We start from the raw sequence: 57,671 nt of genomic DNA on the forward strand, positions 1-57,671 counted from the left end.
GCACCGACGTCGCCATCGAATCGGGCGATATCATCCTCGTCGACAACGACCCCGTAGACGTGGTTCGGCTCGTCAAGCTCTCGAAGGCGAGCTACCGAAAGATGCAGGAGAACCTCGTCTGGGCAACCGGCTACAACGTGTTCGCGCTCCCGCTCGCTGCCGGCGTCCTCGCGCCCGTCGGTATCCTCCTGTCGCCGGCGGTCGGCGCAGTGTTCATGTCCCTGTCGACGATTATCGTCGCTATCAACGCCCGCCGGCTCCGGGGCGTCGACCTCTCGGCCTGATGGGAGGCCGTCTGTGCTATAGCCTCCGGTTGACGGCTCGTACATATCTCCCATTCCGCGTGCTTTCACACGTAGGGTACACGTTCATTAGCCGCCGCGGCGAGTCACGATTGCCATGTTTTCACGTGACAATACTTCGCGGACCGCTGTGCCCCGGATGCCGGTGCTCGTCCTCATCGGAGGCCCCTAACGATGGTTGCCCGAACCGACCCGTACCGACAACTTCGGTTCGTGCTCGAAATCGAGGGACTCGTGACCGCCGGGTTCAGCCGCTGTGACCTCCCGTCTGCGACCTCGGCGGTCGTCGAGTACCGCGAAGGGGCAGACCAGCCGACGCCGCGGAAGCTTCCCGGACTGAACGAGTACGGGCCGCTCGTGCTCGAAGTCGGCGTGACCGACCGGTCGCTCGAACTGTCCGAGTGGCGGACGCTCGTCGAGCAGGGCAAGATGACCGAAGCCCGGCGCGACGCCGCGGTCGTGTTGCTGGACGCGACGGGCAACCCCGCCGCTCGCTGGGTCTTCCGCGAGGCGTGGCCTTCGCGGTACGACGCGCCCCGATTGGACGCGATGACCTCCGAAGTCGCCGTCGAACGCCTCGTCGTCGTCCACGAGGGATTCGCTCGCGTCGCGGTCGAAACCGGTGACGACGAGGACGACACCGAGAGCGACGGCGGCTCGACCCCGTCGCTCCCGGACCTCGACTTCCCGGTCGGCGAGGGACTGCCGCAGGGAATCGACGAACCGCGACTGAAGACGAGCCGCGCCGGCGACGAGGAGCCCGACGAGACGTGACCGCGGCTGAGTCGACTCCCTACGGTGCACACCGCTTTCGGGTTCGGTGCGACGCGCTCCCGAAACTGGGGTTCTCCGAGGTTCGCGGGCTCTCGGTGGCGGTCGAGTCCACGAACGGAGACGTGGCGCGGTCCGACTCGCCGCCGCCCGAGACCGACCGCCGCGACCGCCACGACCCCCGCGCGCGGAAGCGACCGGGTCCGCGACCGCGGCCTCCCTCGCCGTCGCGCCGAGCGACCAGTTCGCCGCCGCTCGAACTCCGCCGAGGCGTCACCGACGACCGGTCGCTGTGGGCGTGGTTCCGGTCGTGGGTCGACGGCGAGACGACCCCGCAGGACGTTCGCATCTGCCTGCTCGACGCGACCGGCGAACCGGTCCGCGGGTGGGTCTGCCGGGCGGCGACGCCGGTCAGGTGGACCGGGCCGCACCTCGTCGCCGACGCGGCCGCGGTGGCGACGGAGTCGCTCGAACTGAGCCACGAAGGAATCGACTCGCTCTCCGACCTCGACGAGTGCGCCGACTGAACTGGTGGTTGGCGCGCCGGTCTACCGGGCGGAGTCGCTCAACTGTCCTTTGGGGCCGCTGTCTTCCGGTTCCAGCACCGCCTCGTATTTACCGCGGTAGTACAGCCACCCGAAGACGAGCAGCGTCAGGGGAAAGAACACGAGGGCGACGAGCGCGGCCGGCGGGAACAGGACGAACAGCGCGAACGTCTGCCACGAAACGAGCGTGTCGCGTGCCATACTCGAAATTCAAACCACGTTGTCATGTGTCTTCGGGCGCGCCCGAGGTCCGTCGCAAGTCGGGTCTCGGTAGGTTCCACTGGTCTCTGTCGCCCGAGACGAGTGCGGTATTTTCACCACCTTTTATTTGGTTTGACGCGAAGTAGGGGGAAGTGACTGATATCTCAGATTCTCTTCGGCTCCTTTTCGAGACTTCGGTCGAGCGAGACGGCGACCGTTACGTGGTGTCGATTCCGAGCGAACTCGTCGAAAGCGGGTCGATTTCGACGGAGGAACTGTACCGCGTCGCGCTGTTGACGAGTCCGGGCACCGCGTCGACGACCGAGGTTTCGGCCGAACCGACGGCAGCGAAGACGACCGACGGCCGCGGCATCAGTTCGGACGGCGAGCGGGAACCGGAGGCCTCGGCGTCGGATTCCCGCGAGGCGCGTTCACAGCCGCGAAAACCGCCCGTCGCGGAGGGCGACGTCCGAGCCGTCATCATCGACACGCTCGGCGACCAGGGCGACGGCATCGCGAAGGTCGAACGCGGCTTCGTCATCATCGTCCCCGGCACGGAGCCCGGCGACCGCGTCGAGGTCGAAATCACCGACGTGAAACAGACCGTCGCGTTCGCGGAACCGGTCGACGGCGCGGGCGCCAACTGACCCGTCGAGACCGACCGCGGCTTTCGCCCCGCGGTGTTGGCATATTCCAACCGGGGCCCCATTAGGTTCCGAGCCGTAGCCGTCGGTACCACCGCATGTCCGAACGAACGCTCCGTCACGCCTCTTCTCCACGCGACGACACACGAACCGAGTCTCCCCGAGCCGACCGCCCGGCGTTCGAATCGAGCGTCGACGTCGACGCCGCCGCCGACGCTGACGGCGGCCCAGGCGCGCGGGCGCAGTCGACGCCCGCGAACCAATGGCGCCCGACCGTCCGACAGGGCATCGCGCTGTGGGCGCTTATCGCGGTCGGCTGGGCGGTCGTTCCCGCCGACCATCCGCTACAGATTGCCGTCGCCGTCAGCGGCGTGTACGCCTCGCTTCTCCTGCCGACGGCGCTCTACTTCGACTTCCGGGAGCGACGCCCCGAATCGAGCCTCCGGCGGGCAGTCCGCGGGACTGCGAGCGCGTTCGCCGCCCGCGCCCGCGGCGCTCTGCCGGGACGCGGCGGTGCGACTCGCTCGTCGTGCACGTGCAATCGCTGACGGGTCCGAGAACGTTACTGCGTCCTCGCGGCCGAGCCCGAACGGTTTGAACGCCCGGCTGAAAACGAAACGGACCGAATCGAAGAGAAAAGCGGCTTTTAGCGCCCGAAATCCCGCGTTACGCGGTCGAACCCACGGTCATCTCGCCCGACTTCTGGGTCGCTTCGAGGAGTTCGCGGTAGCGGTTCCTGATTGTCACTTCGCTGATGTCGGTCACCTCGCTCACCTCGGACTGCGTCAGTTCCTCGTCGGCGAGCAGCCCGCCGGCGTAGATGGCCGCCGCCGCGAGGCCGACGGGGCTCTTGCCGCTGTGGATACCCTGTCGCTTCGCGTTGTCGAGGAGCGACCGAGCGCGGCGCTCCACGTCGTCCGTCACGTCGAGTTCGGAGACGAACCGCGGGAGGTACTGCGCCGGGTCGGCCGGCTTCATGTCCAAGCCCAGCTCGCGGGAGACGTAGCGGTACGTCCGGGTGAGTTCCATCTTGTCGACGCGGGAGACGCGTCGGACCTCGTCGAGCGAGCGCGGGACGCCGGCCTGTCGGGCCGCGGCGTAGATGGCGGCCGTGGCGACGCCTTCGATGGAGCGGCCGGGGAGCAGGTCGTCGTCGAGGGCGCGGCGGTAGATGACCGAGGCGGTCTCGCGGACGGTGTCCGGAAGCCCGAGCGCCGAGCCCATCCGCTCGACCTCGCCGAGCGCCTGCTTGAGGTTGCGCTCCTTGGAGTCGCGGGTGCGGAACCGCTCGTTCCACGTGCGGAGCCGCTGCATCTTCTGACGCTGTCCCGACGACAGGGAGTTGCCGTAGGCGTCTTTGTTCTGCCAGCCGATGTTGGTCGACAGCCCCTTGTCGTGCATCATGTTCGTTGTCGGCGACCCGACGCGGGACTTCTGATCGCGCTCCGCGGCGTCGAACGCGCGCCACTCGGGGCCGCGGTCGATTTCGTCCTCGCGGAGGATTTCGCCCGTCTCGGGGTCGACCCACTCGCCGTGTTGCTCGTCGTAGACGAGGTCGGTCCGGTCTGCGACCGCCGCCTCGGACGACTCGGCCTCGTCTTCGTCGCGCTCGTCGCCGGACCGTCGGGCCTCTGGCTCCGCCGTCGGTGCCGACTCGTCCCGCATCGAACGCCAGTCGACGTGTTTCGTATCCATTGAGTATCGGTTTATTCTCTATCGAGGGTAATGGGCCCTCGGTTGGAATATGCCAAATACCTTCGATTCGAGGGGTGACGGCCGGAGAGCGATTCCGACCACTCAGCCCCGGAGCGCGTCGATAGGCCGCTCGTTCGCCGCCCGCCACGCGGGGTACGCGCCGGCGAGCAGGCTGGTCAGGATACCGAACCCGACCGCCCCGGCCAAGTACAGGAGCGCCGACTGCGTGAAGGCGAAGGGGTCGCCGAGGAACAGCGCGTTCGCCACCATCGCCACGACAACGGCGATAGCGAGCCCCACCGCCGATCCGAGCGCGCCCAGGAGCACCGCCTCGACGAGGAGAATCCGGACGATATCGCCTTTCCCGTAGCCGACCGCCCGCAGGACCCCGATCTCCTCGCGGCGCTTGATGACGGCCATCAGCATCGTGTTCGCAATCGAGACGCCGGCGACGAGAAGCGAGATGGAGCCGAGGCCCGCGAGGAACGCGTTGATTCCGTTCACGAGCGTCTTGAGCAGGCGGACGAGCGAGGTGAGTTCGAACACCAACAGCCTGTCTTTCCGGTCGTTGAAGCGGTCTCGGAGCGCCTCGGCGACGGCTTCGGCCCTGTCAGTCGACTCTGTCATCACCTGCACGCGACTGTACTGTCGGTCCCCAGTCTCCTCGATGGGGAGGTACAGCCGACTCCCGCCGAACGACTGGGTCTCGGCCAGCACGGCGACGACGCGGTAGGTGTGTTCGGTCTCGATCGTCCCGGTGGCCGTCTCCGTCTCGGAGACGAACGTGAGGCGCTCACCGAGTTCGACGCCACGGTCGGCCGCGAACTCGTGGGAGACGACGACGCTCTGCCGCCAGTTCAGGGGAATCTCTCCCCGCGCTATCTCGTGTGTCTTCCGGGGGTCGTCGACGTAAGTGACAGTCACCCCCTCGCGGGTGCCGTCGTCCGTTATCAGCTCCATATTCCCGGTCTGCGTCGCCACGACCGCGGCCGCCCCGACCGTCTCGTCTATCGCTTTGACGTCCTCTCTGTCGAAGTGCGACGCCTCCATGTCGGCCCCCGGCGAGACGTAGACGTTCGTCGCGCCCTGGGCTTGGATGCTCTGCAGTTGGCTCTGCTTGAACGCCGCGCCGCCCGCGCCGATTGCGCCGATTGCGACGACGCCGATGAGTATCGAGGCCGCCGCGAGTATCGACCGGACCTTCGCCCGCGAGATGTTCCGCCGGGCGATGACGAGCCGCGGGAACCGCCCGGCGATTCGGTGGCGCAGGCTCATCGTCTCTCGCCCCTCGTTCGCGTCATTCTAACGCCTCCACGGGCCGCTTGTTCGCGGACTTCCACGCGGGGTACACGCCGGCGAACAGCGACGTGAGAACGCCGAACAGCGCCCCGAGACCGACGTATCGAAGCCCCGCGGCCGTGAACGCCAGCGGGTCGCCGACGAGGAACTGGTTGAGCCCCATCCCGATGCCGAGCGCGAGCGGGACGCCGATTGCGGCACCGACGAGCCCGAGGATGGTCGCCTCGGCGAGAAGCAGGCTCACGACCGCCCGCTTGGGATAGCCGACCGCCCGCATGACGCCGATTTCGCGCTCGCGCTCTATCGCCGTCATCAACATCGTGTTCGCGATGGTGACCGCGGCGACGAGGAGCGAAATCGAGCCGACGCCGATGAGGAACTGGTTTATCATCTCGAACGTCTGACTGAAGCGCTCCCGCTGTTCTTGGACCTCCGAGACGGCGATGGTTCGCCTTCGGGTGTTGAACTCCGTTTCGAGGCTCTCGGCCGCCTCGTCTATCGACCCCGTCTGCGGGTCGACCCTGACGATGACCGAGCCGTACTTCGAATCGGAGTCTTCGAGCTGGCTGAGGCGGTCGAACGGGAGGAACACCGAGCGGTCGGCCTGTAGCTGGTCGGCGAACCCCTGCGGTTCGAGCACCGCAGCGACGCGGAACGTCCGCTCGAAGCTCCCGTTTATCGTCACCGTCAGCTGGTCGCCCGTCTCCACGTCGTTGTTGTCGGCGAACCGGGAGCCGACGACGACCTGCTGTCGCCAGCTATCGGGTATCGACCCCGATTGCGCCTCGTAGAACGTCCCGAGGGCCGCCAGTCCCTTCACCTGCGCCGAGGGGGAGGTCTCTCCCGACGACGTGCGGACGACGGTGTCCCAGCGCTCGATGACGGGGTGTACCGTCGCGCCCGAGGTCACCTGTCGCATTCGACTGACGTCCTTGTCCGAGATGCCGCCGACGATGTCCCCGTCGTCGTTCTGGTAGTAGACGGGGCTGACGGTGGCGGTCCCGCCGAACCCCTCGTACGCCTCCATCTGGTCCTGTTTGAACGCCTCGCCGCCCGCGCCGATGGTCCCGATGGCGACGACGCCGATGACGATGGCGACGACGGCCAGCGTGGTCCGCGCGGTGGCGCGCGACAGGTTTCGGCGGGCCAACACGACCGTCGGGAACCGGGCGGTCACCCGGCGGAGCCAACTCACGGGGACGCACCTCGAACAAGAACGGCGCGCGGCCGCCGCTTCGAGACGCTCACGCTCCGTGCCCCCCGTCAGCAGCCGTCTCGCCCGTGTCCTCGATGACGCCGTCGACGAGGTTCACCACGCGGTCGGCCTCCTCGGCGACGTAGGCGTCGTGGGTGACCGTGACGATGGCCACGTCCTCCTCGGCTCGGAGTTCGTCGAACAGGGCGAGGATTTCGTCGCCGGTGTCGCGGTCGAGGTTCCCGGTCGGCTCGTCGGCCAACAGGAGCGCGGGGTCGTTGATGAGCGACCGCGCGATGGCGACGCGCTGTTTCTGTCCCCCCGACAGCTCGTCGGGGTAGTGGTCGAGCCGGTCGCCGAGGCCGACCCGCTGAAGCAGTGTTTTCGCTCGCTCGCGCGTCTTCACCGGGGTCTTGTCGAGCATCCGCGGCATCTCGACGTTCTCCAGCGCCGTCAGCGTCGGAATCAGGTAGAAACTCTGGAACACGAAGCCGATTGCGCGCTTCCGCTTTCGGGTTCGGTCCGCGTCGGAGAACGTCGACACGTCCTGTCCCCGAAGACTGACCGCGCCGTCGGTCGGCACGTCGAGTAGGCCCAGCAGGTTGAGGAGCGTGGACTTCCCGCTCCCCGAGGGGCCGACGATGGCGACGAAGTCGGACGGCGCGATGCCGAAATCGATGCCTTTCAGCGCCCGGACGGTCTGGGTCCCCGTCTGGTACTCCTTCGTGACGTCTTCGCCGCGGAGTATCAGGTCGCCGGCGAGGCTCGCGGCGTCACTCGGGAGGTCCTCGCGGCCGGCCTCCGCCGGCTCTGTCGGCTCCGCCTCCTCGGAGTCGGAGATGTCCCATCTCATCTGTCGTCAGCTCCGCCAGCGATAGACGACCGCACCCACGAGGAGGACCGCGGCGGCACCGCCGACCGGGAGGAGCGGGAGCCCGCCCGCCCCCGAGTCCGGCACGGGGCGACGCATCGTCTGACGGTCGACGCTGACCGACGTGGTGACCGACTTCTCGACGCCGCCGACGCTGTACCGAACCTCGACGGGAACCGAAGAGACGTTGCCCTGTGCGGCGGTTCGGAGGGTGAACGACGAGAAGTCGCTCCCGTCGATGCTCCCGATGAAGTAGTTGCTTCGCTCGACGCTCGACGAGTCCGCGACGGAGACGACGACTCCCTCGACGGCGTCGGAGCCGACGTTCCCGGCGGTCGCCGAGATTTCGAGCGCGCCCCCGGCCTGCGTCGCCTGCACGTCGGTCAGGATGACCTGTCCGGGGTTCGTCGGAGAGCTAAACGCGGGGCGGTACGTGCGGGTGAGTTCGTGTTTCTCGCCGCGGCTCGAGTACTGGAGCGTCACGTTCACCGGGTACGACCCGGCCTCGTCGACCCGCGCGGGGAAGGTGAACGTCGTGGCGTTGCCCGCCTCCAGCCGCGGCTTCACGCGCTCGGTGACGCTGAAGTTCACCTCCGACGAGGAGGAGACGACCCGCAGTTGTCGAATGTCCTCGGTGAGTCCGTTCGAGACGGTGACGTTCACGGACCGAGTGGCACCGGGCACGGCCTCCTCGGTCGAGAGCTCTAGCTGCGGGCGGGAGACCTCCTTCACGTCGACGGTCACCGGGTACCGAACCCGGACGTGCGAGCCGTCGTTCTGTCTGCCGACCAGTACGACGCGGAGGTTTTTCGACCCGGGCTCGTCGAACGAGACGGCGACCGGGATGGTGATGCTCGACCCGATGGTTATCGTTCCCACGTCTTCGATGCGCGCGATGTCGGTGGGGCTTCCCTGTCGGCGGACGTAGACGTCGGTGACGTCGACGACGCTCGGGCTGTTCTCGCCGTTCCGAATCGTCACTTCGAGGTCGGTCTGTTCGCCGGGCGTCGGCTCCGCCGGCGCGACCGTCACGTCGGAGATTCCGATGTGCGCCTCGGCCGCTTTCGCCGGCCCCGTCGCCAGCGGAACGGCGACCGTCGAGAGCACGATGACCGCGACGAAGAGCCACGAGAGAACCGAGCCGACGCCGTCGTTCGGTTCCCGCGGACTCATCCGTTTCTCCTCACGTGATAATGTTGTCTTGCTGCCATCATTGGCTAGTCGAACTAGCCAGCTCCACATAAGTTCCTTGGTTTACATGTCTGTTGCCGAACCAGTCTTCCTGCTGGGTTCGCACTCGGTCGCTTCCCGGGAAAAACGCGGTCGGGGTGGCGTGGGGCGAGGTGCAGTAAGGTCAGGTAAGATGGTGGCGACTTCGACGGGCGGCGCCCGGAATCAGGTCTCGACGCCGAAGCCTTCGTTGCGGAGCGCGGCTTCGAGGCGCTCGCCGTGTTCGCCCTGTAGCTCGATACGTCCGTCGTCGGTCACGGTCCCGCCGACTGCGAGCCGTCGCTTCAGGGTCGACGCGAGGGCGTCCAGTTCGTCGGTCGGGAGGTCGAGGCCGTCGACCACCGTCACGGGCTTACCGTACCGTCGGGTGTCGACGCGAATCGACGCGCGCTGGTCCGCCCGCGCGAGGTCGTCGCCGATTCCGAGGTCGTCCGGCAGGCCGGTGATGTCGCTGAAAGTGTCCTTTCCCACGTATTCGGGTACGCGTCCGCGGCGTATCAGGATGTGGTTGGAATATTCCAACCCTCCTGTGGGCGTGTCCCGCGGGACGTTCGACCCGAGTCGTCGGTCACGCGCTCGCTTCGAGCTTTTCCGGGTCGACGCGCTCTTCGACCTCGGTGCCGAGCGTGCCGGTGACGAACTGCCGGGCCAGCCACGCCTCGGCGCGTGTCAGACGGTACTGGAGCGTCGAGTTCGGGATGTCGAGTTCCTCGGAAATCTCTTGGACGGTGTGCTGGCGCGGCGTCTCGTAGTAGCCGAACTCGACGGCGGCTTCGAGCGCCGCCTGCTGTTCCGGCGGGAGGCCGTCGGCGGAGACGCCCTCTTCGAGCCAGCATTCGGGTTCGCTGATGCGCTGGACGCTCAGCGAGAGGCCGTCGCTGAGGCTGTCTTTGACCTCCTCGTAAATCTCGCTCACCGTGTCGTCGTCGGAGATGAGCAGTCGCCACTGGTTTTGGGCCCCTCGGCGCTCGGCCTGCATCAGGAGACCGTCGCCGATGTGCTTCGCGGCGACGTGCGGAATCGACTGAATCCCGTCGCCCTCCTCGCGGCAGGAGTAGACGATGCGCCCGTTGGGCGTCTCCGAGAGCACCTCGTAGTCCCACTCGACGACCGGCGCGCCGCACATCCCGAGGACGCCGTTGCACCGGGTGGCCTGTTCGATAACCTCGTCGAACGCTTCGAGCGCCTCCGTCGGCCCGGTGAGGCGGTCGAGTCGCCACATCGACTCGCTCGTGGCGTGTATCGCCATGGTCTTGGAGTGTAAGTCCGGGTTCTCGATGAAGAGGTCCATCACCTCGTCGGCACCCCGCTCGTACTCGACGGTGAAGACGAATTCGCGCATGGATTCGAGGTAGTCGCCGAAGGCCTATAGCCTTGGTTGGTATGTTCCAACTTCGGCTCGCCGCCCGGGACCACGGGCTCGGGGCCCGAACTTCGGTCGCTCGCCCCGCTCAGGACTCGTCGAACGGCGACCGGGCGTGTTCGGGCACGTTCTCGGGGCGGGCAATGAGGTTCTCTCGGCCGAGGTTTATCTTGGCGACGCTGCCCTCGTCGGCCATCCGCGAGAGGACGCGGCTCACTTTCGACTTCGACCAGCCCGTTCCCTCGACGACCTTCGACTGCCGGAGTTGACCGCCGTTGTCGTCGAGGAGTTTGAGAATGCGCGTCTCGTCGTCGAGGAGTTCCTCCGGGCCGGGATAGGCGTCGGCGGTCGGCTCCGGGCGAACCGGGCCGTCGCTCCCGCCCGTTTGGACTGCGTCCGCCGCCGCCCCGTCGCGCCGGCCGGCGGTGCGGTCGGTCGCGCGAGAGCGAACGTCCGACAGCAGCGCCCGCACCTCGCTTCCGCGGACTCGCGCGCCGACGGCGACCAGGACGACCGCGACGGCCGCGACCGCGAGGACGAGTAGCCAGCCGTCGCCACCGAGCCCCAGCGACCCGACGACCGACCCCGGCGCGGCGTTCGGGTCCGACCCCGCTTCGACCTCCGCGCCGTCTCCGCGCCCGTCGCCGTCGGTGTCGCCGCGGTTCGGGTCGGTCCCGAGGACGTTGACCTCGCGGCCGTCGTCGAGACCGTCGCCGTCGGTGTCGGCGGCGGTCGGGTTCGTCTCGTATCGGTTGACTTCGGGGCCGTCTTCGAGGCCGTCGCCGTCGGTGTCGGCGGCGGTCGGGTCCGTCTCGTGGACGTTGACCTCGGGGCCGTCTTCGAGGCCGTCGCCGTCTGTGTCGGCCTCGGTCGGATTCGTCTCGTAATCGTTGACTTCCGCGCCGTCGTCGAGGCCGTCGCCGTCGGTGTCGGCGGTCGTCGGGTCCGTGCCGTGGGTCGTCACTTCCGCGCCGTCGTCGAGACCGTCGCTGTCGGTGTCGGTTTCGGTCGGGTTGCTCCCCTGCTCGTTGACCTCGACGCCGTCGCTGAGTTCGTCGCCGTCGGTGTCCGTGTTCGTCGGGTCGGTCTCGTAGCGGTTCACCTCCTCGCCGTCGGGCACGCCGTCGGTATCGGTGTCGGCGACGAGCACGTCCGTACCGCGGTCGAGTTCGTCCCGGTTGCCGAGGCCGTCGCCGTCGGCGTCCCCGGCCGGCGCGAGCACCGTGACGCCGTGGCTCGCCTGCGCGACCGGCTCGCCGCCCCCGCCGGGTCTGACGACGGCGGTCAGAGTTCGGTCGCCGGTCGCGTTCACCGGCCACGTCGTGAAGGCGAACTCGACGCGCCGCTCATCGCTCGCGTTCGCCCCCGCGCTCCCGAGCGGTTCGCACGCCAACAGCATCGTCGAGCCGTCGTCGAGGTCGGTCTGTAGGCAGACCTCGTAGTCGTCGCTGTCGGATGCGACGGCCACCGAAACCGTCGACGGCTGCCACGAGGCGACGTACGTCCGGCCGTTCTCGGTCGCGACGACGCCCGCGCCGGCGTGGTCGACCGCACCCACCTCGACGCCGTCCGCCGCGACGACGGCGACCGGTGAGAGGCCTGCCGCGACGACGAGCAACGTCACGACGAGCGCCCACCCGACCCGCGAGACGCGTTTGACTGGCATGTGTTCGCTCCTTATCTGTCGACTCTGCTAGTGTATAATGTTTTGTTTATATGTCCATTGGGCATTTTACAACCTTTTTGAAAGTCAATTTACCAAGAATGTTTCCAAATCGTGAATTATGTACCGGTCGTCGCGGTGCGGACGCGGCGTCGGTCTCGGCCGTCGTCGCTGAGATTCACGGGCGCGTCTCTCGCCTCTCGACGGGCCTCGGTCGCCGCTTGTCGCCGCTCGCGCTCGCCCCCTGTCGTCTCTCGCCCGGTCGCCCCTCTGACGTGAGGTAACCGACGTACAGAACCGCTTTCGTCGGCGCTCGCCGCGCCGGAAAACGTTCCGTTAATCCGACTGAAACGGTCGAAACGGTCAGGCGAAACGGTTGCTCGGGAGAGAACGGTCGGGACGACTCTTCCCCATTATCATCCGCCGAGCGATACTGCTGACTGCGATGCGCGAAACCCTCACTCGACGGCAGTTCGGTGCCGGAGTCGCCGCGGCGACCGTCGCCCTCGCCGGCTGTACGGACACGGGCGGGAGCGGCGGCCCGGTGAACGGGACGAACGGCACGGACGCCGAACCCGCGGTCGGCGGCACCGAGACGACCGCAGAGACTGGTGGTGTCGAAGCGACAACCGAAGACGAGACCACGACGGAAGAAACGACGATGGAAACCACCGAGACGACGACGATGGAGACGACCGACTCGTCGCTCGACAACTCGACGACGGCGAACGAGACGGCCGAAAACGAGACCACGGCGAACGAGACATCGACGAACGAGACGACCGAAAACGAAACGACGACCGAAAACGAAACGACGACCGACGACTCGGCGTGACGGCCGCGGTCGACCCGATGACCCGCTGACGCCCGCGCCGCGACCGAGGCACGGCACGCTCGACTGGTACACCCGACTGCTCGTGCCCGCACCGGCGCTCACCCTCTCCAGCCCTCCACGGCACACTCGCACCCAGTCACCCCCGCGGGACATCCGAATCCCCCTGACGCACCCCTCCAAATTCGGTCCCCCTGACGCAGCCCTTCGCCCGTGCCCTCCAGCACGCCTTCACCGCGCCCTCCAGCGCACCCACCCCAGTCGGAGTCACCCGATTTTCGGAACTTCCCCCGCACGTCGTACCGGCGGCGCGCACTCCGCGGAACATTTACCCGCCCGTTCGCTACTCGGGGTATGGACGCAGACGACAACCACCGCGGGTGGGCCGAGCGCTCCGGCGACTTCTCGCCGGAGTACTACGCCCAAATCGGCCCGAACGAGGTCAGCGAGACGCTCGCGACCGTGTTCGAGCACTACGCGGCGGAAGACGCGTCGGTTCTCGAACTCGGCTGTAGTTCCGGTCGCCACCTCGCACACCTGCGCGACCGCGGCTACGAGGACCTCACCGGCATCGACATCAACGACGACTCCTTCGAGGTGATGGCCGAGTACTTCCCCGAACTCGTCGACACCGGCACGTTCCTCACCGGCGCAATCGAGGACCTGCTTCCCGACTTCCCCGACGACAAATTCGACGTTATCTACTCCGTCGAGACGCTCCAGCACGTCCACCCCGACGACACGTGGGTGTTCGAGGAAATCGCCCGCGTCTCGTCGGACCTCGTGATAACCGCCGAGAACGAGGGTAACGGACCGACCCGCGGACGCTCCGGCTCAGAGGTGAGCTACGTCAACGACGACTTCCCGCTGTATCACCGCAACTGGAAGGACGAGTTCTCCGACCTCGGCCTCGCGCAACTCCTCTGCGAACCGGGCAAGCGCGACACGGTTCGCGTCTTTCGGGTTCTCTAACACTGGTCGCCGTCGGTCCCGTCTCAGCGGCCGATACCGCGCCATCGACAGGCCTCCTCTCGCTCGCTTGTCGCACTCACAAATTGTTTCAACCAAGCCGGCGAACTGAGCGTGCTGACCATGTACACGATGTCCAGCGACGACTTCAGCGTTCACCTGCGCGACTGCGACGAGGCCGGCTCCGGGATTCCCATCACCAGCCTCCCGGACGAAGTCACCTCTCTGGACGACCTGCCGTGTTCCTGCTGGGACGAGTTCGACTCGTTCGACGAACTCGAGTGACGGCCGGGGCGCGAGGGCATCGTTCGGTCGTGGTTTCGGACGCCGACGCACCGCGCGCTCGGCGGGGCTCGTTTTGACGGCGACGGTTTCCTGTGAGTCACGAGTCCGGCGAGAGTGCCCAGAGTGTCCCCTCGCCTGTCTGTGCGAACGCCTGCGCCCCGGCCGCGCCGAGAAGGTAGCCGTCCGTCGAGAGCGTCGTCTCGAACGGGTCGAAAAACGACGCGCCGCGAGACCAGCGAATCCGGCCCGCACGGGTTCCGACGACGAACGCCTCTTCGGTCGAGGCGGTTCGCTCGACCGGGCTGTCGAAGCGGACTTCGTACCGCTCCGAGCCGTCCCGAACCGCGAGTTCGTACAGCGTCCCGAAGGTGTCCGACGGCGGTTCGTCCGTCCCCTCAGCGACCAGAACCGTCGAGCCCCGCTCGTGGACGCCGACCACCTGCGCGCCGCCCCCGAACGAGGTGCGCCACCGGAGCGACCCGTCGGCCGCGTCGAGCATGGCGATGTCGCCGCCGCCACCGGCGTAGACGCTGCCACCAGCCGGAATCGGCCCCACGTCGGCCCAGTCCCAACGGTCCGGCTGCCACGCCCACCGGAGGCTCCCGTCGTCGGGCGCCATCGCGAAGACGCCCTCGTCGTCGCCGTAGTAGACCGCTCGCTCGTCGGCGAACAGTTGGTCCTGCGGGGCGACGGCGATGGTAAACCCGACGCCATCGACCGCCGATTGTTCCCAGCGGACCGCGCCGTCGTCGGTCGCAAGCGCCGCGAGCGTCCCGTTCGCCGCGTACAGCGTGTCGCCCGCGGCGGCCATCGCCGAGGCGATGTTCCCGACGGTCTGAGACCACCGATGGCTCCCGCTTTTGGCGTCGAACGCACGGACTCGCCCGCGCCCCGCTCCGAGTTTCTCGCCCGCGTACACCGACCCGCCAGCGGCGAGGAGCCCCGTCGGGCGGCCGAAGTCGTGGTCCCACAGGCGCTCGCCGCTCTCTCGGTCGAACGCGACGACCCGCCCCTCGTCGATGTCGCCGTCCCGATGGCCGATGACGGCGACGACCCCCTCAGTGACCGACGGTGGGGAGAGGACGCTCGGTTCGGGCACGGACGCAGACCAGTCCGTCCCGTCGGGTGACCGGAACTGTCGGAGCGACGAACAGCCGGCGAGTCCGCTGGCGAGAGCGGTCCCTGCGGCGGCGAGAAACGCGCGACGCGACGGAGAGTCGGAATCGGAGGGAACGCGCGATGGAGGGGACGAAGGCGAGGGCATACGTCGGCTTCTCGCAGGTTGCCGATATGTATTGTGGGTCGGTGGGTGGGGCGACGACGCGGTGGCTCCCCAGCGAGCGTCGCTTTTAGAGTCGGTCGAGGTCGAGCGGCTCCGCCGCCTCCCAGTACCGCTCGAACAGTTCGTCGGCCCACGCGAGCACTTCAGGTTCGGTCACGTCGATAGAGGCTTGGAGGATGCCGTTGTCGTCGCGGAGGAACAGGTGGACGGTCGCGTCGGCGATGGTCGCGGCCATCGGAATCGGCTCGTCGGTGATGCGGACGGCGGCCGCGTCGGCGTCGAGGAGGTCGCGGAGCTGTTCGCGCAGTTGGGAGTCGTGGGCGAGCGCGTCGATGGCGTCCGCCGAGAAGACGCCCTCGAACCGCTGGTCGCCGGCGGCGGTCCGCTCTCTGACGATGTCGAGGTTCTGCTCGTTGAACGCGTAGGAGAAGATGCGCACGTCTTCGGCCTCGCTCAGGAGGGACACCGCGCGCTTGACGGGCGCGTTCGGCCGAACCTGACTCGGCGTGGTAATCGTGGCCCCGGTGAGGTGTTCGAGGTCGAACGTGATGGCGTCGGTCGGGAGCCACTCGACGACCGGCCGGAGTTTGGCGTCGGTGTCGAGGATGTCGACGAGGTCGTCGAACCCCCGCGAGACGAGTTCGCCGGTCACCGTCGCCCGGTACGCGCCGTCCTCGCGGACGAGCCACGACCGGTCTTCGAAGTCGCTGAGAACCCGACCCATTGTCGGCTGCGACGCCCCGGTCCGCTCGACCAACTCGCGCCGGGAGTGCGGCCGCTCGGCGAGGTATCTGAGCGCGTCGACGCGGTTCTGCGAGAGCGCGAGAAACGCTATTTCGTCTAATGCCGACTCCATGCGGCGGGGTTGTGCGCGCTCGGATATACTTCTTTCGTGGCGCGAAATAATTTCACAGAATGAATCATCCTCGTCCGCCGCGGACTTTTCTTGCTATGAATTGATTTCTGAATCAAACTATACGTGGGGGAGTTGTATGACTCTCTAAGATGCGTTCACTTCACTCTGCGTTCGGTCTCTCGGTCGGTGGTGTCGAATGGTGACGGCGACGCGCCGGCGGTTCGTCCTGTTCGCGTTGACGGCGTTCTTCTTCGGCGGGACGTTCGTCGCCGCGAAGGCGGGCCTCGACTACCTCCCGCCGCTCCTGTTCGTCGCCCTCCGGTTCGACATCGCGGCGGTATTGCTCGTCGGCTACGTCGTCGCGACCCGGCCGCGCGCCGAACTGCTCCCGCGGTCCGTCCGCGACGTGGTCGGCATCCTCGCCACCGGCGTGTTCGTCATCGGCCTCGCCAACGCTCTCCTGTTCGTGGGACAAGAGCACGTCTCCAGCGGCGTCGGGTCGATTATCTTCAGCCTCAACCCGATTCTGACGCCCGTGTTCGCCATGGCGCTTCTCGCCGACGAGCGACTCTCCACGCGGGGCGCGCTCGGGATGCTCATCGGCCTCCTCGGCGTCGGCCTCGTCGTCGGCGTCGACCCCGCGAACCTGCTCGGCGGCGAGGCGCTCTGGAAGGGCGTCGTCTTCCTCGGCGCGGTCAGCGGAGCGCTCGGGACCGTGCTCATCCGCTGGGCCGACACGTCGCTTTCGAGCACCGTCCGCACGGCGTGGGCGCTCCCCGTCAGCGCGGCGCTCACCCACGGCATGAGCGTCGCCTCCGGCGAGTCGTTCGCCGCGGCCACGTGGTCGCCGACGGCCCTCCTCGCGCTCGCCTACGTCGGCGTCTTCGCCGGCGCGGTGGCCTACCTCACCTACTTCGGCTTCCTCGACGATGTGGGTCCGATTCGCGGCAACCTCGTCTTCTACGCCGTGCCCATCGTCGCGACGCTCGGGGGGACGGTGCTCCTCGGCGAGTCGATTTCGACGCTCACCGTCGTCGGCTTCGCGACCATCTTCACCGGCTTCGCCGTCCTCGCGACGGAATCGCTCCTCGGCGAGGTCGCGCGCGTCTACGGGAAAATCGAGTCTCGCGTGGTCAGTCTCGCCGGGCACGGGGCTCCGGGACGCGACTGAGTCGCGGACGGGTCACTCGCGGAAGTAGAACTGAGAGGGGGTAGAGATGTAGGGGCGGACCCATCGAGCGGCGGTCCGAGGGGGCAGGGTCGGAGTACCGTTGGCACGGGATGGGCCGCCTGTCTGTGCTGTTATGTCACCGGTCCGCCGACCAGACAGCGTCGAGCGGACACGTAAGAGTTGTCTGCCACCTAAGTAGTCTTTCTGGCCCGGTTCTCAAAAACGGCCGACTGCGTCAGCTTTCACCCGTCCGTCCGTGTTATCGATACGAGAGCGCGACCGCTCCGAGCGCGGAAATCAGACAGAAGTTCCCGACGCCGATGAGGAACAGTTCGTTCGAGCCAGACGTGTCGACCACGATGACCGCCGCGAACGCCGCGATGCCGAGGGCAAACAGGGCGACGCCGAGATAGCGGTCGTATCGCGGGTCGTAGTCGAGTTCGGCCAGACGCAAGAGCGGTCCCGGCTCGGGCGACTCGTCGCTCCGAGCGTCGCGGACTTTCCCGCGAAGGTGCAGAAGCACCATGCCGGTCGCGCTGGTCCAGACGGCCCCGCCCGCGAGGTCGACCTGCGGGTCGTCGAAGGCGACGACGAGTCCCACGACGAGCGACGCGACGGCTATCGTCCCCGACACGGTCGTCTCGCTCAGCCTCGTCATTCGAAATCGAGCCGAAGATAGCTCGCTCCGTGTCGGTAGTTGTACGCCTCGACGACGACGCCGACCGCCGAGAGGATGGCGAGGACGCCCCACAGGAGATTCGACAGCGCGCCACTGGCGTACCCGCCGGCGAACAGCAGCGTCGTGTACACTGCGGAGGCGAGGGGGAACGCGGGATGCTCGCGGAAGGCATCGATTGCGCCCGTGGCCATGTAGACGAGGGGGAGCAGTCCCATGGCCGCGAGCGCCGGACTGACCGACTCGTCGGTGAGAGACAGTAGAGCGACGAGCACGACGGCGACGACCGCGAAAACGGCCAGTCGCCACCGACTGACGTCGGTGTGGAGAACGGCGGAGGGCATCCCGTTCATATATTTCTGCTGACCTTTTGAGTGTTGGGACTGTGCAGTCGTCCCGCTCTCAGGCCCTCCGCAGGCGGACGACGAAAACCGCGCCGCGGGGGTCGTTGTCCTCGACCCACACGTCGCCGCCGTAGCCGCTCACGATGGTGTCGACGAGGTAGAGCCCGAGACCGGTTCCGGGGCTTTCGAGGCCCTTCTCGCCGCGGCCGAACACCTCCTCTTTTCGGTCGTCGGGGATGCCCGGTCCGTTGTCGGCGATTCGGACGAGCGCCTCGTCGTCCCGGACCTCGACCGACACGTCGATTTCGGCCGGGTCGGCGTCGTTGTGCCGCACCGCGTTCGTGAGGAGGTTGCGGAAGACGGTCCCCAGCATGTCGTCGGCGACGACGGTCACGTCCGGCGGCTCGCCGGGGAGCGAGACCGCGGCCTCGGACGTTCCGTCGCGAACCGCGCTCGCCTCGGCCCACAGCGGCCCGGCGAGCGTCGTCGGCCGGTTCGTCTCCTCGTCGTCGAGCATCGTGGCCATGAGGTTCCGGACGTTCTCGGTGAGTTCGGTGGCGTGCTCGCCGCTCCTGATTATCGCGTCGAGGCGCTCGCGAACCACCTCGTCGTCGACCGACTCCTCGACCAACTGGGCGTTGCCGAGGATGACGGCCATGTCGTTGCGGATGTCGTGGCGGATTATCTGGTTGAGCAGGGTGAGCTTCTCGTTCTGGGAGAGAATCGTCTGCTTTTGGCGGTGTAACTCGGTCACGTCGCGGAGGACGATGACCCATCCGATGGTCTGGTCGCCCCGCTCGAGCCGCTGGGACCGGGCGCTGAGGTACACCGTCTCGCCGTCCTCTCGCGTGGTCCTGACGCTGTCGTTGCTCTCGGTCGTCAGGTCGAGGTCCGGCGAGACCCCCGTGAGCGGGTCGCCGACGGCCGCGCCGAAGCGCTCCAAGAGCGCCGCGCCGCGGTCGTTGACGTGGACGATTCGCTCGTCGGCGTCGAGGACGAACACCCCGTCGGGCGACTCCTCCATCGCGGTCGTGTAGGCGATGGGCGGCAGGTCGAGAAACCGGTAGCGGAAGAGCGCGACGCCGATAGCGGCCGACGTGACGGCCGCCGAAGTTGGCACGAGGTTCACGCCGTCGCTACTGAACGGGGGGATTCCGAACGTGGTGCAGGCCACGAAAACGAACGGGGCGGCGAGGCCGACGCTCACCAGCACCGCCTGCGGGATGTACGGCCGTCCGAGCCGAACCGCCTCGTAGAGGATGAGCGCGACGGCCAGCACGGAGAGCACCGCGTTGTAGAGCAACTGCAACACCACGTGGCCGAGGCCGACGTCGACCCGCATGACGACGACGCCGTTCGTCTCGACGAGGCGCGTCCCCTCGATGGCGAGGTCGTGGGGATTCGCGAACAGGAGCGCCAGAAAGACCACCGGAACGGCCATGAGCGCCGCGACCACTCCGGGCGTGACTCGGCGAATCCGGTCGGTGTGAAGGAGCGTAAAGAGGAGCGCGAGCGCGCCGAGCGGCGCGACGCCGAAGTAGAGGAACCGGTAGAAAAGCAGCTTCAGCGACGGGTCGGTCTGCAGGAGTTTGAGTGCCGAAAACCCGGTCCAGAGGACGAGCCCGACGTTCACGGCGAAGAACGCGCCGAGGTCGGACGACCGCCCGTGGAGCCGCATGTGCCGAAGGCTGTAGACACCTAGCAGCGCCGAGGTAATCATCGCAAAGAGGGTCGGCAGCGCGAAGACGGTGTATTGCCACCCCATCTCTCACCGCCCCCAACCGCCGCTCGCGTCCATCGGTGCGTGTTCTGTTCCCGCTCTGGTATTTAGAAGTACTTGTTCGGAAGCCGATTCCGCCTCGATATCGGCGTAAACCGTCCTAGGGTTCCCAGTTCCCCGATTCCCTCGGGTTCGTCACCCGAACAGTTTATCTCAGTCGCTGTGCCACGGACGGCCGAACCGCCGTGACCGAGACGACAGACGAGACGAGCGCGGACCCCGTCGCGGTCCTCCTCGTCGACGACAACCGCGACTGGCTGACGCTCGTGGTACAGCGACTCCACGAGGAGGCCCCCGACTTCGACGTTCGGGCGGCCAACAGCGTCGACGGGGCGCTCGACCGCCTCACCGACGACGTGGAGTGCGTCGTCAGCGACTACTACATGCCCGGACGAACGGGTATCGAACTGCTGGCGGCGGTCCGCGAAGACCGACCGGACCTCCCGTTTCTCCTCTTTACCGGCGCCGGAAACGAGGGGCTCGCCAGCAGCGCGCTGTCGGCCGGCGCGGACGACTACATCGTCAAGACGAGCGTCGACGACAGCGCCGCAGCGCTCGCCACGCGTGTCCGAACCGCGGTCGACAAGCACCGGACGGAGCGCGCGCTCGCGGAGAGCGAAGCGCGCTACCGGACGCTCGTCGAGAGCGTCCGCGACGCCATCTTCGTCGCTCGCGACGGCGGCGTCGTCCTCGTCAACGATGCGGCGACGACGCTCACCGGCTACGACCGCGCGGCGCTCCTCGCCGACGACATCGTCGAGACGGTTGTCCACCCGGACGACCGGGTCCGCGTCCGCGACGCGCTCGACCTGTCGGCCCCGCAGTCGCTCGACATCCGCATCCGCACCCGCGACGGCGAGACCCGCCACTGCATCCTCGACGTGGACCACGTCGTCGACGACGGCCTGCCCGGCAGTATCGGCGTCCTCCGCGACATCACGGCGCAGGTCCACCACCAGCGCCGACTCGAACGCGAGCGCGACACGAAGGAGGCGATTCGCGAGATTCTCGTCCGACAGTCCTCGCGGGTGGAGGTCGCGGAGGCGTTCTGCCGGTACATCGGGAGCGACCCCGACACCACCGTGGCGTGGGTTGGCGAGCGGACCGCGGGCGGCGGACTCGACCCGCTCGCGGTCGAAGGCGACGGGTCGTACCTCCGGGCCGCCGGCGTGCTCGACGCCGACGCGGCCGCGCGGCGCGACTCGACCGAACCGAGCCTGACCGCCTTCCGCGAGGGGGGAACAACCGTTCGCACAGTCGGTGCAGAAGCGTCACACCCCGGGAGCCCCGACGCTGATTCCGACCGGCGCTGGGTCGAGGCCGCGTCCGCGGCCGGAATCGAAACTGCGGTCGCAGTCTCGCTCCGATACGGCGGCGTCGACTACGGCGTCCTCGGCGTCTACCGCCGCGGTGCCGACGACGACCGCGAGCGCCGGCGGTTCGAAGAACTGGCGGAGACGCTCGGGTACGCCCTCAGCACCGCCGAGAGCCGGGAGGCGCTCGTGGCCGACGAGGTCGTCCGCGTCCGACTCAGCGTCCGCGACGGCGGTGCGGGGGTTCTGGCGGTCGGCGACGCCCTCGGTCGGGACGCGGAACTCGTCGTCCACACGGTGTTGCCCCGCGGCGACAGCGAGCGCTACTTCGTGACGGTTCGCGGGGCGACCGAGGCCGCGGTGACCGACGCGTTGGCGAGTCTCGACGGCGTGACGCCCGGGGGCGTGGTGGCCGAGGACGAAGTTGTCAGGGCGCAGTTCGACACGGCCGCGCCCTCTTTCGGGACGGCCATCGCCGACGCGGGCGGCGTCCTCCAGCGCGTCGTCGTGGCCGCCGGCGAGGCGACGGTCGTCGTCGACCTCCCCCGGCGGCGACCGGCCGGCCCGTTCGTCGAGGCGCTCGCAGCCGGGTTCGACAGCGTCGTCATGACCGCGCGGAACCACCGCTCCGTCGAGTCCGATATCGGGGCCAGCGTGTTGGCCGGACTCACAGACCGACAGCGCGAGTCGCTCGAAGTCGCGTACCGAACGGGCTACTTCGAGCGTCCGAAGCGCCGCAGCGCCGCCGAGGTCGCCGAGGCCATCGGCGTCTCGCGGTCGACGTTCACCCAACACCTCAGGGCGGCCCAGCGGAAGGTCTTCGCCGAGCTGTTCGACGGCGAGCCCGGCGACGTGTAATCCAGTCGAGCCGACACGCCCGGTCGGTCCTCGTCTCATCTCTCCCCTGACGAAGGCTATCACGTCACCCGGTTTTTGCCGGATACCGCATAGTGGTGGTATCGAATTATTGCCGCCTAATCGAGTAGCTATCTCTGAAGGTCACCCCACCCAGAACGTCACGGAAGGGAGTGGGTGTATGGTGGGCCGCACGGAGAAACCGATGCCAGAGAAAGTATTCAAACTCACACGACGCCGCGCCCTCGGGGGACTCCTCACGATCGGTGCGGGAAGCGCCGCAGCCGGGGTGGGCACGTTCGCCCTCTTCAACGACACCGAATCGAGCACCGAGAACACGCTCCAGGCGGGGACGCTGAGCCTCGCCGACGGAGCCAGTTCCGCGAGCTTCAGCGCCACGGGCCTCGCGCCCGGCGACGAGACCGACACCTTCGAAGTGGACCTCGAAAACGACGGGACGCTCGACGGGAGCCTCGACATCGACCTCGCGCTGACCGAAAACGACAGCGACGCCACGGCCGGCGACGACGGCGACGCGGACGCCTCGGTGGCGGACCTCGCGGGCGTCCTCGACGTGACGACGTTCGAAGTCGGGAGCCTCGACGTGCTCGCCGACCGCTTCGGTGGGTCGGCTACCCTCGCGGACGTGGTCGCCAACAACGCCGGCGAGGACGACGACTCCAACGTCCGAGACATCGCGCTCGCGTCCGGCGAGACCAAGACGTTCTCCTTCGCGCTGGAGATGCAGGAGAGCGCCGGCAACGAGTTCCAGGCCGACGGCCTCGACATCCAGTTCGACTTCGAGCTGAACCAGCGGGACAGCCAGTAACCACACTCGCGTTCGCGGGCGACGCAGACGACGCACCCGGTCGCAGTCGACCGAGTTCACCTCTTTCGTCCCGACCCGCCGGACGCACTCACCGACGCCACTCGATGCCGAAACAGACACCAACGCTGACGCTCACTCGACGCCGATTCCTCGGCGGCCTCTTCACGATTAGCGCCGGGAGCGCCGCCGCGGGCGTTGGCACGTACTCGGCGTTTTCCGACACCGAGCGCGCCGACGCGTCGTTCGGCGTCGGCACGCTCGACCTGACGGTCGACGGCGACGACGAGCGACTCACGTTCCTCGAAGAGTCCGGCCTCGCGCCCGGCGACAGCGGCACCGCGTCGGTGACGCTCCGCAACCGCGGGTCGCTCCCGGGTTTTCTCGACATCGACGTACTCGGTGTCACCGACGACGAGAACGGCCAGTCGGAGCCCCCGTCGCAGAACGACCCCCGCGTCGGGGACGGCGAACTCGCGCAGGCGCTCGAAGTCCGCGCGTGGCTCGAAGCCCCGGACGGGTCGAAGACGTTCCTCTGCGGCAGTTCCGACTACGCGATCCTCGACTCGATGTTCGTCGCAGACGAGACGTTCGACCTCGACTACGAACTCGCCCCCGGCGAGTCCGTCGAGTTCGTCATCGCGTGGCGGCTCCCGTCGAGCGCCGGCAACGAGGTCGCCTCGGACGTCGCGGGCGTCGACCTCCGGTTCGCGCTCGACCAGCGGGCCGACGACGACGGCGACGCCACTTGCGAGGTCGACGACGACGGTGACGACGATGACGACAATGGCGACGGTGACGACGATTCGGCGTCCGGTTCCGGCGACGCCCGCGCCGCGATGGGCGGGTGGGACTGGGCGACGCTCGCTCGCTACGGCGACCCCGAAGACGGCTCCGCCCCCGGTAACTCGGAGCCGGAGAACTACGAAGTCGCGGTGCTGAAGCGCTCCGGACGCTCCGAGACCCGCGTCCACAAGCAGAACGACCACTGGCAGCACGCGTGGTCCTCGGGACGGACCGAGTCGTTCCGGGTCGACTTCGACGGCAGCAAGGTGACGATGACCATCGGCGGCACCGAGTACCCGGACAAGAACGGGCGGAAGGCGCAGGGCGTCGGCGCGGACGACGTGGTCGCGCTCGGCGTCACGGTCTCCGCCTCGGCCGCCGGGTCGTCGGTCACGGTCTCGGACCTCGAACTCTCCGCGGACGGGGAGACGAGCGCCCTCGCCGACGTCTCGGTCGACGCGACCGGCACGAGCCACGTCCGCATCGACCGCGAGATTGACGGGTCGTTCTCGCTCACGGGGACGCTCCGGTTCTCGTGGGATGCTGACGAAGATATCGACCCCGACGACCTCGTGGTTCGGGTCGACGTCAAGACGGGCGACGATGACGGCGACGACAGTCATCACGACGACAGAGATGGCGACGATGACGACCACGGTCACGACGGTGACGGTGGCTCGGACAGCGATGACGACGACGGTGAAGACGAGGACGGCAACGAGAACGACGACGAGGACGGCAACGAGAACGACGACGACGATGACGACGGAGACAGTGATGACGATGAAGCGGATGATGACGACGACGATGACGACGGAGACGACTGACCGATGCACTGGTCCCGTCTCGCCGCGGCGGCTCGCGTCCTTGGCGGCGTCGTCCTCCTCGTCGCCGTCGCCCTCGTCGTCGTGCTCGCTGCCCCGCAGGTATTCGGTGCCGAGGCCAGTTACACCGTCCTCTCGGGGAGCATGTCGCCGACGTTCGACGCCGGCGACGTGGTGGTCGTCCGCGACGTTCCGCCCACAGACATCTCGGAGGGAGATATCATCACCTACCGGGAAGCCGGCAGCGCCATCACCGACGAGCGGACCGACCGCGTGACCCACCGGGTCGTCGCGGTGGACCGAAGCGGCGACAGTCCGGTGTTCCGGACGAAGGGCGACGCCAACGAGGACGTCGACTCGGACCCCGTCGCGGCCGACCGCGTGGTCGGGAGCGTCTGGTTCCACGTGCCGTACCTCGGACTCGCCTCCCAGTTTGCCCAGTCGAAACTCGGCTTGGTCCTGTTCGTCATCCTCCCCGGCGCGCTCCTCGTCGTGACCGAACTCTACTCGCTGTACACTGACGCGCTCGTCGAGGTCGACGGCGACGAGGAGGACGGCCCCGGGGGGAGCGCCGAAAGCGCTGGAAGCGACGGCCGGCCCAACGGCGGAGCCGGTATCGACGCCGGTTACGTCAGCGCCTCGGACGGCGGCGTCACGCTCTACCCGGAGCGGACGGGGGTCCGCCTTTCGGACCCCGTCGCAGTCGTCGAATCGCCTCCCTCGTCTTCCGCCTCCGACACCTCCGCTTCGACCGACGATATCGAGTGGGTGACCGACCCTGCCGACCGCGATGCGGCGGCGACGGCGGCCGACGAGACGCCCGCATCCGAGGACGGGCGGTGATTCCCTCGTGAGCGGCCCGGACGACGCGGACGCGCTCGACTGGACTCCGGAGCAGTCGCCCGAACTGATTCTCGCCGACGCGACCCGGTGCCGCCGCCTCGTCGACGAGACGGAAGCCGACCGCGACGCGACCGACTTTGACACGGACGACTTCGACGAGGTCGACTTCGAGCGCCTCGAACGCGGCGACCGCGTCCTCTGTCTCCCCGGCGAGGGCCTGCCCGTCCACGGGGTCGTCCGAGAGGTTCGCCGTTGGAGCCCCCGCTCGTCGTCGTTTGTGCGCGACACAGCCGCCGACTCCACGACCGTCGAGCGCATCTCGACCGACGAGGACGACGGCCCGCGAACCGACGAGCGTCCGGTCGCCGTCGGCGACGAGGTCGAAGCCGGCGACCGCCCCACCGAGACGGCGCTGGTGGTCGAGTACCGCCCGTCGCGAGCGGGCCTGCTCCCGATTCCGCTGTCGCTCGCCTCGCTCTTTTCGGCGAAACTTCTCGGCACGCTCTCGCCGCGGCTCTCTCAAGTCCTCGGCCGGTTAGTCATCGTCTTCGTGGTTGTCGGCATCGTGCTGGTCGGAACCGGCTTGGCCGCCCCCGGAAGCATCGACCGCTTCCTCGACGACAGCGGCGTCAACGACGCGCTCTCCGACCTCCGAGGTGACGGTGACCCCGAGCCGTCGCCGCCGGAGGTCACCGTGACGCCGCCTCCGCAGACATCGGACGCCCCGTCCGACGAGACGAACCAGTCCGGCGACACGCCGACACCAACGCCCACGCCGACCACGAGTGCGACGTCTACGCCGGCCACGACGACGGACCCCGAGTCGACGGAGACGCCGGCGCAGACATCGACACCGGCTCCACCAACGCCGTCGCCGACGTCCGCGCCGACGAGCACTCCCGGGCCGACCACTACGGCGCGCTCTACGGGCAGCGGAGGTGGTGGCGGTGGTGGCTCCGGTGGCGACAGCCAAACGACGACCGCGACCACGGCCGCATCGTCGCCCGCGCCCGACCCGACGCTGACGGTCGAGGCCGCCGACCCACCGACGGTCCGAAGCGCCGACGGAACGGTCGGGACGCTCAGCGGCCCCGTGACCGGATCGCTCTCGTGGACCGGCGCGGTCGACAGCGTGGTTCTCGTGGTGAACACGTGGGCACCGGACGACGGCTGGCAGGAGGAGCGACGCGTCACCAGTCGGGGGTCGAGTCCCGTGGACGTCGCCGACGCGCTCGGCTCCGACGTGACCTACGCCGACGGCGACCGAACCGCGGGCTTCACCGCCAGCGACGACGGCGAGACAGCCGTCACGACTGGCTACGTCTCCGTGACTGCGGTGTTCTTCCGCGGTTCGACCGAGGTCGCCCGAACCGAGGAGACCGCGTCGTTCGACGTAACCGTCGAAAACACCGCCGGGAGCGCCCCGGAGGGCGTCGACCTCGAACTCGGCTCCGGCGGGGCCGGCGTCTCGCTTCTCGACACGCAGTCGGTCGCGCCCGGCTCCGCGGGCAACTCGACGGGGACGCTCACCAACCGCGGGCGCGACCCCGGCGTGTTGACGCTGGATTCGATGCCGTTCGAGTCCGCCGAAAACGGCCGCTCCGGACCTGAACTGTCGGTCGATTCGACGGGCGGAGCCGACGAGGGTGAACTCCACGAGGCGCTCGCCGTCCGACTTCGCGTCGAGCGGGCGAACGGGACGAGCGCCTACGTGCTTGGCGACGAGACGACGTATCTCGACTTCGCCGACGTGTGGAACGAGTCCGTCACGCTCGGCCGACTCGATGGCGGGGAATCCCTGTCGCTCGTCGTCGAGTGGCGGATTCGGGAGTCGGCAGGCAACGAGATACAGACCGACAGCGTCGACGTGGAGTTCGTCTTCACGCTCGAACAGGCGACCGACTGAGCGGGTTGCGACACGTTTTCTCCTGGCCCCCCTTCACCCGACGAAGAGTCTGAGGTTGAACGCCGTGGCGAACGCCCCGATGACGGAGAGCGTGACCGGCGGCAGGTAGTACAGCACCTTATCGCCCACGCGAGCGCCGTAGACGCAGATTCCGAGACAGAGGAAGAAGACCGCGAGCTTCGGGAGGACGAGCCCCCAATGGCCGAGGGCGTCCGTGCTCGCCACGAGCAGGGCGTTCGCCTCGTCGAACCGGCGCTCGTAGTAGAGGATAGTGAGCGTCGTGACGATGTCGCCGACGCCGTAGGTTGCGAGCGCGATGAGCCAGAGGAGCGAGAATTCCCGCGCCTCGAAGGGCGTGTCCTTGAGTCGAAGATACCGTACGCGTGACACACTCTCCATTTCGGGGACCGCAATATGAATTATCCGGGCCGACGGACTGTCGCGGAAGCTGACGCGTCAGACGAGCCCGACGCCCTCGGCGAGCAGTTCGTGCGAGCGGAGGCCGTCTTCGTGGTCGCCGACGACGTGCTGAATCATCATCTCGTCGGCTCCGACGCGTTCGGCGAGCTGGTCCAACAGCCCCGAAACCGTCTCGGGACTGCCGGAGATGGCTCGCGGCCACTCTTTCGCCCCGAGCGTCGCGGGCGTGGGTTCGGGGACGCCGCCGAGTTCGTCTATCGCCTCCTCGACAGTCGGTCTCGTCCCGACCTCGCCGCGACGCATCCGCTTGTACGTCGCCTCGGCCACCGCGCGGAGCCGCGCCGCCTCCTCGTCGGTCTCGGCGCAGACCGCGTTCACCGCGACCATCCCGTGGGGTTCGTCGATGCCGCCGGCCAGTGGCGACGCCCGGAAGCTCTCTCGGTACTCCTCGAAGGAGTGGACGGCGAACTGCGGTCTGATGAAGCCCGCGAAACAGTAGGGCAGCCCGAGTTCGCCCGCGATGGTCGCGCTCGACGGACTCGACCCGAGCACCCACGGAACTGGCGGATCGCCGTTGCCTCGCGGAATTTCGAGGTCGGCGTAGGGGTGTTCGTCGGGGTAGTCGTCGTAGAGGTGGTTGACGACGGCCTCGACCTTCTCGGCGTGGTCGCCGTCAGGGTCCTCGACGTGCCGGTCCGTCCCGAGCGCCTGGTCCGAGGCGGGCGACCCGTTCGCCCGGCCGAGCCCAGCGTCGATGCGACCGGGAGCGAGCCCGTCGAGCGCGCCGAACTGCTCTGCGACCTTGAACGGGCTGTAGTGGTTGAGCAGCACCGCGCCGGAGCCGAGCCGAATCGAGTCGGTCTCCGCGGCGAGGTGGCCGAGCAACACCTCGGGGGTCGTTCCCGCGAGGGTGCTCGCCATGCCGTGGTGTTCGGCGACCCAGAAGCGCGAGTAACCCAGTCGCTCGGCTTGCGCGGCGGCCTCGACGGTGTTCGCGTAGGCGTCGGTCGCGGTCCCGCCTCGCGGAACCGGGGAGAGGTCGACGATAGAGAGGTCCATACCCCGCCTCCGAGACTGCGAGGAATAACGATTGGGCTCCCAGCAGATGCGTACTGTTCTCGGTGGGTCGGAGGGACATTAGTATTGTTTATATAGTACTTTATTATATGTTTGAATGTCTTGAAAAATCCGAATAATCTAGATTATTTAAGTAGTTATGCATTTTAAGGCATCCTACGTGGGATATATGGATAGAAGGTATCTATGGTTATCTGGGTCGGACTGTATTCTTGTACTATCTACCCATTATACTCATCTCCCGAGCCGTCGGCGTACACAGAATTCGTGACCATGGTCCTCAAAAAATTTTTACGGGCCCTATCCGATGGTTCGATAGAGGTTCCCATGCCAAGAGCCGTATTCGACAGCGCCGAGTACGACAGACGCATCGCCCGGACCAAAGAGCGGATGGCCGAACGCGGGCTGGACGCGCTCTTCGTGAGCGACCCCGCGAACATGAACTATCTCACCGGCTACGACGGGTGGTCGTTCTACGTCCATCAGGGGGTCGTGGTCACGCGGGACCGCGACGAACCCGTGTGGGTCGGTCGCGACATGGACGCCAACGGCGCGCGCGCGACGACCACGCTGAGCGAGGAGAGCATCCGGCCGTACAGCGACGACCACGTGCAGTCGCCCCACGACCTCCACCCGATGGACTTCGTCGCGGCCGTGCTGGAGGACCTCGGCGTCGACGACGCGCGCGTCGGCCTCGAGATGGACGCCTACTACTTCACCGCGAAGTCCTACACGCGCCTGCAGAAGAATCTCCCCGAGGCGAGTTTCGAGGACACGACGCTCCTCGTGAACCGGGTGCGCATCAAGAAGTCCGACGCCGAACTCGACTACATGCGCGAGGCGGCCCGCATCTCCGAGAACGCGATGCAGGCCGGCCTCGACGTCATCGAGGAGGGCGTTCCCGAGTACGAGGCCGCCGAGGCCATCTACTCGGCGCTCATCGAGGGCACCGACGACTACGGCGGCGACTACCCGTCTATCGTCCCGCTGATGCCCTCGGGCGACCACACGGGGACGCCGCACCTCACGTGGACCGACCGCGAGTTCGAGGACGGCGACCCGGTCATCATCGAACTCTCCGGCTGTCGGCACCGCTACCACTCGCCGCTCGCCCGGACGACGTTCGTCGGCGACCCCCCGGAAGAGCTGTCCCGGCGGGCCGACATCGTCGTCGAGGGGATGGAAGCCGCCCTCGACGCGGTCGAACCCGGCGTGACCTGCGAGGCCGTCGAGAAGGCGTGGCGCGACACCATCGCCGAGTACGGCATCGAGAAGAAAGACCGCATCGGCTACTCGATGGGGCTCGGCTACCCGCCGGACTGGGGCGAGCACACCGCGAGCCTCCGCCCCGGCGACGAGACGGTGCTCGAAGAGAACATGACGTTCCACACCATCCCCGGCCTCTGGTTCGACGACTTCGGCGTCGAACTCAGCGAGACGTTCGTCGTCACGGCCACTGGGGCGGAACCGCTGGCCGACTTCCCCCGCCGGCTATTCACAACTTAATTATGACTCCGGGTCACAGCCCTCATATGATGACCGAAGATGGCAAAAATCGAAACGGCGAAGCGGTCGCCGACGGCGGCTCGGAGTCCGAACCCGAATCGGCGCTGGCGACGGCGCGCAGGCAGCTCGAACGCGCGGCGAGCCACGCCGACGTCGACGACGGCGTCGTCGCGCGCCTGAAGCACCCGACACGAGTCCAACAGGTGTCGGTCCCGCTCCGCCGCGACGACGGCTCCCTCGACGTGTTTACTGGCTTCCGCGCGCAGCACGACGACGTGCGCGGGCCGTACAAGGGCGGCCTCCGCTACCACCCGGAAGTGACCGCCGACGAGTGCATCGGGCTCTCGATGTGGATGACTTGGAAGTGCGCCGTGATGGACCTCCCGTTCGGCGGCGGCAAGGGCGGCGTCGCGGTCGACCCGAAGACGCTCTCTGACGAGGAGCGCGAGCGACTCACGCGACGGTTCGCCGAGGAGATTCGGAACGTCGTCGGGCCGAAGAAGGACGTTCCCGCGCCCGACATGGGAACCGGTCCGCAGGAGATGGCGTGGTTCATGGACGCCTACTCGATGCAGCAGGGCGAGACGACGCCCGGCGTCGTGACGGGCAAGCCGCCGGTCATCGGCGGCTCGTACGGTCGCGAGGAGGCACCCGGTCGCTCCGTCGCCATCGTCACCCGCGAAGCCATCGACTTCTACGACTGGGACATCGAAGACACCACCGTCGCAGTCCAAGGGTTCGGTTCCGTCGGCGCGAACGCCGCCCGCCTCCTCGACGAATGGGGCGCGAAGGTGGTCGCTGTCTCCGACGTGGACGGGGCCATCTACGACCCCGACGGCCTCGACACGCAGGACGTCGAGGGTCACGACGAGCGCCCCGGCATGGTGTCGGGCTACGACGCCCCCGAGTCGCTCACGAACGAGGAACTGCTCGAACTCGACGTGGACGTGCTCATCCCGGCGGCCATCGGGAACGTCATCACGACCGAAAACGTCGACGCCATCTCGGCGGACATGGTCGTCGAGGGCGCGAACGGGCCGACGACGTTCGCGGCCGACGCCGTCCTCGAAGAGCGCGGGATTCCCGTCGTCCCCGACATCCTCGCCAACGCCGGTGGCGTCACCGTCTCGTACTTCGAGTGGCTGCAGGACATCAACCGCCGCCAGTGGTCGCTCGAACGCGTCCACGAGGAACTGGAAGCGGAGATGCTCAAGGCGTGGAACGCGGTCCGCGAACACGTCGACGAACGCGACCTGACGTGGCGCGACGCGGCGTACGTCGTCGCGCTCTCCCGCATCGGCGGCGCGAAGGAGACGCGGGGCCTCTGGCCCTGAGCGGCTGAGCGTCGAGCGAACCCCAATCGACCGACGACCCAAGGGCCGCGGTGCGGCCCGGTTTCTTTTTCGGCGCGCTTCTCAGTCAGCGACCGCTTCGGCGACCTTCTCTATCGGGTGCGGCGGGTCGTCGGCCGCGCCGTCCATGTCTTCGAGTTGGGTTCGACAGGACGCCCCGGGCGCGACGACGGTGTCGCCGCGGCTCTCGCCGATTTGGTCCGAGAGGATGCCGCCGATGGCCTTCGACAGTGAGTGGTGTTCGGCCTCGTAGCCGAAGCTCCCGGCCATGCCGCAACAGCCCGAATCGAGCGGGTCTACGTCGTAGCCGGCGCGCCGGAGGACGCCCACCGCGTGGTGGTCTTTGCGCGTCGCCTTCTGGTGACAGTGGCCGTGATACGTCAGCGTCTCGGCCGACGCTGAGGCGTCGATGTTTTCCACGAGGCGCTTCGCGTCGAGGTACTCCATGATGCCGTAGGTCTCGGCGGCGACGGTCTCAGCCGCATCGCTCGAAAGCAAGTCGAGGTAGTCCGACTGGAACATGACCGCGTCCGAGGGCTCGACGAGCACGACGCTCCAGCCGGCTTCGACGCGGGGCGCGAGCGCGTCGACGTTCGTCTCGGCGCGCGCCCGCGACCGGTCGAGGAAGCCCTTCGAGTGGGCCGGGCGGCCGGTGGCGGTCGCGTCGTCCGGAATCGAGACGTGGACGCCGGCGGCTTCGAGGACGCGGACCGCGGCCTTCCCCGCGTCGGGGTGGTTGTAGTTGGTGTAGCTGTCGGGGAACAGGAGCACCTTGTCGGTGGCTTCGGCCTCGGGGACGCGAGCGCCGCCCCGCGCCTCGAACCAGTCTTCCAGCGATTCGCGGTGGAACGTCGGGAGCGACCGCTCTCTGGCGATGCCGACGGTCTTCTCTATGACCGTCCGCGCGCCCGGTATCTTCGCCGCCCAGTTCGAAAGCGGGGCGAGTCGCGAGCCCAGCGCGTTCAGCCGGTCCACCTCGGCGAACAGGTGGTCTCGGAGGCTCGCGCCGTGAGACTCGTGGTGGGCGTGTTCGACCTCGGCTTTGAGCTTCGCCATGTCGACCTCGCTCGGGCAGTCGCGGGCGCAGCCCTTACAGCCGACACAGAGGTCCAGCACCTCGCGCATGAACTCGGTGTCCGTCGCGTCGGCGTCGAGATCGCCGCTCATGGCCTGCCGGAGCATGTTGGCGCGACCGCGGGTCGACAGCCCCTCTTCCTCCGTGGCGCGGTAGGTCGGACACATCACGCCGCCGGTGGTCGACTGGTCGCCCCGACAGCCGCCGCAGCCGTGGCAGAGCTCCGCCATCCCCTGAAAGCCGTTTTCGGTGTCCCACTCGAGTTCGGGGTCGAAGCCGGCGTCGAACTCGTAGTCGGGGTCGAACCGGAGGTTCTCGGTCATCGACACGTCGCCGCAGACCTGCCCCGGATTCAGGAGCCAGTCGGGGTCGAACGCGGTCTTGAGGTCGCGGAAGGCGTTCCAGAGGCGGTCGCCGTACAGTTTGCGGTTCCACTGGGTCCGCGCGCGGCCGTCGCCGTGTTCGCCCGACACCGACCCGCCGGCTTCGACGACGAAGTCCGTCACCTCGTCGGCGATGGTCTCGAACGAATCGAGGCCGGCGAGCGTCTTCGTGTTGACGAGTGGGCGGACGTGCAGCACGCCCGGCCCCGCGTGGGCGTAGAAACTCGTGTTGGCGTCGTGGTCGTCGATGACCTCGCGGAACCGCTCGACGTAGCCCGGCAGTTCGTCGGCCGGCACGGCGCAGTCCTCGATGAAGGAGATGTGTTTCTCGTCGGTCGTCCGGGAGAGCAGGATGGGCGCGGCGGCCTTGCGCATCTCCCAGAGCCCCGCGCGGGCCGCCTCGTCGTGGGCTTCCAGCGCGTCGAACGCGCGGGCGTCGTCGGCGACGCCGACGCCCGAAGATGGCGTCGCCTCCGGCGTCACCGAGGGTGCGCGAGCCGTCAGCAGGTCGGCGACCTTCCGCCGGCCGTCAGCGTCGGAGTCGGCGTAGAACTCGACCAGCAGGGCCGCGCGGGTCCCGTCGGGGAGCGACGCGGCCACGTCGTGGAACTCCGCGGTGTCGAGCGCGAGGTCGATGAGCACGTCGTCGATGAGTTCGACCGCCGCCGGGTCGTGGTCGAGGATGGGGGCCACGTCGGCGGCGGCGTCGAACACGTCCTCGTAGGTGAGGAGCGCGACGGCCTTGGTCTCCGGGAGCGATTCGAGCGAGACGGTCGCCTCGGTCACGACGGCGAGGGTCCCCTCGCTCCCGGCGAGCAGGCGCGCGAGGTTCACGGTCCCCGACTCGCAGTCCGGGTCGGTTCCGGTCCCGTCGGCCAGCGGGCGCTCCCCGCGGGCCTCCTCGACCAGCGCGTCGAGGTTGTAGCCCGAGACGTTGCGCTTGAGGTCCGGGTAGCGGGCGTCTATCTCCGCTCGTTCCTCGTCGAGCACGCGGACGACCTCGGCGTAGATTCGGGGGAGAAGCGGACTCTGCGGCCCGTCGGAACCCCACGCGTCGCTCTCGGGGTCGGCCTTCTCCCGGAGTTCGTCCACGCGCATCTCGTCGAAGCGGTGGACGCTCCCGTCGGCGAGGACGACCTCGCACTCCTCGACGTAGTAGTCGGTCTTGCCGTACTTCAGGGAGTGCGCGCCGGTGGAGTTGTTGCCGATAGCGCCCCCGAGGACGCTCCGGTCGCCCGCGGCGGGGTCCGGGCCGAACGTGAGACCATGGTCGGCCGCGGAGTTATTGAGGTCCGCGAGCGTAACCCCGGCCTGCGCGGTCGCCGTCGCCGCCTCGGAGTCCACCGACTGGACCCCGTCCATGTGCCGCGAGAGGTCAAGGACGACCGCCTTGTTGACGGCCTGTCCGGCGAGGCTCGTGCCGCCGCCGCGGGGGAGGACGGGAATCTCGCGGTCGGCGCAGTACTCTACGACGGCCGCCACGTCGGCGGTCGAGGTCGGCATGACGACGCCGACGGGGAGCACCTCGTACGCCGAGGCGTCGGTCGCGTACAGTTGTCGGGTGTACTCGTCGAACCGCACGTCGCCGTCGACGAGGCGTTCGAGGTCGCGGACGAGCGCCTCGCGGTCGGTGTCGCCGCCGACGTAGTCGTAGTCGGCGCGCGGGTCGTCGCCGGGGTCGGCTGACGGGTCGGTCCGCTGGCCGTCGCTGGAGTCGTCCGGACGTTCCTGCGTCGCCATCGGGAGTCAGTTCGACTCGGCGGCCAGCACTTGGTTCTCCAGCTCCTCGCCCTCGTCGAGCCGCCCGAGGTTCCCGGCGACGATGTCGGCGAGGCGGTCCCAGTGCTTCGGCGTGTGGCCGCCCGTGTGGGGCGTGATGAGGCAGTTCTCCAGCCCCCACAGCGGGTGGTCGGCGGGAAGCGGCTCGGGGTCGGTCACGTCGAGCGCGGCCCCGCGAATCTTGTTCGACCGCAGCGCCGACACGAGCGCGTCGGTGTCGACGATGCCGCCGCGGGCGGCGTTGACGAGCACGGCGTCGGTCGGCATCGTGGCGAACTCCGCCTCGTCGATGAGCCCGCGGGTCAGGTCGTTCAGCGGACACGCGACCACGACGTACTCGCTCCGGGAGAGCGCATCGTGAACCGCGTCGGGTTCGAAGCCGGCGACCTCGTCGGTCGGGCCGCCCTTCGACGGCGTGTAGCGGATGCCGATAGTCTCGACTTCGAAGCCCTGCAACCGCTGGGCGACGGCCTGCCCGATGGAGCCGAGGCCGATAATCGTCACCGTGCTGTCGGTGAACTCGCCGGACTGGAAGTGCCGCCACTCGGCGCGCTCCTTGCGCCGCCAGCCCTCGTGGAGGCGGCGGGCGAACACGAGCATGTTGCCGATAGCCTGCTCGGCGATGCCGGGCGCGTGGATGCCGCCGGCATTGGTGACGGCGACGCCGTGTTCCGCGAGCGCGTCCATCGGGACGTGGTCGGTCCCGGCGAACGTGCAGGCGAACAGTTCGAGGCGGTCGGCGCGGTCCAGCAGGTCCTCGTCTATCGTGATGCCCGTGACGACGCGGGCGTCGGCGACGAGTTCGCGTTCCTGTTTCGGCGTCCGGGCGAGCGTCACGGTCCGGTCCGGGAGGCGCTCGCGGAGCGCGTTCGCGTACGATTCCATCGAAAGGCCCTCGGTCCCCTCGCGGAGGACGACGATGTCTGTCTCGGTCATGGTGTGAGTCGCGCGTCGCGGGCGCGGTTGCTACATCGATTGGGTGACGTTCCCTTAGTCTTTTTGTGTAGCCGGTGTCCACGGATACCGTTTATGCTTAAGTGGGTGGCGAGTGGTACGTGTACGCATGGCCGACGCCGTTCGACCGCGACTAGCGGAGCTTCGCAGAGACCTCCACCGCCACCCCGAACCCGGCTGGTGCGAGTTCCGGACGACCGCGCGGCTCGTCGAGGAACTGCGCGCCATCGGCGTGGACGAACTCGCCGTCGGCGCTGACGCTTACGACCCCGACGACCGGATGGCCGTTCCGAGCGACGACCGACTCGACGAGTGGTACGACCGGGCGCTCGACAGCGGGGTCGACCCGGACCTCCTCGAACCGCTCCGCGGCGGGACGACCGGTTGTGTCGCCGTCCTCGACCGCGGCGAGGGGCCGACGGTCGGCCTTCGGGTCGACATCGACGGGCTGTTCATCGAGGAGTCGGACGACGCGGGCCACGACCCCGCCGCCGAGGGCTTCCGCTCGGAGACGGGCGAGACGATGCACGCCTGCGGCCACGACACCCACATGACGTGGGGGCTGGCGACGCTCGAAGCCGTCAAGGAAAGCGACTTTTCGGGTCGGCTCGTCGTGTTCTTCCAGCCCGCGGAGGAGATCTCGGGGGGCGGCGCGCCTATGGCGAAAAGCGAGTACGCCGCCGGTATCGACTACTTCTTCGCGGTCCACGTCGGCCTCGACCACCCGACGGGAGAGGTCGTCGCCGGTATCGAGAAGCCGCTCGCCATGTGCCACATCGACGCGGAAATCGAGGGGACGACCGCCCACGCCGGCAAGGAACCGGAAGCCGGCGCGAACGCCATCCACGCGCTCGGCACCGCCATCGAGAGCGTCTACGGCATCCCGCGGCACTCCGACGGGATGACCCGCGTCAACGTCGGCCGGGTCGAAGGCGGTACCGCGAGCAACGTCATCGCCGACGAGGTCGAAGCCGTCGCCGAGGCGCGCGGCGAGACGACCGAACTCATGGAGTACGCGAAGTCCGAACTCCGCCGGCGGTTCGAGAAGGCCGCCGAACTGCACGACTGCGAAGCGACGGTCGACGTGGTCAGCGAGAGCCCGCGGGCCGACAGCGACCCCGAACTCGTGGAGGCCGTCGCCGACGCCGCCGAGGGCGTGCGCGGCGTCGACCGCGTCGTGCCGACCGCCGACTTCGGCGCGAGCGAGGACGCCACGTTCCTCATGGAGCGCGTCCAGCGCGACGGCGGCCTCGCATGTTACTCCATCGTCGGCACCGACCACCCGACGAGCCACCACACCGCGACGTTCGACGTGGACGAGCGAAGCCTCGAAACCGGCGTCGAAGTCCTCACGCGGTCGATTCTGTCGGTCGCCGGCGTCGAGTCGGTTCCAGAAATCGCGGGAGCGAACCGATGAGCGACGGGCGCGTCACCGGCGAGTCGGCACCCCCGGCGTCGGAAGTCGTCACCGCCGACGACGTTGCGGACGCCCACGAGCGACTCGACGGCGTGGTCCACCGGACGCCGCTCGATAGCTCGCGAACCATAGCCGACCGCTGCGGGGCCGAGCGGGTCGACCTCAAACTGGAGAACGTCCAGCGGACGGGGTCGTTCAAGATTCGCGGCGCGTACAACGCGATGGCGCAGCTCCCCGAGTCGGTGCGAGAACGGGGCGTCGTCGCCTCCAGCGCCGGCAACCACGCGCAGGGCGTCGCGCTCGCCGGCGACCTGCTCGACATCGACACGACCATCGTCGTCCCCGAAATCACGCCGGCGGTGAAAATCGACGCCACCCGCGGTTACGGCGCGGAGGTCGTCGTCGAGGGCGACCTGTACGAGGAGTCGTACGAACACGCTCTGCGACTCGCCGACGACGAGGGACTGGAGTTCGTCCACCCCTTCGACGACGCGGCCGTCATCGCCGGACAGGGGACCGTCGGACGGGAACTCGCGGCTGACGCGCCCGACGTGGATACGGTTCTCGTCTCCATCGGCGGCGGCGGCCTCATCTCCGGTATCGCCACCGCGCTGAAGGCGCGGAACCCCGACGTGCGCGTCGTCGGCGTCCAACCCGAGGGCGCGGCCCACGCCAAGCCCTCGCTCGAGGCCGACGAGATTCGCATGCTCTCGGAGGTCGATACCGTCGCCGAGGGCATCGCCGACGCGCGGCTGTTAGAGCGGACCTTCGCGGTCGTCCGCGACCGCGTCGACGACGTGGTCTCGGTCGACGACACGGACCTCGCGGTCGCCACCACGGTCCTCGCCGAGCGGGCGAAGACCGTCGCCGAACCGGCCGGTGCGGCCCCGGTCGCAGCGCTGCTATCGGGCGCGGTCGACGTCGAGGGCGAGCACGTCGCGGCCGTCGTCTCCGGCGGCAACGTCGGCCTCTCCGAACACGCCGAACTGACTCGCGTCGGGATGGAGGCGCTCGGACGCGCCGCCGAAGCGCGACTCGAACTCGACGACTGGCCGGCGGTTCTCGGCGACCTCTCCGAGGCCGTCGCCGCGTCCGGGGCCGAACTCGATAGCGTCGAGCGCGCCGCCCGAACCGCCGCCGACGAACCGAATCGGGTTCCGGTCGAGGTTCGCCTCGACGGGAGCGGTCCGGACCACCTCGCGGACGCGCTCGGCTCGCTGGCCGCGGTCGACGGCGTCGAAGTCGCTTCGCACTCGCTGGACAGGTGCGTCGGCGAGTCTGCTGACTCGGCCTGAGTAGTCCGGAAAAACGGGACAGACCGCGTCTCGGGTCCGTTTTTTCTCACGCTGTTCGTCCGGCGAAACCCACGCTCACGCGACCGCTTCGGTCGCCACGGCGTCCATCGCCTCGCAGAAGATGCCCACGCCCAGTTCGATTTCGCGCTCGGTGGAGTCGAGCGGGGGCAGGAGGCGAATCGTCTTCTTCCCGCAGCCGAGGGTGAGCAGGCCGCGGTCGAGCGCCGCTTCGACGACGGCGTCGCGGCGCTGTTTGGTGTCGAACTCGACGGCGAGCATCAGACCCTTCCCGCGCACGTCGACCACGTGGTCGGGCGCGTCGTCGGCGAGGAGTTCCTTCGCCTGCCGGCCGCGCTCGGTCGCGTTGTCGAGCAGGTCGTACTCCTCGATGGCGTCGAGCGTGAGCGCGCCTTGCATCGACGCGAGCAGGTCGCCGCCGCCGAACGTCGACCCGAGGCGGTTCTTCTCGGTCGGGAAGACGTCGGACCTCGAGACGGTCGCGCCGACGCGGAGCCCCTTCGCGCTGGCGATGACATCGGGTTCGATGGGGTAGTGGTCGGCGGCCCACATCTCGCCCGTCCGCCCGACGCCCGACTGAATCTCGTCCACGACGAGCGGGATGTCGTAGGTGTCGCAGACGTCGCCCACCTCGGCCATGAACTCCTCGCTCGGGAAGCGGTAGCCGCCGACGCCCTGAATCGGTTCGAGAATCGCGAACGCGACCTCGTCGGGGTTGACGTGGCCGCCCTCCGGCGAGAGCGAGTTCCGCAACTGCGACCCGCCACCCGCGAAGAAGCCGCAGTCGCAAGAGTCCGCCGAACAGCCCGAGTCCGCGCAGAACGGAACCGTCTCGATGCCCGCGACTTGCGGGTAGTGGCGAGTGTAGACCTCTTTCGATTTCGTGAGCGAGAGCGTCCCGAGAGTCCGGCCGTGGAAGCTCCCCTCGAAGGCGTAGCCGTACTTCGCGGGGGCCTTGTGGTCGTGCGTTATCTTCATCGCGTTCTCGACGGCCTCGGCCCCGGAGTTCGACAGGAACACCGTGTCCATCCCGTAGTGAGAGGAGACGTCGGTGAGCTTGTCCATCAGGTGGCTCGACCCGGGGAACTCGGCGGTTTCGGGGTCCGGTCCCGCGCCGAAGTACATGTCTTGGCCGGCGATTTTCATCGGTTCGACGAGGTCGAACTCCCGGAGCTTCGACAGCACTTTCTCGTTGTTGTAGCCGAGCGGCGCGGCCCCGATGTGGCAGGTGAAGTCCAAGAGGACGTTGCCGTCCACGTCGGTGACGAACGGGCCGTCGGCCTCGGCGGTCACGTCCCAGACGAACTCGTGGGAGTACTCGCTGGGCGCGGCGTGCTTGTGGTGGAACTCGACCCACTGCTTCGCGTTGGGTCCGGGCAGCGCTGCTGCGTCCGGTTCTGCGGTATCCCGATCCATACACAGGATTTGTTGATACCGTACATTAAAACTTGGTATCATAGGAGCTACCACACATCACGGTTCGCGGTCCGCCTCGGCGACCGCGCCGGCGGCGCTCTCGGTCGGTACGGGCCTTCGTAGAATGGAGATGACGGAGACGGGGACAGAGACGGGGACGGAACCGCGTTCGGCTGGAGTCGGCGTCAGTCGTCGTCGTGGCTGGAGACGTTCGCGGCCGGTGCCTGCCCGCCGGTCGACTCCGACTTCCCCCAGAGGTTCGTCTCGTCTTGGAGGAGCAGGCTTCCGTAGTCGTCTTGGAAGGTCCGGATGAGCCCGAGCGTCGCTATCACGCAGATGACGGCGAACGGCGCGCCCGTGATAATCGCCGCGGACTGCAGGGCGTTCACGCCGCCGACGACCATCAGGATGGACGCCACAGCGCCCTGGAGGACGGCCCAGAAGATGCGGTTGAGCGCGGACGGTTCCTTTTTACCGCCGGTCGTCATCATCGACACAGCCAGCGTCGACGAGTCGGCGGAGGTGACGAAGAACGTCGTCACGAGCACGAGGAACCCGAACAGGAGCAGCGGTCCGACGATGGGGAGATTGCCGAAGAGGACGTACCCCGAGACCGCTTCGCCGTACTCGGAGACCGGCCCGAGGACGTTCGCCGCGCCCGTGTGCTGCATGATGACGCCCGCGCCGCCGACGATAGCGAACCACGGGACCGTCGCGAGCGAGGTCGCACCGATGCCGGCGAACGCGACCTCGCGGACGCTCCGACCGCGCGAGATGCGGGCGATGAACAGGCCCGCGAAGGGCGACCACGCGAGCGGCCAGAGCCAGTAGAAGACGGTCCACGCGTTGACCCACTTACTGGCGCTGGTCGCGGTGGCCTGCGTGAACAGGCTCATCTGGAAGAAGTCGCCGATGAAGCCACCGGTCGCCTGCGTGCCGAGTTCGAGGATACGGAAGGTCGGCCCGAACACCAGCGTCGCGACCATCAACAGGGTGAACACGACCATGTTGAAGTTCGAGAGCCGTCGAATCCCCTTGTCGACGCCCAGCACTAACGAGATGGTGAAGATGACGACCATGCCTGTGATGACGAGGATGGTTCCCACGTCGCCAAGTTGGATTCCCCACTGGAAGTTCAGGCCGGTGATGAACTGGCTTCCGATGAAGCCCAGCGAGGTTGCGACGCCGCCGAGGGTCGCGAACACGGCGAGGATATCGACGGTTTTCCCTATCGCGCCGTCGACGTTGTCCGCACCGAGAATCGGCGTCAGGACCGCCGACACGCGAAGCGGCGCGTCGTAGTTGTAGACGAAGTAGCCGATGGCGAGACCCATCACGGTGAAACACGACCACTGGGTCAGACTCCAATGGAAGATAGAGTACTGGACCGCCAGCGGCATCGCCGCCGAGGACTGGGCCTCGGCCCCGTACAGCGGCGGGACCGTCGAGTAGTGGAACAGCGCCTCCGCGGGACCCCAGAAGACGATACCCGCCGCGAGGCCGGCGGAGTACATCATTGCGAAGTACGAGAGGAAGCCGTACTCGGGGTCCTGGTCTCCGAGCTTCAGGTTACCCCACGGCCCGAAGATGACGAAGCCCAAGAACAGGACGAACCCGAGCATCGCCAACAGGAAGAACCAGTTGAACGTGGCGAGAATCCACCGGCGAATCCCGAGGACGAAGTCGTAGGAGGCCTCCGGATTGAGGCTGAACGCGCCGACGAAGAGCAGCGTTATCGCCGCGCCGAACGCGAACACCACCGGCTCGATTTCGTCGAGGAACTCACTCACGACGCCGTTTGAGGAGCTCACCGCCGACACCCCCCGTGCGTAATCGCCCCGTTCGACCCCGTCTGAACGAGACTGCCACCTCCCGACTGACTGGTCGAGGCCCGCGCCTCGAACTGTGCGCCACGATGACCGTTGCACCCGTGTGCTGTAATGTGGTCTGTCATACTATCGCTCCGACGGACACCATGCTACGTGATGTCTCACATCACGACAAGTGCAAACATTACCATAAAATTTGTGGTTATCGGTGACGCCGAGAACGAAATCCGTTTACAAACGGTCGGAAAGTCGGACGTCGACCCGCTGCAGTCGTGCGCTTTCTCCGCTGCGTAGCGCCTCGCTCCGCCCTCGACCGGTGCGTTCACACGAACTGTAGACGAGACTTCGGAATACCCCGGCTATCGCCCCGATTCGTCCGGATATTCGGCCCGTTCGTAACGCTTAATCGAATTCGTACACGCGTTCTGTATATGGCAAACGACGCCGACGGAACGGACGGCACCGACGACCTCGCCTACGCCGCCGACCGCGGCCGCGGCATCCTGACGCCGAGCGACCGCGAGTTCCTGCTCGGCCGGAAGACCGACTACACCGACCACTCGAAAAAGCAGAAGCGAAACCGGATTCGACGCCGCCTCCGCAACGCGATACTCGATTTCACCATCCTGTTCGAGTCGCTCGAAGACCGCGACCGCGAGACGGTGTTCAACCCCGACGCCGCCGACCGCGAGGCGTACACGCGGGGCATCACCGACATGCTCGCGTTCCTCCACCTCGGGACGATGGGCTACTACACCCCGTTCAAGGACATGCTCTCCGAGGGCGTCAACAAGGCCGAGCAGGAACTGGCCGGCTCCGACTACCGGATGGTCACGGTGGATTTCAACGTCGAACCGGTCGGCCAAATCGACGTCGACGCCGTCATCGACAAACTCGAACGCGGCGCGTTCGACCAGCTCACCGACGAGGAACTACAGGCGTTCGTCAGGCTTCTGGCGGAGTCAGACGACTTCTCTGCGACCGACCTGCGCGCCGATATGAAAGCCCAGATGTCCGAGTTCGTCGAGCGAATCGACGCCGCGAACGAGCGGCGCGACCGCCGAGTCGACGAACTGAACGACTGAGCCCCGGTTCGACTGGGCCGCGAATCTCCCGGGCGTCCGGGCGGCGACGCCACGCGCTGCGGCCTACCCGAGATACGCTATCGCGTCCATCTCGACGCGAACGTCGCCGGGCAGGCGCGCGACCTCGACGCAGACGCGCGCCGGCGGCACCTCGTCGAACCGCGCGCCGTACGCCTCGTTGACCCGTTCGTAGTCGTCGAGGTCGGTGACGTACACCGTCAGTTTCACCGCGTCGTCGAGGCCGTCGCCGCCGGCCTCGGAGACGACGGCCGCGATGTTGTCGAGCACGCGGTCGGTCTGTGCTTCGATGTCGCCGTCGACCTCCTCACCCGTCTCGGGGTCGACCGGGCCGTAGCCCGAGACGTAGAGCGTGTCGCCGGCGACGACGCCCTGCGAGTAGGGGTTATCCGTACGCGGGGCGTCGTCCGTGATGACTCGTTCGGGTGGCATCGTGGTGTTCGACCGTGGTTAGACTCGTTGCGTTTCGGCCGTGACCGCTTCGATGCCGTCGGTGATGACGTCGAGCGCCGTCTCCGCGAGGTCGTGGGTGAGCACGAGCGGCGGGAGCAGTCGCAGGATGTTGCCGTGCCGGCCGGCCTTCCACACCAGTACGCCGCGCTCGAAGCAGTACTGCTGGAGCGCGTCGGCCGCCTCGCCGTCGGGGTTGCCCTCGGCGTCGACGAACTCCGCGCCGATGAACAGGCCCTTCCCGCGAACGTCCACGATTCGGGGGTTGTCCTCCGCGACCTCCGAGAGCCGGCCGCGGATGTACTGGCCGAGGTCGCGGGCGTGCGCGAGGAGGTCGTGTTCCTGGATGTACTCGATGGCGCGGGTGCCGGCGCGCATCCCGACGACGTGGCCGCGGTACGTGCCCGCGTGGTCGCCCGACCCCCACGTGTCGAGGTCCTCGTGGTAGATGGTCGCCGACAGCGGGAAGCCGGTCCCGCCGAGCGCCTTCGCCGAGGTCATCACGTCCGGCGTGACACCGTACCACTCGCTCGCCCACCACTTGCCGGAGCGGCCGAGGCCGCTCTGAATCTCGTCGAACACGAGGGGAACGTCGTTGTCATCGGCGATGTCGCGGAGGCCTTTCAGGAACCCCTTCGGCGGGGTGACGACGCCGCCTTCGCCCTGAATCGGTTCGACGAAGATGCCCGCCGGGTTGGCGAGGCCGCCGTAGGGGTCCTCGAAGATGGCCTTGACCTCTTCGAGACAGTGGTCGACCGCCTCCTGCGGGCCTTTACCCATCTCGACCGTGTTCGGGTAGGGTGCGTGGACCACGTCGGGGAGGAGCGGCGAGTAGTCGCCCTTGAACTTCTTGTTGCCGGTGAGGCTCATCGCGCCGCTCGTCGCGCCGTGGTACGCGCCGCGGAAGGCGACGAGACCGGTCCCTTCGGTGTTGTACTTGGCGAGTTTGATGGACGCCTCGATGGCGTCGCTCCCCGTCGGACCGCCGAAGACGACGCGGTTGTTCCCGCGCAGTCCCTCTGGCGCGATTTCGTCCAACTTCTCGATGAGGTCGAGTCGGGCCTCCGTCGGGAAGTCGACGGTGTGGACGAACTTGTCGGTCTGCTCGTGGACCGCCTCCAACACGTACGGGTTCGAGTGACCCACGTTGAGCACGCCGATACCGGCGAACATGTCGATGAAGGTGTTGCCGTCGGCGTCGCGCACCGTCGCACCCTTCCCGCTTTCGAACGCGATAGGGATGTCCTCGGGATACGAGACGGCGCTGCTGTCGATTCGCTGCTGTTTTTCGAGGAGTCGCGTCGATTTCGGCCCCGGAACGTCGCCCACGTTCGGTGCGTCGTCGAAGTGCAACTCGTGAATCGGCGGACCTGCGACCATGCCTCAACCCATGTAGAACAGTCATAAATAATTTGTCCACGCTTCCTATTGATGACGTACACAGTATTCGGTTTCGACATCGGCCACCCGCGGTGATTTGGTTAGCGACGTAACAGTAACCACAATGGATTTGTGCGAGGCAAGTCCTTCTTTTTCCAATGTTACACGCAAAAGGTCCGCTGCTCACGGTCGACTTAGGAAACGAGACCAGTCGGACGGAAGACATCGACGAGATTCTCGAATCCTACGTCGGGGGTCGCGGAGTCGCCACCCGCCTCGCTCACGAGCGCGTCTCATTCGACGTTGACCCCTTCAGCCCGGAGAACCGCGTCTACTTCAGCACCGGTCCGATGCAGGCGTCGAACATGAGTTTCACCGGTCGCACGAACTGCACCAGCGTCTCGCCGCTGACCGGCGGCCTCTGCTCGTCGAACGCGGGCGGGTTCGTGTCGCGGAACTTCGCGGACGCGGGCTACTCGGCGGTCGAACTCACGGGCGCGAGCGACGAGTTGGTCGTCCTCCACGTCACAGACGAGGGCGTCGAGTTCGAGTCCGTCCCGGACCTCGCCGGCGCGACGGTTCCCGAGACGGTCGCGTACCTCGACGACGAACACGGCATCGAAGCCGACCGGACGATGGTCGTCGGTCCCGCCGGCGAGAATCTCGTGCGCTTCGCCTCCATCATGACGAGCGAGGAGCGCGCGTTCGGCCGCGGCGGTCTCGGTGCCGTCCTCGGGTCGAAGAACGTGAAGGCGCTCACCTTCGGCGGCGACTCCGCGCCCGACATCGAGATTCCGTCGTCGCAGATGGAGATTCACCGCGAGGCCGCCACCGACGACCACATCATGAAGCGGCAGGGGACCGTCGCCGTGCTGGACCTCGCCAACGAGATGGACGGCCTCCCGTCGTACTACTTCTCCGAGCGCCACTTCGAGGGCGCGGAGGGAATCAACGGCGACGCCATCGAGCAGAAGAAGTACAAGAAGGGCACCTGTTCCGCCTGCGCGTTCGCGTGCAAACTCCCCACGAGAGACGAGGAGGCGGGCGTGGAAACCGAGGGCCCCGAGTTCGAAGTCACTATGGCGTTTGGGTCGAACTCCGGCGTCGACGACATCGTCGAGGTGATGAAGTCGAACGAGCTGTGCGACCGCTACGGCCTCGACGCCATCTCGGCCGGCAACACCGTCGCGGCCTACCTCGCCAGCGAAGACGAGTTCGGTAACACCGACCTTATCCACGACCTCGTGGAGAAAATCGCGCTCCGGGAGGGAATCGGCGACGACCTCGCCGAGGGCATCGCCCGCGTCCACGACGACCTCGGCGTGGAGAACTGGACGGTCAAGGGGATGGACTTCGCCGCCCACGAGGGGCGGGTCCTCCACGGACAGGGTCTGTCGTACGCCGTCGCCAACCGCGGCGCGGACCACATGTACGCGGTGTTCTACTCCCAGGAGTACCCGCTCGTCGGCAAGGACGACGCCTACCCACCGGAGGGGTTCGAGGGCAAGCCCAAGCGCCTCATCGAGAAGGAAAACCAGATGGCGCTCAACGACAGCGGCATCGTCTGTAAGTTCTCGCGGGACTTCATGACTCCCGAGCGCTACGAGATGCTGTTCGGCGCCGACTTCGAGGACCTGCTGGCCGTCGGCGACCGCATCGTCACGCTCGAACGGCACTTCAACAACCAGCGCGGCTTCGACCGCGGCGACGACACGCTCCCGTACGCCGACGAGTTAGACGGGTTCGAAGCGGCGCTCGAAGCGTACTACGAGCGTCGCGGGTGGACTGACGACGGCGTCGTCCCGTCGGGCAACGTCCCGGCGTAACGCGCCCGATTGACCGACTCGCGTCGGTCCGACGAACGTTTCTCACTTCTCACTTTTCGCTTCTCGCACTCACCCTTCGTTCGCCTCGTCCGCTTGAGTCCGATATAGTTCCGCGACGCCCTGTTCGAACCGCTCGGCGGCACGTTCGAGCAGTTCCACCTGCGTCGCCCGCGTCTCCTCGTCGATAACGTAGGCGGGACCGCTCAGATTCAGCGACCCGTACACCTCACCCCGCGGCGACTTCACGGCCTTTCCGATGGCCCAAAAGCCCTCGACCGCCTCGCCGCTGTTCTCGGCGTACCCTTGCTCGCGAACCGTCGCCAGCTCCGCGAACAGTTCCTCTTCGGTCGTGATGGAGTCGTCCGTCGCCGCCGGCAGTCCCCAGCGGTCGATGATTTCCCGCACCCGCGTCTCCGGGTACTCGGCAATAATCGCCTTGCCCGAACACGTCGTGTGGACGTGAAACGGACTGCCATCGATGAGAAATCGCGGGGAGTTCGCGAACTCGAGGTCGCCGTACAACGAGACGATGCGGCCGTGTTCTTCGACCGCGAAGTCCGCGTCCATCGACGACTCGCTGTCGAGCCACGAGACGGTCTCTTGGGCGACCCGGTAGTAGTCCTTGCGTGTTCTGACGTAGTCGCCGAGGTGGCAGAACTTCGCACCTAACTGGTACTCGTTGTCGATGTTCACGACGTAGCCGTACTCCGCGAGCGTCTTGAGGTGGGCGTGGACGGTGCTCTTCGCGAGATCCGTCGCCTCGACCAACTCGCCCATCGTCGCTCCCTCCAGTTCGAGGATGTGGTCGACGAGCGCCAGCGAGGCGGCGGTCGTCTTGAGCACGCCGGACGGGTCGTGTCTATTCATGGAGGGGAATCCACGGTCAGGGGTTAAAGATGTACCTCCGTTTGCGGGGGCCAGCCATACCGACCAGCGACCGAGACTCGATGCTGAACGCCCGGGGGTAAACGACCGGTCCTTTCTGCTCGGCGACGCAGTTGGTTCCGGAAAGCCGAACGTTTATACGTGCTCTCTGAGGTTGACAATAGTTAACACACGTCTTAGAGATGTTTACGAAGAATACATATTGGAATTATCTGTTTTTCGGCGGGGGAACCGACTTGCCTCTATATACGTATTCGGAAGTTAGGAACGCCGAGTCTCCCGAGACGCGTGAGGTTCGAATTTACGGGCGAGTGAGGGCTTGAGACCGCCTCACTCGTCACGGCTTTCGGACGCGTGAACGTTTAAGTGAGGTCGCGGACTGGGCGATGCCACCGAACTAACATCCGCACCACGTGTCGGCGGTCCGTGGTCTCGGCTTTCGTTCTCGGTCGGTTCACGGCGAACTCCCGTCCGTAGCCTCGTGACAGAATTATTATGTTCGTGGGGTCTCTCGGGGGTTACGTCTCTCGCCGACGGGGTTTCTCCCCATCCTCATTACAGACATAACTGTGTAATTCTGACGCCCCGGCCACCCGTCACGAAGTCTGTCCGGTCGGGTGGTGGGGGGCGGTGCCGTTATCGCGTCGCCTCGAACGCCGCCTGCGCCGCTTCGAGCACCTCGTCGTGTGCGTGTCCGTTCGACGCGACGAGACCCGGCTGACCCGGTCCCCACCTGTTTCCGTGGAGGTCGGTTACGGTTCCGCCCGCGCGTTCGACGAGGTAGACCCCGGCCACGGTGTCCCACGCGTTCGGTTGTTCGTCGAGCCCGACGACGGCGTCTATCGACCCGTCGGCGAGGCGCGAAAGCGTCAGTTGCGTCGTCCCGAGCTTCCGCATCTCGCCGAACGTGCCGAAGATGTCTCCCGCGAGTCGCTCGATTCCCGGCCGGTCACCGTCCTGATACCGGAGCGTCGAGGAGACGAGAAACGCGCTGGTGTTCGACTCGTCGTTGACCGTGATCGGCCGCCCGTTTCGCTCGACTCCCTCTTCCGTGGCGATGTAGGTGTCTCTCGTCTCGGGAGAGACGTTCACCGCCGCAATCGGCGTCTGGTCTTTGACGACGGCGACGCTCGTCACCCACTCGCGGGCACCTCGGGTGTAGTTTTGCGTCCCGTCTATCGGGTCGATAATCCAGGCGTATCCCGACTCGGGGACAGTCTTCAGTTCGTCTTCCTCCTCGCCGACGACCGCGTCGTCGGGGAACCGCTCTCGAATCGTCGAGATAACCCGCCGTTGTGTCTCGCGGTCGACTTCCGTGACGAGGTCTATCGCGTCGCCTTTCTGCTCGATATCGAGTTTGGTTCTGAAACGCGCCGACGCGTGGTCGGCACCTCTCTCCGCGGCGTCGATTGCGACTTCCTCGCGGGGGTCCGTGTCCATAGCGACTATGTACTACACGGCGAGAAAAAGCCTCGGACAGCGGTCAAGCCTTCGCTGTTTTCTGGCGGTAGACGACGATAGCCGTCGGTTAGTTATTTTCCGAGGGTGCAGGCGTTCTGAGGCACACAATGTACTAGTTCGCGAAATCTCTGCCGTTCTTTCTCTCAGAACGACTAACTGCGGTTCGATAATAGTACGGCACCCCGAGCGAGGCGCTGCGCCCAACGTGGCCCTCCTCCCGAGGCTACGAGTTTGCGGGGCTGAAATCTGTTCTTTCGGTGTCTCGACCGCGAGGTTGTACTCTCGCGGCGACTTACCAGACTGACCGCAAGACGCGCTGACAGTTGCCGCCGAACGATTCCTCGTATTCTGTATTCTAACGCACTTCGGAAATCCCGCTGTAATCGCGCTTCTGTGGTCAGAGAACCGGATATCCGAACTAAACTGCTCGTTTCTATTACACAATTATCTGTGTAATGCTTTGTCAGTTTGTTGTATTGACATTCTCAAATAACAAACAATATATTCACAACTGGGGGTCGCCAGTCGAGTACCGTCTCCAGTCTCGCTGGGGGTCAGTTACAGAAGACGCGAGCGTCGAGTTTTGTACTCGTCTTCCGTCGTCACGTGAACGAGGACCACGTCGGCACTCATCTGCTCGGCAATCGAACCGGCCTCGCGGGCAACCTGCTTCGAGGTCTCGGATAGGTCTACAACAGCTAGTACTCGGTCCATATCGCCTGCACGTGAGCCCTGTTTGAAGGCACTACGAGTTGGTGACTCACAGACGTTCTCCGAAGACCACACAGTTCCAACGGCCACCAAACACAATCATTCATTGACATATAGTAACGATTATTAACTAACATGATTGACTGACAGACGGATCATGACGGTGGAGTTCGTCCATAGTCCACTACTTACGTTCGTAGTTGGGCTCATACTAGTTGTACTGTTCCTCGTCGTGTGGGACCTCCCTGCGTTCGTGGGGTTGGGTCTCGCCGCGTTCTCCGTCGGCATCGTCAACTCGGTGTTCGTCTCTGACTTCGCTCTCGTCGATGCGGCGACGAGAACGGCAGCGGCGTTCGGAAACGGGATGGAAGGTATCGGTATCCCGATCCTCATGGCGGCAATCATCGGCAAGTCGATGCTCGAAAGCGGGTCCGCTCAACGTGTCGTGCGGACGTTCCAATCGCTCGTCGGAAGGGATAACTCGGAATTCGCGCTGTGGGGAAGTAGCACGGTCCTCTCGATTCCGGTGTTCTTCGACAGCGTCCTGTTCCTTCTGGCGCCGCTCGCCCGCTCGATGCGAGCACGCCGCGGAAAGAACTACGTGTTGTACCTCATCGCCGTGGGCGCCGGCGGCTCTGCGGCGCACGTGTTCATTCCACCGACTCCCGGTCCGCTGGCAGTCGCCAGCGAAGTGGGCGTCGACCTCGGCATGACGATGGCTGTCGGTGTGGCCGTCGCGATTCCCTCGGCGACGATGTCCGGACTCGTCTTCGGCCATTGGGCCAACGCTCGGATGGATATCCCGCTCCGAGACTCGATGGGGACGACGACCGAAGAACTCGAAGAACGGGCACAGCAGAGCAGTGGCTCGCTTCCGGGGACGTTCGAAGCCGCGCTCCCGATACTCCTCGCGGTCGCGTTAGTGAGTTCGCTTACGATTCTCAACACGCTCGAACCGATTTACCCGTCGCTCGCGGTTGTCAGACCGGGAGTCGCGTTCATCGGCGACAAGAACGTCGCCATGACTATCGCTGGGCTTACAGCGGCGCTCACGTACCTCCGTTGGTCCGACCTTTCGCGTTCGCTGTGGGAAGACGAACTCACTGAGGCCCTGAAGAGCGGCGGGAACATCGCTGCAATCACCGCGATGGGTGGCGCGTTCGGTGCGCTGCTCGCCGCGTCAGGAATCGGCCCGTACATCGCCGATAGCCTCCGTGGGATCGGCATCGGACTGCTGGTGACCGCGTGGCTTATCGCCGCTATCGTCCGCATCGCACAGGGATCAGCAACGGCCGCGATGCTGACGACCGCGGGTATCATGGCACCGCTGACGAGCCAGCTCAACGTGCACCCCGCGTACCTCGTCATGGCAATCGGCTCGGGCGGCATCATCTGTTCGTGGTACAACGACTCCGGCTTCTGGCTGATGAAGGAAATCGGCGGCCTGACACAGGTGGAGACGCTGAAAACGTGGACGGCGCTGACGACGATTATCTCGGTTACGGGAATCGTCTCGATTCTCGTCTTCTCGACTATCGTCCCGCTCGCGTGAATTTCGGCCGTCGAAACCGAGCGTCAAACGGAAGCGACGCACGCACCGAAACCGCAGCCGCGTAATCTCGTGGTGTCTTTCTCACCTATCGCTCGGCAGTGAATCTCCGAATGGTCGATTCTCGTCCCGAGTTCTCGAACCCGCCGAACACGCCACCCGGGTCAACGCCGTCACACCGGGTGCCGTCGCCCCGGACGCCGTCGACACGGGGACCGGCTCCGACGATAAGACCGAGTCAGACACCGAACTGACCGTCGCGAAGAAGTCGTGGCCGATGGACGGTTCGCACCGCCCGAGGACCGGGTCCTATCTCTTTCCCGCCAGCGACGACGCGTCGTTCGTCACCGGCCACTTGCTGTACGTCGACGGCGGCTGCGCCGTGCTGTGGCCCCGGTCGGTCGCTCGGTCAGACCGAGGTGAACGTCCACAGCTGGTGTTCGCCGCCGTTGTCGCTCCACTGCTGGACGTTGTCGCCGTCGGCGGTGCCCGCGCTCGCCACCTCGGCGAGTAGCCCGCTGTTCGCGTTGACGAGGCGGTACTGACCGCCGCCAGCGTCTTCGATGGTCCAAGCCTGAGTCGGGTTGGTGGTGTTGCTGTACTGCCGGATGTTGTCGCCCTCCGCCGTGCCGGCGTTCGCGACCTCCAGCCAGAGGCCGCTGTTGACGTTCGTGATCGCGTAGGTGCCGTCGCCGTTCGCCGTGACGTCCCAGTCCTGACACGCGTGGTCGGTGTCGGCGTACTGGCGGACGTTGTCGCCGTCGGCCGTTCCGGCGTCGGCCACTTCGAGCAGTTTGCCGCTGTTGACGTTCGCGATGTGGTACGTGCCGTCGGCGATGGGACCGCTCTCACAACCGGAGGGCTCGCCGGGGACGGGAGCCTCGCTGCTCGGCACGCCGTTGCAGGCGATGACCGGCCAGTCGTTGTTGTCCCACTCGATGCGGTCTTGCATCATGTAGCGCGTCTCGTCGTCGGCGGTCGCCTCCACGTGGTAGAAACACCACCAGTCGCCGTCGGGGCCCTGGAAGACGTCGTTGTGTCCCGGACCCGTGAACTCGCTGTTGCCCTGGAGGATGGGAACTCCCTGATGGGTCTCGGTGAGGTCCCGCAGGTCCGTGCCGTTCTGGTTGTAGTACGGTCCCGTGAACGACGTCGCGCGGCCGCATTCGAGGCGGTAGGTGCTGTCGTAACCCTCACAGCACTGCCCCGACGAATAGAACAGGTACCAGTAGCCGTTGTCCTGGAGCATCACCGGCCCCTCGATCATCTGGCCCGCCATCTGGAACTCGGTGCCGGGGACGATGTCGTCCATCGCGCCGTTCATCTGGACGGCGTAGATGCCTTCGTAGCTGCCCCAGACCAGCCACGGCTGGCCGTCGACGATCACCGTGTCCGCGTCGATGCAGTTCGTCAGGTCGAGGTCGCCGCTCTCGATGACCGGTCCCTGGTCGGTGAAGGGGCCGTCGGGTGTGTCCGAGGTGGCCAGGCCGATTCCGGCGTTGTCGCTCCCCCAGACCGACAGCGAATAGTAGAGGTGGTACTGGCCGTTGTGGTATCGGACGTCGGGGGCCCAGCAGCCCGGGTCCGACTCCGTGGGGTGCCAGCCCGGTGTCTCCGTGAGCGCCGGCGCGATGTACGACCAGTTGTACATGTCCGTCGACTCCGCGATGGGGATGATGTCCTGGGGCGTCTCCGTTCCGTACGCGTAGTAGGTTCCGTTGTCCTCGATGATCGACACGTCGCCGAACCCGATCGGCCCGACCGGGTTGTGGTAGTGCGTGGAACTCTCGTCCGCACTGGCCGTCCCGCTCAGTCCGAGGCCGCCGACGGTCGCCACCGCTCCCGCCCCGAGCGATTTGAGTACTGTCCGTCTATCGATGTTGTTGTCGCCATGACGTTTCGTCATGTCTTCTAGCGCACAGGTTGTACGTATATAATGTTTGTTGATAACACACATGCTAGCTCGGTCGGAACCGCGATGAGAGGACCGACGGCAGCACGGCAGACTGAACAGCAGTTCGGAAGGGAAGCTACGAACGATATCGGGTTGAACCTCCTGCGATACCGACGACGCTCTTCGCTCTGCGACTCTCGGGCCGATTTCTGGCTCCGGTTCGGTTCTCGACACCGAGTTCGCGTCTGCTACGCCCCGCTTCTGTTACGAGCGGGCAGAACGAGGACCGAAGACCGAGGCCCGAACGCTACTCCTGAGCGTCGGGGAGTCGTCGGTTCGCAAGCGCCATCGGGTCGTCGTCGGGGTCGAAGGGCCGAAGGACGACACCGAACGAGGTCGACTCAACCGGAACCTGATACCGGTCGAGTGGTTCGGTCGGCGTTCCCCCGAGGCCGGTCACCCGGTGGTCGAGGTTGAACCCGATGGACCCGCGTTCCTCCAGTTCGGATTGGTGTTCGGCCGCCGCGAGATTCGTCCACTGTTCGAGGCTGACGTTCGCATCCTCGGCTCCGAACGTCCCGAGGAGAGACACCTCGCCGTCCGAGAGCGTCGCCCACCGCGTCTGGGCCTTGTTCCCGTTGTCTGTTGGGGGGAGGTAGGGGACGTACTGTTCGTCCACGGTTCCCTCGTAGCGCCCGATTGGGACGCCCCACTTGCGGTCGGGGTAGGTCTCCAGCTCGCCGCGACCGTACCACTCGAAGTCGCCGAATCGCTCGGGGAGTTCGAGTTGGACGCCGACCTTCGGCAGCCAGCCCTCGACCGTCTCGCGAAGCCCCTCGTTGGGGCGGGCCTCCACGTCGACAGCGACATCGCCGCTCCCGTAGACGCGGTAGTGATAGCTGGTGGCGAAGCCCGGACCGTTCGCACCTTCGACGCTACTGAACTCGTCGAGCGGCAACCACGCCACAGCGCCGTCGAGCGGCGTATCCGCGGCGAGTCCCCCGAGTTCGTCTTCGGAGAGCGCACGGTCGTAGATGCGCACCTCGTCTAGTGCGGTTCCGTCGGCGACGCTCGAACCGACCTGCGTCGGCGCGTCGATGTGTTGTAGCGTCCCTTCGTAGGATCCGGTTCCGAGACGCTCCCCGTCGACGAACAGCGTCATCTCGCTGCCGTCCCAGACGCCCGCGACGTGATGCCAGCCTTCCGTCCAGTCGTCTGGAACCGGTCCGTCGGCGACGTGCCAGCCGTCGGCGTTGAATACGAACTCCAGATACCCGTCACGACCGTTCTCGCGGCGCTTGAGCAGATACTGTCGTCCGCCCTTGGAGACGTAGACCTGCGCCGCGCCACCGTCCTGTGGCTCGCCGGGGCGGACCCAGAACTCGATTGTGAGTCCCGCGTCGGTGATGTCGAGGCTCTCGGACTGCCCGAGCGAGAGCGTGCTGTCGTTCGTGAACTCGACGGCCTGCCCGGAAGCACCGGTGACGATTCGGGCCTCACCCGTGAGCACGCCGTCGTTGTCGTGTTCGGAACGGTCCGGCGTCTCCAGCCGACGGGACGGTTCGGTGCCCTCGGCGAAGCCCTCGACTGCGACCTCGACCAGCGACTCGTCGCGGCGCTCGACCTCGACAGACTCCACGGAATGAGTCAGTTCGTCCAGACCCGCCTCGTACCACGAGAGCGCGGGGGCGCTCCCCCACTGCTGAATCTCGTTCATCACCGGGGCGCGCCACGAATTGAACAGCGGGCCGCGTTCGAGTAGTTCGGTTCCCTCGTACGCCATTGAAGACAGCGTCCCCACGTCGTCGGCGACGACATACTCGAAGCCGTCACCGGAGATGGTGATATCGCCGGCTTCGTCGACCGATAGCGGTCCCATCGAATCGAGCGACGCGGATTCCGGTTCTGGCGCGTCGACGGGGACTTCTAACTGCTCGAACGCGACTTCGTGACCTGCGTCGGCGTACGCGGTGCTTTCCGCGAGTGTGAATCGCACCGTTAGTCGGCACTCGACGCCCGCCCCGGGATTCGACGGCGCTTCGACGGGGAGGCTGACGCGGCGAGTCTCTCCCGGACCGATGTCGACATCGAAGCCACCGGAGCGGAGCGTTTCGCCGTCGGCGGTCAGTTCCCATCGCCCCTCGACGGCGTCGAGGGACGTGAAGTTGTAGCGGTTCGAGATGTAAATCTCGCCCGCCGCAACGTCAGCGTCGGCGACGCCGACCGGCTGGTGGCTGTGTTTGAGTTGCCACAGTTCGGGCTGTGGGTCTCGATCGGACCAGACCAACCCGTTGAGACAGAACGCCCCGTCGGGGCCGTCGCTGTGGTAGAACTGGAACGGCTCGCCGTCCGCCGTGGTGTCGTTCAGGTCCTGGTTGACCCAGTCCCAGATGAACCCGCCGACGAGGCTCTTGTCTCGCAGCAGGTCGGCGAAGTCGTACGCGACGAGAGCACCGTCCCTTCGTTCGCCGTCGGCGTCGCTCGTCTCGTCGGGGTTCACAGCGCGGTCGTAGATGCCGACGCCGTCGACTGCGAGGTCACCCTCGCCACCGACTCGGACTGGCTCCGTACCAGCGGGAAGTCCCGAGCCGGAGCGATTCGACGTGCCTGCGCGCTCGCCGTCGACGTAAATCGCGAGCGCGTTCGAGTCAGCGACGCCGACGATGGTCGTCCAGTCGCCGAGGCCGCCGTCGGGAATCGGGGCTGTGGCCGTGGCCGTGCCCTCGGCGCCTCCGACCGAGAATTCGATTTCACCGTTCGAAAGCGTCAGCGCGTACCTGCCTTCGTCGACGACGATGGGGATGTCGCCCATCGCGGCACCCTCGTCGACGGAAATCGTCGCGCCGACCGTGAACTCGCCGTCGTGTTCGAACTCGGGGTTTCGTCGGATTTCAATCGCGTCGCCCGCGCCGAGTTCGACCGTCCCGTCGGTGTTCCCCCCCGGTGCCGCGTCCGGCCCGGGAACGACGTCCGGCGACCCGACGAGCACGCCGGGGGTATCGGACCCTGCCCGGTCGGTCGCTTCCCGGACTGGCGGCTTTATGTGCTCGTTCCACATCTCGTGGACGAGTCCCAGACTGTTTCCCATCGCGTGGTTGTACTCACCCATCACCACGGGACGGAGTCCGTCACCGATGTACGACCCGTCGCCGACCGACAGCAACGTCTCGATGTCCGCGTATCGTGGTCCGAGCATGTCGCTGTACTCGACGTTCCAGCCGCCGCCGTTCGGTTGGTGGTAGAGCAGGCGGTCGGACGCTAACCCCTCCGCAGTTCCCTCGAATGACTCGACCGTTCCGACGCCGCTCACGTCGGCGGTATCCTCGGGGATGTACTCGTCAGAGTCGGCCGCTAGCGACGCCATCTCGAGGTGTTCGGCACCCGTCCCGGCCTCGTTGCCGGTCGACCAACTGAAAATCGAGGCGTGATTTCGGTCTCGAAGTACCATTCGGCGGAACTGCGCGACCGCCTGGTCGTGGTAGACCTCCGTGTTCGCGAGCAGTTCCTGCCACCAGTGGCTCTCGACGCAGACTTCGTCTTGCAGGTAGAGTCCGTACTCGTCTGCGAGCCGGTACAGCGACGGGTCGTTCGGGTAGTGGGAGGTCCGGACCGCGTTGATGTTGAACTGCCGCATCGTCTCGATGTCCTCCCGAACGCGCTCGATTGGTACCGTCCGCCCGAAGTCGGGGTCGGTCTCGTGTCGGTTCACGCCCTGAATATCGACCGATTCACCGTTGACCAAAACCTCGGCACCGTGTTGTCCGCGGGTCGTCTCGTAGGTTCGGAAGCCAACTTTCTCCAGCATCGCTTCCGTCGGCTTGCCGCCGGCGGGAGCGAGTTCCAACACGAGTTGGTAGAGGTTCGGATGCTCGGCCGACCACTTCGCGGGGTCCGTTACGTCGGCATCGAGTGTGACTACCGCACCGTCTTCGTCCACGGCCGCGGTCGTTGAGAGGGTCGTAGCCTTGCGCCCGCGGGGCGGCCCGCGGCCGGACCCGGTGTTGTCCGGTGGGTCGCGACCCTGGGGTGCCTCGCGGCCCTTTTGTTTCCCGTTGTCTCGACCTGCCGCGTTCGTACCGTTCCCACGCGGTGGTCCGCGGCCCGGTTTCGTGCGGGAGGTCTCGTAGAGGTGCGCGCGGACCTCGTACTCTCCCGCGGGCGCATCGCCGTAGTTCGCGATTTCGGCATCGATACGAAGCTCGCCGTCTTCGTAGTCGTCGTCGAGGTCGGTGCGCGCGTAAAAGTCCCTGAGGTGTACCGTCGGCGTCGCGAACAAGTAGACGCTTCGGAAGATTCCGGCGTACCGGAACATGTCGATCGTCTCCAGCGCCTCGCTGTCGGACCAGTGATACACCTGCACCGTAACCTGGTGGTCTCCGCCGGCCTCGACGTGGTTGCTGACGTCGAACTCGGCGGGCGTCATCGACCCCGTCCGGAAGCCGACGTACTCGCCGTCGACCCACACGAAGAATGCCTGCTTGACGCCTTCGAAGTGGAGGAACGTCTCGCGTCCGTCCCACGCCTCTGGCACTGCGAACGACCGTCGGTACGTGCCCACGGGGTT

Annotated in this window: 49 protein-coding genes (2 of these 49 running past the window's edge); 22 read left to right on the plus strand and 27 right to left on the minus strand. The window is 66.9% G+C overall.

Annotated features, from left to right (window positions below; genetic code table 11):
- The 3 genes from C457_RS19035 to C457_RS19045 all read left to right on the plus strand — a co-directional run.
- Nucleotides 1-284 carry the final stretch of a heavy metal translocating P-type ATPase gene (locus C457_RS19035; protein ID WP_394295180.1) on the plus strand. 1,807 nt of this gene lie to the left of the window's left edge, so only the last 284 of its 2,091 coding nucleotides appear in the window; its start codon lies off the left edge, out of view; its stop codon occupies nt 282-284.
- Between the two features lie 192 nt (nt 285-476).
- A complete protein-coding gene (locus C457_RS19040) occupies nt 477-1,076 on the plus strand; it encodes a phage tail protein (RefSeq protein ID WP_008097214.1) in 600 nt (199 codons plus the stop codon).
- Nucleotides 1,073-1,600, plus strand: a complete 528-nt coding sequence (locus C457_RS19045) for a phage tail protein (protein ID WP_008097215.1) — start codon at nt 1,073-1,075, stop codon at nt 1,598-1,600. The genes C457_RS19040 and C457_RS19045 overlap by 4 nt, the downstream gene beginning before the upstream one ends.
- A gap of 21 nt (nt 1,601-1,621) precedes the next feature.
- On the opposite strand, the gene C457_RS19050 is transcribed toward C457_RS19045, so the two are convergent.
- Nucleotides 1,622-1,819: a hypothetical protein gene (locus tag C457_RS19050; RefSeq protein ID WP_008097216.1), complete on the minus strand. Its 198-nt coding sequence runs from the start codon at nt 1,817-1,819 to the stop codon at nt 1,622-1,624.
- Between the two features lie 152 nt (nt 1,820-1,971).
- On the opposite strand from C457_RS19050, the gene C457_RS19055 reads away from it, so the two are divergent.
- The gene (locus tag C457_RS19055) at nt 1,972-2,466 is read left to right on the plus strand and encodes a TRAM domain-containing protein (RefSeq protein ID WP_008097217.1); all 495 of its coding nucleotides are present in this window, start codon (nt 1,972-1,974) and stop codon (nt 2,464-2,466) included.
- 95 nt (nt 2,467-2,561) lie between these two features.
- Nucleotides 2,562-3,011, plus strand: a complete 450-nt coding sequence (locus C457_RS19060; protein ID WP_008097218.1) for a hypothetical protein — start codon at nt 2,562-2,564, stop codon at nt 3,009-3,011.
- 118 nt (nt 3,012-3,129) lie between these two features.
- On the opposite strand, the gene C457_RS19065 is transcribed toward C457_RS19060, so the two are convergent.
- The 8 genes from C457_RS19065 to C457_RS19100 form a co-directional block, all read right to left on the minus strand.
- Nucleotides 3,130-4,158 carry a transcription initiation factor IIB gene (locus tag C457_RS19065; protein WP_008097219.1) on the minus strand — a complete coding sequence of 343 codons (1,029 nt, stop codon included), beginning with the start codon at nt 4,156-4,158 and terminating at the stop codon, nt 3,130-3,132.
- Between the two features lie 102 nt (nt 4,159-4,260).
- Nucleotides 4,261-5,433: an ABC transporter permease gene (locus tag C457_RS19070; protein WP_008097220.1), complete on the minus strand. Its 1,173-nt coding sequence runs from the start codon at nt 5,431-5,433 to the stop codon at nt 4,261-4,263.
- 22 nt (nt 5,434-5,455) lie between these two features.
- Nucleotides 5,456-6,652 (minus strand): ABC transporter permease, encoded by a 1,197-nt coding sequence (locus tag C457_RS19075; RefSeq protein WP_008097222.1) that lies wholly within the window; start codon nt 6,650-6,652, stop codon nt 5,456-5,458.
- Nucleotides 6,653-6,701: 49 nt separating this feature from the next.
- Entirely contained in the window at nt 6,702-7,505 is an 804-nt protein-coding gene (locus C457_RS19080; protein WP_008097225.1) for an ABC transporter ATP-binding protein, read from the minus strand.
- 6 nt (nt 7,506-7,511) lie between these two features.
- A complete protein-coding gene (locus C457_RS19085; protein ID WP_008097226.1) occupies nt 7,512-8,696 on the minus strand; it encodes a hypothetical protein in 1,185 nt (394 codons plus the stop codon).
- 222 nt (nt 8,697-8,918) lie between these two features.
- Nucleotides 8,919-9,224, minus strand: a complete 306-nt coding sequence (locus C457_RS19090) for a translation initiation factor (protein WP_008097228.1) — start codon at nt 9,222-9,224, stop codon at nt 8,919-8,921.
- Nucleotides 9,225-9,321: 97 nt separating this feature from the next.
- Nucleotides 9,322-10,095 (minus strand): helix-turn-helix domain-containing protein, encoded by a 774-nt coding sequence (locus C457_RS19095; RefSeq protein WP_004971611.1) that lies wholly within the window; start codon nt 10,093-10,095, stop codon nt 9,322-9,324.
- A gap of 109 nt (nt 10,096-10,204) precedes the next feature.
- The gene (locus C457_RS19100) at nt 10,205-11,782 is read right to left on the minus strand and encodes a helix-turn-helix transcriptional regulator (RefSeq protein WP_008097231.1); all 1,578 of its coding nucleotides are present in this window, start codon (nt 11,780-11,782) and stop codon (nt 10,205-10,207) included.
- A 442-nt stretch (nt 11,783-12,224) separates the two neighbouring features.
- Here C457_RS19100 and C457_RS19105 point away from each other — a divergent pair, with 442 nt between their 5' ends.
- From C457_RS19105 to C457_RS20740, 3 genes are all read left to right on the plus strand, one after another.
- A complete protein-coding gene (locus tag C457_RS19105) occupies nt 12,225-12,614 on the plus strand; it encodes a hypothetical protein (RefSeq protein WP_008097233.1) in 390 nt (129 codons plus the stop codon).
- A gap of 351 nt (nt 12,615-12,965) precedes the next feature.
- Nucleotides 12,966-13,583: a class I SAM-dependent methyltransferase gene (locus tag C457_RS19110; protein ID WP_004971616.1), complete on the plus strand. Its 618-nt coding sequence runs from the start codon at nt 12,966-12,968 to the stop codon at nt 13,581-13,583.
- A 120-nt stretch (nt 13,584-13,703) separates the two neighbouring features.
- Entirely contained in the window at nt 13,704-13,865 is a 162-nt protein-coding gene (locus tag C457_RS20740) for a hypothetical protein (protein WP_004971617.1), read from the plus strand.
- A 97-nt stretch (nt 13,866-13,962) separates the two neighbouring features.
- On the opposite strand, the gene C457_RS19115 is transcribed toward C457_RS20740, so the two are convergent.
- Together C457_RS19115 and C457_RS19120 are read right to left on the minus strand one after the other, a co-directional pair.
- Entirely contained in the window at nt 13,963-14,964 is a 1,002-nt protein-coding gene (locus C457_RS19115) for a PQQ-binding-like beta-propeller repeat protein (RefSeq protein ID WP_008097235.1), read from the minus strand.
- 250 nt (nt 14,965-15,214) lie between these two features.
- A complete protein-coding gene (locus tag C457_RS19120; protein ID WP_008097237.1) occupies nt 15,215-16,003 on the minus strand; it encodes a helix-turn-helix transcriptional regulator in 789 nt (262 codons plus the stop codon).
- A gap of 196 nt (nt 16,004-16,199) precedes the next feature.
- Between C457_RS19120 and C457_RS19125 the strand changes: the two genes are divergently transcribed.
- The gene (locus C457_RS19125; RefSeq protein ID WP_008097238.1) at nt 16,200-17,174 is read left to right on the plus strand and encodes a DMT family transporter; all 975 of its coding nucleotides are present in this window, start codon (nt 16,200-16,202) and stop codon (nt 17,172-17,174) included.
- A gap of 259 nt (nt 17,175-17,433) precedes the next feature.
- Here the strand turns inward: C457_RS19125 and C457_RS19130 are convergent, their stop codons facing one another.
- The 3 genes from C457_RS19130 to C457_RS19140 are packed head-to-tail and all read right to left on the minus strand — an operon-like array spanning nt 17,434 to nt 19,959.
- The gene (locus tag C457_RS19130) at nt 17,434-17,832 is read right to left on the minus strand and encodes a hypothetical protein (RefSeq protein WP_008097239.1); all 399 of its coding nucleotides are present in this window, start codon (nt 17,830-17,832) and stop codon (nt 17,434-17,436) included.
- Nucleotides 17,829-18,194, minus strand: a complete 366-nt coding sequence (locus C457_RS19135; RefSeq protein WP_193363442.1) for a phosphatidate cytidylyltransferase — start codon at nt 18,192-18,194, stop codon at nt 17,829-17,831. The genes C457_RS19130 and C457_RS19135 overlap by 4 nt, the downstream gene beginning before the upstream one ends.
- A gap of 58 nt (nt 18,195-18,252) precedes the next feature.
- On the minus strand, nt 18,253-19,959 hold the full coding sequence (locus C457_RS19140; RefSeq protein WP_049913733.1) for a histidine kinase N-terminal 7TM domain-containing protein: 1,707 nt from the start codon (nt 19,957-19,959) through the stop codon (nt 18,253-18,255).
- A gap of 200 nt (nt 19,960-20,159) precedes the next feature.
- Here C457_RS19140 and C457_RS19145 point away from each other — a divergent pair, with 200 nt between their 5' ends.
- From C457_RS19145 to C457_RS19165, 5 genes are all read left to right on the plus strand, one after another.
- A complete protein-coding gene (locus tag C457_RS19145; RefSeq protein ID WP_008097244.1) occupies nt 20,160-22,145 on the plus strand; it encodes a helix-turn-helix domain-containing protein in 1,986 nt (661 codons plus the stop codon).
- 202 nt (nt 22,146-22,347) lie between these two features.
- Nucleotides 22,348-22,971 carry a TasA family protein gene (locus C457_RS19150; RefSeq protein WP_049913744.1) on the plus strand — a complete coding sequence of 208 codons (624 nt, stop codon included), beginning with the start codon at nt 22,348-22,350 and terminating at the stop codon, nt 22,969-22,971.
- Nucleotides 22,972-23,075: 104 nt separating this feature from the next.
- Nucleotides 23,076-24,581, plus strand: a complete 1,506-nt coding sequence (locus C457_RS19155) for a TasA family protein (RefSeq protein ID WP_008097248.1) — start codon at nt 23,076-23,078, stop codon at nt 24,579-24,581.
- Between the two features lie 3 nt (nt 24,582-24,584).
- Nucleotides 24,585-25,421, plus strand: a complete 837-nt coding sequence (locus tag C457_RS19160) for a signal peptidase I (protein WP_008097249.1) — start codon at nt 24,585-24,587, stop codon at nt 25,419-25,421.
- A gap of 7 nt (nt 25,422-25,428) precedes the next feature.
- Complete coding sequence (locus C457_RS19165; RefSeq protein WP_008097250.1) at nt 25,429-27,327, plus strand: hypothetical protein; 1,899 nt, start codon at nt 25,429-25,431, stop codon at nt 27,325-27,327.
- Between the two features lie 33 nt (nt 27,328-27,360).
- On the opposite strand, the gene C457_RS19170 is transcribed toward C457_RS19165, so the two are convergent.
- On the minus strand, nt 27,361-27,717 hold the full coding sequence (locus C457_RS19170) for a hypothetical protein (RefSeq protein WP_008097251.1): 357 nt from the start codon (nt 27,715-27,717) through the stop codon (nt 27,361-27,363).
- Between the two features lie 66 nt (nt 27,718-27,783).
- A complete protein-coding gene (locus tag C457_RS19175) occupies nt 27,784-28,806 on the minus strand; it encodes an LLM class flavin-dependent oxidoreductase (RefSeq protein WP_008097253.1) in 1,023 nt (340 codons plus the stop codon).
- Nucleotides 28,807-29,151: 345 nt separating this feature from the next.
- Here C457_RS19175 and C457_RS19180 point away from each other — a divergent pair, with 345 nt between their 5' ends.
- Both C457_RS19180 and gdhB read left to right on the plus strand, forming a co-directional pair.
- Nucleotides 29,152-30,330 carry a M24 family metallopeptidase gene (locus C457_RS19180; RefSeq protein WP_008097255.1) on the plus strand — a complete coding sequence of 393 codons (1,179 nt, stop codon included), beginning with the start codon at nt 29,152-29,154 and terminating at the stop codon, nt 30,328-30,330.
- Between the two features lie 26 nt (nt 30,331-30,356).
- Nucleotides 30,357-31,664 carry a glutamate dehydrogenase GdhB gene (gene gdhB / locus C457_RS19185; RefSeq protein WP_008097257.1) on the plus strand — a complete coding sequence of 436 codons (1,308 nt, stop codon included), beginning with the start codon at nt 30,357-30,359 and terminating at the stop codon, nt 31,662-31,664.
- Between the two features lie 81 nt (nt 31,665-31,745).
- On the opposite strand, the gene C457_RS19190 is transcribed toward gdhB, so the two are convergent.
- Together C457_RS19190 and C457_RS19195 are read right to left on the minus strand one after the other, a co-directional pair.
- Nucleotides 31,746-34,880, minus strand: coding sequence for an FAD-binding and (Fe-S)-binding domain-containing protein (locus C457_RS19190; RefSeq protein WP_008097258.1), 3,135 nt, complete (start codon nt 34,878-34,880; stop codon nt 31,746-31,748).
- Between the two features lie 6 nt (nt 34,881-34,886).
- The gene (locus C457_RS19195) at nt 34,887-35,855 is read right to left on the minus strand and encodes a D-2-hydroxyacid dehydrogenase (RefSeq protein WP_008097259.1); all 969 of its coding nucleotides are present in this window, start codon (nt 35,853-35,855) and stop codon (nt 34,887-34,889) included.
- Nucleotides 35,856-35,982: 127 nt separating this feature from the next.
- Between C457_RS19195 and C457_RS19200 the strand changes: the two genes are divergently transcribed.
- A complete protein-coding gene (locus tag C457_RS19200) occupies nt 35,983-37,290 on the plus strand; it encodes an amidohydrolase (RefSeq protein WP_008097260.1) in 1,308 nt (435 codons plus the stop codon).
- Entirely contained in the window at nt 37,287-38,585 is a 1,299-nt protein-coding gene (gene ilvA, locus C457_RS19205) for a threonine ammonia-lyase (RefSeq protein ID WP_008097261.1), read from the plus strand. The genes C457_RS19200 and ilvA overlap by 4 nt, the downstream gene beginning before the upstream one ends.
- A 75-nt stretch (nt 38,586-38,660) precedes the next feature.
- On the opposite strand, the gene C457_RS19210 is transcribed toward ilvA, so the two are convergent.
- Both C457_RS19210 and C457_RS19215 read right to left on the minus strand, forming a co-directional pair.
- Nucleotides 38,661-40,019 carry an aminotransferase class III-fold pyridoxal phosphate-dependent enzyme gene (locus tag C457_RS19210; RefSeq protein WP_008097262.1) on the minus strand — a complete coding sequence of 453 codons (1,359 nt, stop codon included), beginning with the start codon at nt 40,017-40,019 and terminating at the stop codon, nt 38,661-38,663.
- Nucleotides 40,020-40,204: 185 nt separating this feature from the next.
- Nucleotides 40,205-41,839: a BCCT family transporter gene (locus C457_RS19215; protein ID WP_008097263.1), complete on the minus strand. Its 1,635-nt coding sequence runs from the start codon at nt 41,837-41,839 to the stop codon at nt 40,205-40,207.
- Between the two features lie 440 nt (nt 41,840-42,279).
- Between C457_RS19215 and C457_RS19220 the strand changes: the two genes are divergently transcribed.
- Nucleotides 42,280-42,933, plus strand: a complete 654-nt coding sequence (locus tag C457_RS19220) for a hypothetical protein (protein WP_008097264.1) — start codon at nt 42,280-42,282, stop codon at nt 42,931-42,933.
- Nucleotides 42,934-42,996: 63 nt separating this feature from the next.
- Here the strand turns inward: C457_RS19220 and C457_RS19225 are convergent, their stop codons facing one another.
- A complete protein-coding gene (locus C457_RS19225) occupies nt 42,997-43,383 on the minus strand; it encodes a Rid family detoxifying hydrolase (RefSeq protein ID WP_008097267.1) in 387 nt (128 codons plus the stop codon).
- An 18-nt stretch (nt 43,384-43,401) separates the two neighbouring features.
- On the minus strand, nt 43,402-44,781 hold the full coding sequence (locus C457_RS19230) for an aspartate aminotransferase family protein (RefSeq protein ID WP_008097269.1): 1,380 nt from the start codon (nt 44,779-44,781) through the stop codon (nt 43,402-43,404).
- Nucleotides 44,782-44,939: 158 nt separating this feature from the next.
- On the opposite strand from C457_RS19230, the gene C457_RS19235 reads away from it, so the two are divergent.
- The gene (locus tag C457_RS19235) at nt 44,940-46,607 is read left to right on the plus strand and encodes an aldehyde ferredoxin oxidoreductase family protein (RefSeq protein ID WP_008097271.1); all 1,668 of its coding nucleotides are present in this window, start codon (nt 44,940-44,942) and stop codon (nt 46,605-46,607) included.
- 69 nt (nt 46,608-46,676) lie between these two features.
- On the opposite strand, the gene C457_RS19240 is transcribed toward C457_RS19235, so the two are convergent.
- From C457_RS19240 to C457_RS19930, 3 genes are all read right to left on the minus strand, one after another.
- A complete protein-coding gene (locus tag C457_RS19240; RefSeq protein ID WP_049913734.1) occupies nt 46,677-47,474 on the minus strand; it encodes an IclR family transcriptional regulator in 798 nt (265 codons plus the stop codon).
- Nucleotides 47,475-48,128: 654 nt separating this feature from the next.
- Nucleotides 48,129-48,932 (minus strand): inositol monophosphatase family protein, encoded by an 804-nt coding sequence (locus C457_RS19245; RefSeq protein WP_008097275.1) that lies wholly within the window; start codon nt 48,930-48,932, stop codon nt 48,129-48,131.
- A gap of 579 nt (nt 48,933-49,511) precedes the next feature.
- Complete coding sequence (locus tag C457_RS19930) at nt 49,512-49,667, minus strand: universal stress protein (RefSeq protein ID WP_008097277.1); 156 nt, start codon at nt 49,665-49,667, stop codon at nt 49,512-49,514.
- Between the two features lie 154 nt (nt 49,668-49,821).
- Here C457_RS19930 and C457_RS19250 point away from each other — a divergent pair, with 154 nt between their 5' ends.
- Together C457_RS19250 and C457_RS19935 are read left to right on the plus strand one after the other, a co-directional pair.
- A complete protein-coding gene (locus C457_RS19250; protein ID WP_049913735.1) occupies nt 49,822-51,216 on the plus strand; it encodes a GntP family permease in 1,395 nt (464 codons plus the stop codon).
- Nucleotides 51,217-51,280: 64 nt separating this feature from the next.
- Nucleotides 51,281-51,727, plus strand: coding sequence for an SDR family oxidoreductase (locus C457_RS19935; RefSeq protein ID WP_083864328.1), 447 nt, complete (start codon nt 51,281-51,283; stop codon nt 51,725-51,727).
- On the opposite strand, the gene C457_RS19255 is transcribed toward C457_RS19935, so the two are convergent.
- Together C457_RS19255 and C457_RS19260 are read right to left on the minus strand one after the other, a co-directional pair.
- Nucleotides 51,623-53,119 carry a family 43 glycosylhydrolase gene (locus tag C457_RS19255; RefSeq protein WP_233514291.1) on the minus strand — a complete coding sequence of 499 codons (1,497 nt, stop codon included), beginning with the start codon at nt 53,117-53,119 and terminating at the stop codon, nt 51,623-51,625. The two genes, C457_RS19935 and C457_RS19255, sit on opposite strands and share 105 nt — an antisense overlap.
- A 295-nt stretch (nt 53,120-53,414) precedes the next feature.
- Nucleotides 53,415-57,671, minus strand: partial view of a glycoside hydrolase family 2 TIM barrel-domain containing protein gene (locus tag C457_RS19260; protein ID WP_152420043.1) — the 3' portion only. The gene runs 591 nt beyond the window's last position; 4,257 of the gene's 4,848 nt are visible here — the last part of the coding sequence; its start codon lies beyond the right edge, outside the window — the gene reads right to left on this strand; its stop codon occupies nt 53,415-53,417.

The organism is Haloferax prahovense DSM 18310, assembly GCF_000336815.1.
GTDB classification, from domain to species: Archaea; Halobacteriota; Halobacteria; order Halobacteriales; family Haloferacaceae; genus Haloferax; species Haloferax prahovense.

What these genes read in the sequence shown, in the direction of transcription:
- C457_RS19050 (WP_008097216.1), bottom strand. Translation starts at nt 1,819, where the DNA reads ATGGCACGCGACACGCTCGTTTCGTGGCAGACGTTCGCGCTGTTCGTC.
- C457_RS19930 (WP_008097277.1), bottom strand. Translation starts at nt 49,667, where the DNA reads ATGGACCGAGTACTAGCTGTTGTAGACCTATCCGAGACCTCGAAGCAG.
- C457_RS19135 (WP_193363442.1), bottom strand. Translation starts at nt 18,194, where the DNA reads ATGCCCTCCGCCGTTCTCCACACCGACGTCAGTCGGTGGCGACTGGCC.
- C457_RS19040 (WP_008097214.1), top strand. Translation starts at nt 477, where the DNA reads ATGGTTGCCCGAACCGACCCGTACCGACAACTTCGGTTCGTGCTCGAA.
- C457_RS19095 (WP_004971611.1), bottom strand. Translation starts at nt 10,095, where the DNA reads ATGCGCGAATTCGTCTTCACCGTCGAGTACGAGCGGGGTGCCGACGAG.
- C457_RS19150 (WP_049913744.1), top strand. Translation starts at nt 22,348, where the DNA reads ATGCCAGAGAAAGTATTCAAACTCACACGACGCCGCGCCCTCGGGGGA.
- C457_RS19070 (WP_008097220.1), bottom strand. Translation starts at nt 5,433, where the DNA reads ATGAGCCTGCGCCACCGAATCGCCGGGCGGTTCCCGCGGCTCGTCATC.
- gdhB (WP_008097257.1), top strand. Translation starts at nt 30,357, where the DNA reads ATGATGACCGAAGATGGCAAAAATCGAAACGGCGAAGCGGTCGCCGAC.
- C457_RS19255 (WP_233514291.1), bottom strand. Translation starts at nt 53,119, where the DNA reads ATGACGAAACGTCATGGCGACAACAACATCGATAGACGGACAGTACTC.
- C457_RS19245 (WP_008097275.1), bottom strand. Translation starts at nt 48,932, where the DNA reads ATGGACACGGACCCCCGCGAGGAAGTCGCAATCGACGCCGCGGAGAGA.
- C457_RS19065 (WP_008097219.1), bottom strand. Translation starts at nt 4,158, where the DNA reads ATGGATACGAAACACGTCGACTGGCGTTCGATGCGGGACGAGTCGGCA.
- C457_RS20740 (WP_004971617.1), top strand. Translation starts at nt 13,704, where the DNA reads ATGTACACGATGTCCAGCGACGACTTCAGCGTTCACCTGCGCGACTGC.
- C457_RS19225 (WP_008097267.1), bottom strand. Translation starts at nt 43,383, where the DNA reads ATGCCACCCGAACGAGTCATCACGGACGACGCCCCGCGTACGGATAAC.
- C457_RS19190 (WP_008097258.1), bottom strand. Translation starts at nt 34,880, where the DNA reads ATGGCGACGCAGGAACGTCCGGACGACTCCAGCGACGGCCAGCGGACC.
- C457_RS19125 (WP_008097238.1), top strand. Translation starts at nt 16,200, where the DNA reads ATGGTGACGGCGACGCGCCGGCGGTTCGTCCTGTTCGCGTTGACGGCG.
- C457_RS19175 (WP_008097253.1), bottom strand. Translation starts at nt 28,806, where the DNA reads ATGGACCTCTCTATCGTCGACCTCTCCCCGGTTCCGCGAGGCGGGACC.
- C457_RS19085 (WP_008097226.1), bottom strand. Translation starts at nt 8,696, where the DNA reads ATGAGTCCGCGGGAACCGAACGACGGCGTCGGCTCGGTTCTCTCGTGG.
- C457_RS19120 (WP_008097237.1), bottom strand. Translation starts at nt 16,003, where the DNA reads ATGGAGTCGGCATTAGACGAAATAGCGTTTCTCGCGCTCTCGCAGAAC.
- C457_RS19180 (WP_008097255.1), top strand. Translation starts at nt 29,152, where the DNA reads ATGCCAAGAGCCGTATTCGACAGCGCCGAGTACGACAGACGCATCGCC.
- C457_RS19230 (WP_008097269.1), bottom strand. Translation starts at nt 44,781, where the DNA reads ATGGTCGCAGGTCCGCCGATTCACGAGTTGCACTTCGACGACGCACCG.
- C457_RS19210 (WP_008097262.1), bottom strand. Translation starts at nt 40,019, where the DNA reads ATGGATCGGGATACCGCAGAACCGGACGCAGCAGCGCTGCCCGGACCC.
- C457_RS19250 (WP_049913735.1), top strand. Translation starts at nt 49,822, where the DNA reads ATGACGGTGGAGTTCGTCCATAGTCCACTACTTACGTTCGTAGTTGGG.
- C457_RS19140 (WP_049913733.1), bottom strand. Translation starts at nt 19,959, where the DNA reads ATGGGGTGGCAATACACCGTCTTCGCGCTGCCGACCCTCTTTGCGATG.
- C457_RS19160 (WP_008097249.1), top strand. Translation starts at nt 24,585, where the DNA reads ATGCACTGGTCCCGTCTCGCCGCGGCGGCTCGCGTCCTTGGCGGCGTC.
- C457_RS19100 (WP_008097231.1), bottom strand. Translation starts at nt 11,782, where the DNA reads ATGCCAGTCAAACGCGTCTCGCGGGTCGGGTGGGCGCTCGTCGTGACG.
- C457_RS19110 (WP_004971616.1), top strand. Translation starts at nt 12,966, where the DNA reads ATGGACGCAGACGACAACCACCGCGGGTGGGCCGAGCGCTCCGGCGAC.
- C457_RS19105 (WP_008097233.1), top strand. Translation starts at nt 12,225, where the DNA reads ATGCGCGAAACCCTCACTCGACGGCAGTTCGGTGCCGGAGTCGCCGCG.
- ilvA (WP_008097261.1), top strand. Translation starts at nt 37,287, where the DNA reads ATGAGCGACGGGCGCGTCACCGGCGAGTCGGCACCCCCGGCGTCGGAA.
- C457_RS19130 (WP_008097239.1), bottom strand. Translation starts at nt 17,832, where the DNA reads ATGACGAGGCTGAGCGAGACGACCGTGTCGGGGACGATAGCCGTCGCG.
- C457_RS19155 (WP_008097248.1), top strand. Translation starts at nt 23,076, where the DNA reads ATGCCGAAACAGACACCAACGCTGACGCTCACTCGACGCCGATTCCTC.
- C457_RS19240 (WP_049913734.1), bottom strand. Translation starts at nt 47,474, where the DNA reads ATGAATAGACACGACCCGTCCGGCGTGCTCAAGACGACCGCCGCCTCG.
- C457_RS19200 (WP_008097260.1), top strand. Translation starts at nt 35,983, where the DNA reads ATGGCCGACGCCGTTCGACCGCGACTAGCGGAGCTTCGCAGAGACCTC.
- C457_RS19060 (WP_008097218.1), top strand. Translation starts at nt 2,562, where the DNA reads ATGTCCGAACGAACGCTCCGTCACGCCTCTTCTCCACGCGACGACACA.
- C457_RS19080 (WP_008097225.1), bottom strand. Translation starts at nt 7,505, where the DNA reads ATGAGATGGGACATCTCCGACTCCGAGGAGGCGGAGCCGACAGAGCCG.
- C457_RS19220 (WP_008097264.1), top strand. Translation starts at nt 42,280, where the DNA reads ATGGCAAACGACGCCGACGGAACGGACGGCACCGACGACCTCGCCTAC.
- C457_RS19235 (WP_008097271.1), top strand. Translation starts at nt 44,940, where the DNA reads ATGTTACACGCAAAAGGTCCGCTGCTCACGGTCGACTTAGGAAACGAG.
- C457_RS19195 (WP_008097259.1), bottom strand. Translation starts at nt 35,855, where the DNA reads ATGACCGAGACAGACATCGTCGTCCTCCGCGAGGGGACCGAGGGCCTT.